At 70.8% G+C, this 56,433-nt stretch carries 51 protein-coding genes and 1 tRNA gene (2 of these 52 only partly in view); 19 read left to right on the top strand and 33 right to left on the bottom strand.

Translation table 11 applies throughout. From position 1 onward, the window contains the following. Positions 1-387, top strand: the end of a protein-coding gene (locus ACFQS7_RS11370) for an alpha/beta fold hydrolase (protein WP_380067161.1). The gene continues 456 nt to the left of window position 1, outside the view; only the last 387 of its 843 coding nucleotides appear in the window; its start codon lies off the left edge, out of view; it ends in the stop codon at positions 385-387. Positions 388-396: 9 nt separating this feature from the next. Here ACFQS7_RS11370 and ACFQS7_RS11375 read toward each other — a convergent pair whose 3' ends face one another. The 5 genes from ACFQS7_RS11375 to ACFQS7_RS11395 form a co-directional block, all read right to left on the bottom strand. Further along, positions 397-2,208, bottom strand: coding sequence for an ABC-F family ATP-binding cassette domain-containing protein (locus ACFQS7_RS11375; protein ID WP_380067162.1), 1,812 nt, complete (start codon positions 2,206-2,208; stop codon positions 397-399). Between the two features lie 86 nt (positions 2,209-2,294). Further along, positions 2,295-2,597: a hypothetical protein gene (locus ACFQS7_RS11380; RefSeq protein ID WP_380067163.1), complete on the bottom strand. Its 303-nt coding sequence runs from the start codon at positions 2,595-2,597 to the stop codon at positions 2,295-2,297. Between the two features lie 117 nt (positions 2,598-2,714). Then, positions 2,715-5,150, bottom strand: a complete 2,436-nt coding sequence (locus ACFQS7_RS11385; protein WP_380067164.1) for a methyl-accepting chemotaxis protein — start codon at positions 5,148-5,150, stop codon at positions 2,715-2,717. 77 nt (positions 5,151-5,227) lie between these two features. After that, complete coding sequence (locus tag ACFQS7_RS11390) at positions 5,228-6,622, bottom strand: carbohydrate porin (RefSeq protein ID WP_380067165.1); 1,395 nt, start codon at positions 6,620-6,622, stop codon at positions 5,228-5,230. Between the two features lie 101 nt (positions 6,623-6,723). Further along, positions 6,724-7,260: a carbohydrate porin gene (locus ACFQS7_RS11395; RefSeq protein WP_380067166.1), complete on the bottom strand. Its 537-nt coding sequence runs from the start codon at positions 7,258-7,260 to the stop codon at positions 6,724-6,726. Positions 7,261-7,400: 140 nt separating this feature from the next. Between ACFQS7_RS11395 and ACFQS7_RS11400 the strand changes: the two genes are divergently transcribed. From ACFQS7_RS11400 to ACFQS7_RS11410, 3 genes are all read left to right on the top strand, one after another. Continuing rightward, positions 7,401-8,108, top strand: a complete 708-nt coding sequence (locus ACFQS7_RS11400) for an RraA family protein (RefSeq protein ID WP_380067167.1) — start codon at positions 7,401-7,403, stop codon at positions 8,106-8,108. Positions 8,109-8,171: 63 nt separating this feature from the next. Continuing rightward, positions 8,172-8,633, top strand: a complete 462-nt coding sequence (locus ACFQS7_RS11405) for an acyl-CoA thioesterase (RefSeq protein WP_380067168.1) — start codon at positions 8,172-8,174, stop codon at positions 8,631-8,633. A 136-nt stretch (positions 8,634-8,769) separates the two neighbouring features. Beyond that, on the top strand, positions 8,770-9,003 hold the full coding sequence (locus tag ACFQS7_RS11410) for a hypothetical protein (RefSeq protein WP_380067169.1): 234 nt from the start codon (positions 8,770-8,772) through the stop codon (positions 9,001-9,003). A 98-nt stretch (positions 9,004-9,101) separates the two neighbouring features. Here the strand turns inward: ACFQS7_RS11410 and ACFQS7_RS11415 are convergent, their stop codons facing one another. The 12 genes from ACFQS7_RS11415 to recG all read right to left on the bottom strand — a co-directional run bounded on the left by ACFQS7_RS11415 (position 9,102) and on the right by recG (position 23,581). Further along, positions 9,102-10,040 carry a 1-phosphofructokinase family hexose kinase gene (locus ACFQS7_RS11415; RefSeq protein ID WP_380067170.1) on the bottom strand — a complete coding sequence of 313 codons (939 nt, stop codon included), beginning with the start codon at positions 10,038-10,040 and terminating at the stop codon, positions 9,102-9,104. A gap of 86 nt (positions 10,041-10,126) precedes the next feature. Beyond that, positions 10,127-11,086, bottom strand: a complete 960-nt coding sequence (locus tag ACFQS7_RS11420; RefSeq protein WP_380067171.1) for a bifunctional enoyl-CoA hydratase/phosphate acetyltransferase — start codon at positions 11,084-11,086, stop codon at positions 10,127-10,129. A 49-nt stretch (positions 11,087-11,135) separates the two neighbouring features. Beyond that, positions 11,136-12,722, bottom strand: coding sequence for an ABC transporter substrate-binding protein (locus tag ACFQS7_RS11425; RefSeq protein ID WP_380067172.1), 1,587 nt, complete (start codon positions 12,720-12,722; stop codon positions 11,136-11,138). A gap of 191 nt (positions 12,723-12,913) precedes the next feature. Next, a complete protein-coding gene (locus ACFQS7_RS11430; RefSeq protein WP_380067173.1) occupies positions 12,914-13,204 on the bottom strand; it encodes a hypothetical protein in 291 nt (96 codons plus the stop codon). A 633-nt stretch (positions 13,205-13,837) separates the two neighbouring features. Then, on the bottom strand, positions 13,838-14,620 hold the full coding sequence (locus ACFQS7_RS11435) for a class II aldolase/adducin family protein (protein ID WP_380067174.1): 783 nt from the start codon (positions 14,618-14,620) through the stop codon (positions 13,838-13,840). 72 nt (positions 14,621-14,692) lie between these two features. Next, entirely contained in the window at positions 14,693-16,351 is a 1,659-nt protein-coding gene (locus tag ACFQS7_RS11440) for a hypothetical protein (RefSeq protein ID WP_380067175.1), read from the bottom strand. 135 nt (positions 16,352-16,486) lie between these two features. After that, entirely contained in the window at positions 16,487-16,942 is a 456-nt protein-coding gene (locus ACFQS7_RS11445; RefSeq protein WP_380067176.1) for an NUDIX domain-containing protein, read from the bottom strand. Continuing rightward, positions 16,939-17,958: a DUF4340 domain-containing protein gene (locus ACFQS7_RS11450; RefSeq protein ID WP_380067177.1), complete on the bottom strand. Its 1,020-nt coding sequence runs from the start codon at positions 17,956-17,958 to the stop codon at positions 16,939-16,941. The genes ACFQS7_RS11445 and ACFQS7_RS11450 overlap by 4 nt, the downstream gene beginning before the upstream one ends. Positions 17,959-17,973: 15 nt before the next feature. Beyond that, entirely contained in the window at positions 17,974-19,917 is a 1,944-nt protein-coding gene (locus ACFQS7_RS11455) for a Gldg family protein (protein WP_380067178.1), read from the bottom strand. Between the two features lie 3 nt (positions 19,918-19,920). Beyond that, a complete protein-coding gene (locus ACFQS7_RS11460) occupies positions 19,921-20,652 on the bottom strand; it encodes an ABC transporter permease (protein ID WP_380067179.1) in 732 nt (243 codons plus the stop codon). Beyond that, positions 20,649-21,377 carry an ABC transporter ATP-binding protein gene (locus tag ACFQS7_RS11465; protein ID WP_380067180.1) on the bottom strand — a complete coding sequence of 243 codons (729 nt, stop codon included), beginning with the start codon at positions 21,375-21,377 and terminating at the stop codon, positions 20,649-20,651. Before ACFQS7_RS11465 ends, ACFQS7_RS11460 begins: the two co-directional genes overlap by 4 nt. 113 nt (positions 21,378-21,490) lie before the next feature. Next, complete coding sequence (gene recG, locus ACFQS7_RS11470; protein ID WP_380067181.1) at positions 21,491-23,581, bottom strand: ATP-dependent DNA helicase RecG; 2,091 nt, start codon at positions 23,579-23,581, stop codon at positions 21,491-21,493. A gap of 84 nt (positions 23,582-23,665) precedes the next feature. On the opposite strand from recG, the gene ACFQS7_RS11475 reads away from it, so the two are divergent. The 3 genes from ACFQS7_RS11475 (at position 23,666) to ACFQS7_RS11485 (ending at position 28,665) form a co-directional block, all read left to right on the top strand. Continuing rightward, entirely contained in the window at positions 23,666-23,971 is a 306-nt protein-coding gene (locus tag ACFQS7_RS11475) for a succinate dehydrogenase assembly factor 2 (RefSeq protein WP_380067182.1), read from the top strand. Beyond that, the gene (mfd, locus tag ACFQS7_RS11480) at positions 23,968-27,468 is read left to right on the top strand and encodes a transcription-repair coupling factor (RefSeq protein WP_380067183.1); all 3,501 of its coding nucleotides are present in this window, start codon (positions 23,968-23,970) and stop codon (positions 27,466-27,468) included. The genes ACFQS7_RS11475 and mfd overlap by 4 nt, the downstream gene beginning before the upstream one ends. A gap of 81 nt (positions 27,469-27,549) precedes the next feature. Next, on the top strand, positions 27,550-28,665 hold the full coding sequence (locus ACFQS7_RS11485; RefSeq protein WP_380067184.1) for an acyltransferase: 1,116 nt from the start codon (positions 27,550-27,552) through the stop codon (positions 28,663-28,665). Between the two features lie 51 nt (positions 28,666-28,716). On the opposite strand, the gene ACFQS7_RS11490 is transcribed toward ACFQS7_RS11485, so the two are convergent. The 7 genes from ACFQS7_RS11490 to ACFQS7_RS11520 all read right to left on the bottom strand — a co-directional run bounded on the left by ACFQS7_RS11490 (position 28,717) and on the right by ACFQS7_RS11520 (position 36,151). Beyond that, positions 28,717-29,757: a glycosyltransferase gene (locus ACFQS7_RS11490; protein WP_380067185.1), complete on the bottom strand. Its 1,041-nt coding sequence runs from the start codon at positions 29,755-29,757 to the stop codon at positions 28,717-28,719. Positions 29,758-29,857: 100 nt separating this feature from the next. After that, positions 29,858-30,559 (bottom strand): hypothetical protein, encoded by a 702-nt coding sequence (locus ACFQS7_RS11495; protein WP_380067186.1) that lies wholly within the window; start codon positions 30,557-30,559, stop codon positions 29,858-29,860. Between the two features lie 272 nt (positions 30,560-30,831). After that, entirely contained in the window at positions 30,832-31,491 is a 660-nt protein-coding gene (locus tag ACFQS7_RS11500) for a DsbA family oxidoreductase (protein WP_380067187.1), read from the bottom strand. A gap of 42 nt (positions 31,492-31,533) precedes the next feature. Continuing rightward, on the bottom strand, positions 31,534-33,855 hold the full coding sequence (locus ACFQS7_RS11505) for an FkbM family methyltransferase (protein ID WP_380067188.1): 2,322 nt from the start codon (positions 33,853-33,855) through the stop codon (positions 31,534-31,536). A 136-nt stretch (positions 33,856-33,991) separates the two neighbouring features. Next, complete coding sequence (locus ACFQS7_RS11510) at positions 33,992-34,504, bottom strand: GGDEF domain-containing protein (protein WP_380067189.1); 513 nt, start codon at positions 34,502-34,504, stop codon at positions 33,992-33,994. Positions 34,505-34,597: 93 nt separating this feature from the next. Further along, a tRNA-Ser gene (locus ACFQS7_RS11515) sits at positions 34,598-34,687 on the bottom strand. A 63-nt stretch (positions 34,688-34,750) separates the two neighbouring features. Beyond that, positions 34,751-36,151, bottom strand: coding sequence for an MmgE/PrpD family protein (locus ACFQS7_RS11520; protein ID WP_380067190.1), 1,401 nt, complete (start codon positions 36,149-36,151; stop codon positions 34,751-34,753). A gap of 159 nt (positions 36,152-36,310) precedes the next feature. Between ACFQS7_RS11520 and ACFQS7_RS11525 the strand changes: the two genes are divergently transcribed. The 11 genes from ACFQS7_RS11525 (at position 36,311) to mazG (ending at position 45,875) form a co-directional block, all read left to right on the top strand. After that, a complete protein-coding gene (locus ACFQS7_RS11525) occupies positions 36,311-37,288 on the top strand; it encodes a lytic transglycosylase domain-containing protein (RefSeq protein ID WP_380067191.1) in 978 nt (325 codons plus the stop codon). Beyond that, positions 37,285-38,178, top strand: a complete 894-nt coding sequence (locus ACFQS7_RS11530; RefSeq protein WP_380067192.1) for a septal ring lytic transglycosylase RlpA family protein — start codon at positions 37,285-37,287, stop codon at positions 38,176-38,178. Before ACFQS7_RS11525 ends, ACFQS7_RS11530 begins: the two co-directional genes overlap by 4 nt. Before the next feature lie 77 nt (positions 38,179-38,255). Next, positions 38,256-39,503 (top strand): D-alanyl-D-alanine carboxypeptidase family protein, encoded by a 1,248-nt coding sequence (locus ACFQS7_RS11535; protein ID WP_380067193.1) that lies wholly within the window; start codon positions 38,256-38,258, stop codon positions 39,501-39,503. Next, on the top strand, positions 39,503-40,135 hold the full coding sequence (gene tmk, locus ACFQS7_RS11540) for a dTMP kinase (protein ID WP_380067194.1): 633 nt from the start codon (positions 39,503-39,505) through the stop codon (positions 40,133-40,135). The genes ACFQS7_RS11535 and tmk overlap by 1 nt, the downstream gene beginning before the upstream one ends. Then, a complete protein-coding gene (locus ACFQS7_RS11545) occupies positions 40,132-40,353 on the top strand; it encodes a hypothetical protein (protein WP_380067195.1) in 222 nt (73 codons plus the stop codon). Before tmk ends, ACFQS7_RS11545 begins: the two co-directional genes overlap by 4 nt. Further along, a complete protein-coding gene (locus ACFQS7_RS11550) occupies positions 40,350-40,508 on the top strand; it encodes a hypothetical protein (protein ID WP_380067196.1) in 159 nt (52 codons plus the stop codon). The genes ACFQS7_RS11545 and ACFQS7_RS11550 overlap by 4 nt, the downstream gene beginning before the upstream one ends. A 52-nt stretch (positions 40,509-40,560) precedes the next feature. Continuing rightward, positions 40,561-41,583 carry a DNA polymerase III subunit delta' gene (locus tag ACFQS7_RS11555; RefSeq protein ID WP_380067197.1) on the top strand — a complete coding sequence of 341 codons (1,023 nt, stop codon included), beginning with the start codon at positions 40,561-40,563 and terminating at the stop codon, positions 41,581-41,583. Positions 41,584-41,595: 12 nt separating this feature from the next. Further along, positions 41,596-43,122, top strand: a complete 1,527-nt coding sequence (metG, locus tag ACFQS7_RS11560; protein ID WP_380067198.1) for a methionine--tRNA ligase — start codon at positions 41,596-41,598, stop codon at positions 43,120-43,122. Between the two features lie 4 nt (positions 43,123-43,126). Continuing rightward, the gene (locus tag ACFQS7_RS11565; RefSeq protein ID WP_380067199.1) at positions 43,127-43,903 is read left to right on the top strand and encodes a TatD family hydrolase; all 777 of its coding nucleotides are present in this window, start codon (positions 43,127-43,129) and stop codon (positions 43,901-43,903) included. 6 nt (positions 43,904-43,909) lie between these two features. Then, a complete protein-coding gene (locus ACFQS7_RS11570) occupies positions 43,910-44,704 on the top strand; it encodes an MBL fold metallo-hydrolase (protein ID WP_380067247.1) in 795 nt (264 codons plus the stop codon). A gap of 349 nt (positions 44,705-45,053) precedes the next feature. Beyond that, positions 45,054-45,875, top strand: a complete 822-nt coding sequence (mazG, locus tag ACFQS7_RS11575) for a nucleoside triphosphate pyrophosphohydrolase (RefSeq protein ID WP_380067200.1) — start codon at positions 45,054-45,056, stop codon at positions 45,873-45,875. 227 nt (positions 45,876-46,102) lie between these two features. Here mazG and ACFQS7_RS11580 read toward each other — a convergent pair whose 3' ends face one another. From ACFQS7_RS11580 to ACFQS7_RS11620, 9 genes are all read right to left on the bottom strand, one after another. After that, positions 46,103-47,056 (bottom strand): pirin family protein, encoded by a 954-nt coding sequence (locus ACFQS7_RS11580; RefSeq protein WP_380067201.1) that lies wholly within the window; start codon positions 47,054-47,056, stop codon positions 46,103-46,105. A gap of 278 nt (positions 47,057-47,334) precedes the next feature. Then, the gene (locus ACFQS7_RS11585) at positions 47,335-48,870 is read right to left on the bottom strand and encodes an amidase (RefSeq protein ID WP_380067202.1); all 1,536 of its coding nucleotides are present in this window, start codon (positions 48,868-48,870) and stop codon (positions 47,335-47,337) included. Between the two features lie 20 nt (positions 48,871-48,890). Next, positions 48,891-49,592: an ABC transporter ATP-binding protein gene (locus ACFQS7_RS11590; protein ID WP_380067203.1), complete on the bottom strand. Its 702-nt coding sequence runs from the start codon at positions 49,590-49,592 to the stop codon at positions 48,891-48,893. After that, complete coding sequence (locus ACFQS7_RS11595) at positions 49,589-50,326, bottom strand: ABC transporter ATP-binding protein (protein ID WP_380067204.1); 738 nt, start codon at positions 50,324-50,326, stop codon at positions 49,589-49,591. The genes ACFQS7_RS11590 and ACFQS7_RS11595 overlap by 4 nt, the downstream gene beginning before the upstream one ends. Then, positions 50,323-51,309: a branched-chain amino acid ABC transporter permease gene (locus ACFQS7_RS11600; protein ID WP_380067205.1), complete on the bottom strand. Its 987-nt coding sequence runs from the start codon at positions 51,307-51,309 to the stop codon at positions 50,323-50,325. Before ACFQS7_RS11600 ends, ACFQS7_RS11595 begins: the two co-directional genes overlap by 4 nt. Beyond that, the gene (locus ACFQS7_RS11605) at positions 51,309-52,175 is read right to left on the bottom strand and encodes a branched-chain amino acid ABC transporter permease (protein ID WP_380067206.1); all 867 of its coding nucleotides are present in this window, start codon (positions 52,173-52,175) and stop codon (positions 51,309-51,311) included. Before ACFQS7_RS11605 ends, ACFQS7_RS11600 begins: the two co-directional genes overlap by 1 nt. A gap of 7 nt (positions 52,176-52,182) precedes the next feature. Beyond that, positions 52,183-53,412 carry an ABC transporter substrate-binding protein gene (locus ACFQS7_RS11610; RefSeq protein WP_380067207.1) on the bottom strand — a complete coding sequence of 410 codons (1,230 nt, stop codon included), beginning with the start codon at positions 53,410-53,412 and terminating at the stop codon, positions 52,183-52,185. An 11-nt stretch (positions 53,413-53,423) separates the two neighbouring features. Further along, positions 53,424-54,185, bottom strand: coding sequence for an SDR family NAD(P)-dependent oxidoreductase (locus ACFQS7_RS11615; protein ID WP_380067208.1), 762 nt, complete (start codon positions 54,183-54,185; stop codon positions 53,424-53,426). 22 nt (positions 54,186-54,207) lie between these two features. Continuing rightward, the gene (locus tag ACFQS7_RS11620; RefSeq protein ID WP_380067209.1) at positions 54,208-55,146 is read right to left on the bottom strand and encodes an acetamidase/formamidase family protein; all 939 of its coding nucleotides are present in this window, start codon (positions 55,144-55,146) and stop codon (positions 54,208-54,210) included. A 398-nt stretch (positions 55,147-55,544) separates the two neighbouring features. On the opposite strand from ACFQS7_RS11620, the gene ACFQS7_RS11625 reads away from it, so the two are divergent. Beyond that, positions 55,545-56,433, top strand: the 5' portion of a protein-coding gene (locus tag ACFQS7_RS11625; RefSeq protein WP_380067210.1) for an amidohydrolase family protein. It continues 827 nt past the right edge of the window; 889 of the gene's 1,716 nt are visible here — the first part of the coding sequence; the start codon lies at positions 55,545-55,547; its stop codon lies off the right edge, out of view.

Genomic DNA, 56,433 nt, shown 5'->3' on the forward strand with positions numbered 1-56,433 from the left:
GCCGAGGAGACCGGGCATTCGCCGACCCGCATCCAGCTCAAGAAGAAGGACCCGCGCGGCTGGGCCGCCTACATGGAACGCCTTTCGCAGCATTCCGGCCTCGGCAGCGGCCTGACCATGAAGCACTACCAGGGCGAGCGGGATTCGATCTTCGACTGGGAGGCCGATCTGCGACGGATGGAGGTGCCGACGCTGCTGGCGGTGGGCGACGAGGACGGGCCCTGCGTCGCCACCAATGTCTGGCTGAAATCCGTGCTGCCGAATTGCGGGTTGTGGCTCTGCCCGCGTACCGGGCATGCGATCAACCTGGAGGAACCGGCGGCCTTCAACCGCGAGGTCGCGGCCTTCCTGTCGACGGTCGAGCGGGGCCGCTGGACGCTGGGGTGACGCCGGGGGCTACCCGGCCCCCATCTCCTCCCGCAGCAGCTCCAGCTCCAGCCATTCCTCCTCCGCCGCGGCCAGCGCCGCCTGCTTCTCGGCCAAGGCCGCGCTGAAGCGGTCGAACCGCGCCCGGTCGCGGCCATAGAGGCCGGGAGCGGCCAGCGCCGTGCGCAGCGTGGCGACCTCCTTCTCCAGCGCCGCCATGCGGCCCGGCAGCGTCTCCAGGGCGTGCTGCTGCTTGAAGGTCATCCGCCGCTTCGTGGCCGGCGCCGGGGTGGCGGCGGTCGGCTTCGGTGCCGCGGCAGGCTTGGCCGGCTCCACCACCTTGGCCTCCACGCCGCGACCGCGCTGGGTCACCATGTCGGAATAGCCGCCCGGGTATTCCTGCCAGCGGCCGTCGCCCTCGGCCACAATCACGCTGGTGCAGACCCGGTCGAGGAAGTCGCGGTCGTGGCTGACCACCAGCACGGTGCCGGGGTAGTCGGCCAGCAGCTCCTCCAGCAGGTCCAGCGTCTCCAGGTCGAGGTCGTTGGTCGGCTCGTCCAGCACCAGCAGGTTGGACGGCTTGGCCAGGGCACGGGCCAGCATCAGCCGGCCCCGCTCGCCGCCCGAGAGCACGCCGACCGCGGTCCGCGCCTGGTCGGGGATGAAGAGGAAGTCCTTCATGTAGCCGATAACGTGGCGCTTCTGCCCGGCCACCTCCACCTGGTCGCCGCTGCCGCCGGTCAGCGCCGCCTGCAGGCTGACCGCGGGGTCGAGGCTTTCCCGCTTCTGGTCGAGCGTCACCATCAGCAGCCCGGTGCCGAGCCGGACCTCGCCGGCATCGGGCGACAGCGCGCCGGTCAGCAGGTTCAGCAGCGTGGTCTTGCCGGCGCCATTGGGGCCGACGATGCCGACCCGGTCGCGCCGCAGGATGCGGGTGGAGAAGTCGCGCACCACCGGGCCTTCGCCATAGTCCTTCGTCACGCCTTCCGCTTGCGTGACCACCGAGCCGCTGCCCTCGCCCTCGGTCGCGGCCATGCGCACGGTGCCGGTCGCCTTCAGCGTCTCCCGCCGGCGCTGCCGCAGCGCGGCCAGTTCGCCGACGCGCCGCATGTTGCGCTTGCGCCGGGCGGTGACGCCGTAGCGCATCCAGTGCTCCTCCCGCACGATCTTGCGGTCGAGCTTGTGGGCGGCGGTCTCCTCCTCCTCCAGCACCTGGTCGCGCCAGGGCTCGAACTGGGAGAAGCCCTGTTCCAGCCGGCGGGTCACGCCGCGGTCGAGCCAGACCATCGCCCGGCTCAGCCGTTCGAGGAAGCGCCGGTCGTGGCTGATCAGCACCAGCGCGCCGCGGAACTGCGCCAGCTCCTGCTCCAGCCAGGCGATTGCCGGCAGGTCGAGGTGATTGGTCGGCTCATCGAGCAGCAGGATGTCGGGCGAGGGGGCCAGCGCCCGGGCCAGCGCCGCCCGCCTTGCCTCGCCGCCCGAGAGCCGCGCCGGTTCCTCCTCCCCGCCCAGGCCGAGCTGCTCCAGCAGCCAGCGCGCCCGGTAGGGGTCGTCGGCCGGGCCGAGACCGGATTCGACATGCTCCCAGACCGTCCGCGCGCCGCCGAAGCCCGGCTCCTGCGGCAGGGTGCGCAGCGTGGCGCCGGGCTGCAGGAAGCGGTTGCCGCGCTCGGCCTGGATCTCCCCGGCGGCGACCCGCAGCAGGGTCGACTTGCCGGAGCCGTTGCGGCCGACCAGCGCCACCCGGTCCCCCGCGCCGACCGCGAGGGTCGCGCCGGTGAGCAGCGGCGTGGTGCCGAGATGCAGGTGGATGTCCTGGAGGATGAGAAGCGGTGGGGCCATGCGGCGGGAAAGGGGGGTGGCGGCCCCGCCACGTCAAGCCTCGTCGCGCCGGGAATGCCGGGGTTGGCCGCGGTCCGCCCGGGCGGTCAGCCCTCGTCCGCGCGGCCGGCAGGCGGATCGCGCTCGGCCTCGATCACCGGCGGCCGGGCGATCGCGCTCCAGACCCGGCGCCAGACATCCAGCGGCAGCAGGACATAGGCCTCCGCGCCGTGCCGGGTCAGCACCACCGGGCCGCCCACCGCATGGTCGAGCAGCTTCGGCACCGCCACCTCGACCGGCGCCATGTCGAATCGCGGCTGGCCTTCCAGCCCCGGCGCGGGGCTCTCCACGCCGCCGGAGCGGATCGCCTCGTCCTCGTCCACCCGCCAGCCGGCCATGCCCGGTGCCATCCTGCTGTTCCGCCGCCCGGCGCAGTGCGGGCGCCCTCCGGCTATAGCAGGTTGCCGCGCCGCGGGAGAACGCCGCCCTGGCGAAATCCCCGGCCTTCCGGCGCCGGCGGGGCTGCGTCAGGCGGCGGGTGCCCGGGCCTGCTCCTCCAGCGCCCGTTCCAGCGCGGCGCTGGCCGCCGCATCCGGCGCGAAGCGCAGCCGCTGCCCGTCCCGAGGGTCGTCGCTCAGCACGGTGAAGGGCAGCGGCTGCCCGATGCCCGGCACCCGCAGGCTGCCATGGGCGGCGGGCGGCAGCGGCGCCGTGGCCATGATGCGGGCGCCGCCGACCGAGATGTCGACCAGCCTGGCCTCGACCGGCCTTCCATCCGCGAGCTCCAGCCGCACCTGGCGCGGCAGGGCGACGCGCGGCGCGGCGCGGCGGTCGACCTCCGGCGTGGCGCTGCGGACCACCCGCACCAGCTGGCCGCGCAGCTCGGCGATCGCCTCCCGCGCTTCGGCGGCGCCGCTGCGGACATCGGCGGCGCGGCTGCCAGCCTCGGCGGTCGCCGCCGAGACCTCGGCGATCCGCACCGAGACCTCGCGCGCCGCGGCCGTCGTCTCGGCGACGGTGCGGGCGATCTCCTGGGTCGCCGCCGACTGCTCCTCGACCGCCGTGGCGATCGCCGCCGAGGTCTGGTCGATCCGCCCGACCGCCGCGGCGATGTCGCGCACCGCCGCCACCGCGTTGGCGGTCGCGGTGTCGATGCCGGCGACCAGCCGGCCGATCTCGTCCGTCGCCTGGGCGGTCTGGGCGGCGAGCTGCTTCACTTCGCCTGCCACCACCGCGAAGCCCTTGCCGGCCTCGCCGGCCCGTGCCGCCTCGATCGTCGCGTTCAGCGCCAGCAGGTTGGTCCGGCCGGCGATCTCGGCGATCAGCCGCACCACCGCGCCGACCCGGGCGGCGCTGTCCGACAGCGACCGGATCACCGCCTGGCTGGCCAGCCCCTGTTCCGCCGCCTGGCGGGTGGTGGCCGAGGCCGCGGCGACCTGGGCCGAGATCTCCCGCACGCTGGCCGAGAGCTGCTCGGTCGCCGCCGCCACCGTCTCGGCGTTCTGCAGCGCCTGGTCGGCGGCGGTGGCGACCTGGGCGCTGCTGGCCGCCACGGTCTCGGCGGTCTGCGCCATGCCGTCTGCATCGGCCGCCATCGCCTCCGCCCGCGTGCCGATCCGGGTGACGGCGGCGGTCGCCGCATCCTCCACCCGGTCGGCCATGCCGAGCAGGGCCTGGCGCTTCGCCGCCTCCGCCGCCTCGCGCTCGGCGTCCTGGCGGGCGCGCAGGGCCGCGGCCTCGGCCAAGCCGTCCCGGAACACAGCCACCGCGGCGGCCATGCGGCCGATCTCGTCCCGCCGCGCCGCGCCGGGGATGTCGGGCACTGCCTCCCCAGCCGCCAGGCGGCGCATCGCCACGGCCAGGGCGGTGACCGGCCGGGCGAAGCCGGCGCCGATCCACAGGCCGAGCGGCAGGATCAGCGCCAGCGCGATGCTCAGCAGCAGCAGTCCGCGCGCGACGACCCGGTCGAGCACCGCGAAGGCTTCCGTCGTCGGCACCCGCACCAGGCTGGACCAGCCGAGCCCGGCGAAGCCCATGGCGCCCGGGCTGCGGGCATGGCCGGCGGCCTGGTCGATCCCCTTGCGCGCATGCCGGGCGATCATCGCCCCGGATTCGCCGCGAAGCGCGGCCGCCGCCGCGGCGACGCCGCGCTCGGCCAGGTTCAGGCTGCCGATCACCGCGAAGTCGCGGCGATAGGGGCCGGGCCGGGCGACCGGGTCGTGGTCGACCAGCACCAGCCCGGCGGCATCCAGCACGGTCAGCTCCGCCCCGGGCATGCCGCTCCGCGCCAACCTGGCGTGGAAGTCGGCGACGATCTGCTCGACCAGGCCGAAATCGGCGAAATTCGCCCAGACGCCCAGCAGCCGGCCGGCCTGGTCCTTGACCGGCGCGGCGAAGACGATGCTGTAGCCATCCTCGCCGGGGAAGGCCTCCGCCACCTCGGCGGCGCGGGACGGGGGCTCGACCACGGTGCCGGTCAGCCCTTCCGGCCCCACCAGGAATTCCCCGCGCACCGCGCGGCCGAGCCAGGGCGCCGCGGCGAAGGAGCGGGCATAGAGCGCCTCGGTCGGGATCGGCTTGCCGGCGGCGTCGCGGCTGTTCACCGCCAGGACCTCGCCCGCCGGGTCGACCAGCACCGCCAGCTTGTAGACGCCGTAGAGCGCGACGTATTCGTCGATGGCCCGCACCAGCGGGTTGGCGGCGCCCGGCCGGCGCCAGTTGCCCGGGTCGTGCGCCACGGTGTTGAGGCCGAAGGCCTGCACGTCGCCATAGCGTTCGAACAGGTTGCGGTCGATCGTCTCGCCCAGGCTGGCGGCGGCATCGGCCAGGCGGTCCATCGCGGAGCGGCGCAGCTCGCCGCGCTCGGCCAGGAAGGCGGCGCCCAGCAGGATCGCGGGCGCCAGGCCGAATCCGAGCAGCAGCAGCACGATGCGGCTGCGCATGGCGAAGGCGGGGAGGCGCATGCAGGGGGGATCCGGGCGAGAGGGCGAGACCCCCATCCTGGACGTCGCGGGGTTAATGCCGGCCGAAGGCGGCCGGTTCAGAAGGCGGTGTGCAGGCGCAGGGCGAAGATCGGCACCGGGCCGCGATCCGCATTGTAGGCCGGGTTCACCACCAGCTGCGCATTGGCCGCCAGGTTCACGCCGGGCGCCAGGCGGAGGTCGTAATAGGTCTCGACCACCGATTCCGCGGCATAGCTCAACCTGCCGTCGCCGGTGATGAAGCCGATGCCGCCGGCTTCCATGTAGCGCTGCCGGCCGGAGGAGATCCAGCCGAGGTTGACCGCCAGCCCGACCGTGTCGCCGGCGCGGTCCCAGCGCTTGCCATCGAAGGCCAGCCCGGCCGAGACCGCCCGGTCCATTTCGGTATACATCCAGTTCTGGGTGCGGCCGTCGTTCCAGGACAGCCGGGCGAAGGCGCCGATCCCGTCGGCCAGCTCCTGCTCGGCGTTCAGGGCCAGGTTGTGCTTGCCGTTGTACTTGTTCGGATTCTTGCCGAAGCTGTCGAAGCCGTTGACGTCGAGCTGGTCCCAGGTCGATTGCCGCGCCTGCGAATAGCCATAGAGCAGGCGGACCGCGCCGGGCCGGTTGCCGAGCCGGAAGAAGCGGTCGACCTGGCCGATCACCTGGAAGCCACGGGTCACCGAAGGGTCGAGGAACAGCCCGTTGGCCTGCCGCGCCACCCGGAAGGCGCCGCCGCGGACGCCCCAGCGCCCGTTGTCCCATTCCACCGCGCCGCCCTCGGTCCAGCCGCGCGCATCGGCGGCGAAGTCGAAGGCGCCGCTGCCGACCAGCGCCCAGCCGAGGAACTGGGTACGGGCGTCATGGGCGTAGAGGTTGTCGTCGAAGATGTCCCAGACCGAGATCTTGCCCAGGGTGAAGGTCAGCCGCTCGCGCGGCCGGGTGCTGCCGAAGCGCAGCGGGTCGGCGTCTTCGACCGTCTCGCCGGACAGCGCGACGGTCTGGCGGAGGAAGGCGCGCGGGACGAAGAAGGTCGGCTCGGTGCTGCCCAGGCGGAAGGCCTCGTTGTTCGGGAAATTCGCCACGCCGACCGAATTCGACAGGCCGAAGCCGCGGGTCACCGCGGCATCGATGATGACCTCGGCGCCGTGCCAGAGCTGCCGGCCGATGACCAGGTCGGTGGACAGGGTGTTGCGGGCATTCGCCACCGGCTTGAGGCTGGCGGCGCCGCTGTAGGGCGCGCGGAAATTCGTGTTGCCCTGCAGGATGAAGGTGGCCTGGCCACGCACCATCCAGCCCTGCTGCTCCAGCCGGTCCTGCAGGTCGGCGAGGTCGGGGAAGAGCGCGTCGCCCGGTGGCCCGAGATTGGCGACCGCGGCGCTGCCATAGCCCTGCGCCCGGGCCATGCCGGCGGGCCCCAGGATACCCAGCAACAACCCCGCCAGGGCGCCAAGGCGCCACCCGATCGCCCGCATCCCCTGCACCCCCGCGCCAGGGGGCGCAGTTAGGGCAGCCTCCGCATCGGGGACAAGCGGCCGGGGCCGATCGTCTTCGTCATGTCATCGTCCGGCGGCCTTCAGCAGGCCGCCCGCAGCCGCAGCGTGCCGACCGGCACCGGCCCGCGAGCGGCATTGAAGCGGGGATCGGCGCCCGGCCGGAGATCGAGCGCGGCATGCAGCCCGGGCACCAGGGTGACGTCGTAACAGGCCTCCGCCACCGCTTCCGGGGCATGGTTCAGCCTACCGTCGCCGAGGACGAAGCCGCTGCCGCCGGCCGCCAGGAAGCGCCGCTGCGGCGCCTGCAGCCCGCCGATACTGGCCGCCAGGCCGAAGGTGTCTTCGAGCCGCCCCCAGCGGCCGCCATCGAAGGAGAGGCCGCCGGAGACCGACCAGTCCCTCTCGGTGAACAGGAAATTCTGGCCGCGCCCGTCGTTCCAGCCGAGCCGGGGGAAGGCCCCCATGGTGTCGGTCTGCTGCCGCTCCCAGTTCAGCGCCGCCATGGTCTTGGTGCGCCAGGCGCGGCTGGCCTCGGTATCCGCCTCGCCCGCCCGCACCGCATGCGTCAGGTCCGCATGGCGCGAGGAGCGGTCGCGGCCAGGAGGAGGGAGGCGCATGAGCCCGGTGCGCTAGCGGACGCGACGCCTGGCCAGCCACCGCGCGGCGTGCGATCCGCGAAAGCGTCACGCGGCAAAGGGGGTTTGACCGGCGCCGCGCCGTCACCGATCCTTGGGACTTCCCGGGAGGAATCAGCATTATGGTCGACCGCCTCTTCACCCGCGCGGACCTCGAACTGCTCCGGCGTTGGGACACGCCCACGATCTGCAACGCGATGGAGATCGTCATGCCGGCGCGGCGTGGCCGCGGCTTCACGCTGCAGCCCTTCACCGCCGCCGACCCGTCGCTGCCGCCGATCTGCGGACTGGCCCGCACCGGTCAGATCCGTGCCGCCGCCCCTTCGGGCCGCAGCAAGGAACAGGACAAAGCGGCCCGCATCGGCTGGTACGAATACGTGGCGGACGCCGACCTGCCGACCATCGTGGTGATCGAGGACCTGGACGAGAGCCCCGGCTTCGGCGCCTTCTGGGGCGAGGTGAACAGCAACGTCCACAAGGGGCTCGGCTGCCTCGGCTGCGTCACCTCCGGGTCGTTCCGCGACCTCGACATGCTGGCGCCGGGCTTCCAGATCATCGGCGGCATGATCAACCCGAGCCATGCGCATGTGCACATGGTCGATTTCGGCCGCGACGTGATCGTGCACGGCATGCCGGTGATGCATGACGACGTGGTGCATGCCGACCGCCACGGCGCGGTGGTGATCCCGGCCGAGGCGGTGCGGCAGCTGCCGGCGGCGATCGACCTGATCACCCGCAAGGAAGCGGTGATCCTGGAGATGGCCAAGCGCGACGATTTCGATATCGGCAAGCTTAAGGATGCGCTGTCGCGGTCCGAGGATATCCACTGAGGCGAGCCGATCGGCCGGGCGGCGCGCCGCGCGCCTGGCCGCCGCGTGGATGATGGAGCCCTGATGCCGCACCAGCCCGACCTGCCGCCCGCCCTGGCGGTGGTCCGCCCCGACTGGGTGGACAACAACGGCCATATGAACATGGGCTTCTACATGGTCGTGTTCGACATCGCGACCGACCAGCTCTGGCCGAGCCTCGGGCTCGGGGCGCCGTTCCGCGCCCGCGGCCTGGCCACCTTCGCCGCCGAGGCCTGGGTGAACTACGTGCGCGAAGTGAACGAGGGCATGCCGCTGGCCTGCACCAACGAGGTGCTGGGCTATGACGGCAAGCGGCTGCTGGCGACCCACCGGATGCACCACGCCACCGAGGGCTGGCTCGCCGCCGAGAACGAGGTGCTCTACCTCTGCGTCGATCTCGGCCTGCGGCGGGTGACCCCCTGGCCGGAGGACGTGCTGGCGCGCTTCGCGGCGATGAGCACCGGCCGTCCGGGCAAGCGCCTCGCCTTGAAGCGCCGCGATGGGTAGCAGTCGCGCGAGGATGCGCGCTTAGGTTTGAATTCCATCACCACCGCCCCCAGAGTCCGGTTCGGGCGGCGTGGGGATCGCGCTGCGGTCCAGGCAGGCCAAGGCCGGGCCTGCCGCCCGGATGCGCAGGGTGTGGATGACAAGCGACCTTGATAGCTGCGCCAGGATCGCCTGCCCCACATGTGGGGCCGCCGGCACCGCCTTCTGGCGGAAGGATGCGCTGCGCGGGCAGGGGCGGGAATTGCTGGGCCTGACCCGGGGTTTCGTGCGGCGGCCGGGCGACCACCGGGCAGATCCCTGCATCCTGTGTGCCGCCTGCCATGTCCCCGCCGCTGAGGGTCCCTTCCTGGCGGAGTGTTCCGGCCTCTAGCGCATCCTCGGCGTCGGCGGAAACGCGCCAGCGTGATCTTCTCGAGCGAATTCATTGGCCGGGGACCGCGGCGCGTTTTCCGTCGGGGCGATCTTGCTCTAGGCCGGCGGCAACTCGCCGATCTGCCGCCGCAGCGCCTCGACATCCTCGGCCCGCGGTTTCGCCGTGCCCGGCCGCATCACCGCCGCGGCGCCGCAGGCCATGCCCCAGGCGAAGGCCTCGCGCGGGCTCTCGCCCTGCGCCAGCTTCCAGACCATCGCCGCGAGGAAGCTGTCCCCGGCGCCGACCGCGCCCAGCACCGGCACGTCGAGCGCCCGCAGCCGCAGGATGCCGCCCGGCTCGGCCAGCAGCGCGCCCTCATGCCCCAGCGAGACGGCGCAGAGCGCCGCACCGCCTTCCCGCACCAGCGCCAGCGCCGCCTCGTTCAGCGCCCGCGGCGTGCCGAGCGAACGGCCGACCATCGCCTCGAACTCGCCGCGGCTCGGCTTGATCAAGGCGAGGCCGTGGCCGATGGCCGCCTTCAGCGGTGGGCCGGACGTGTCCAGCACGAGGTGCCGGCGCTGCCGTGCCGCCAGCTCGGCGACGCGGACGTAGAAATCCTCCGGCACGCCGCGCGGCAGGCTGCCGCTGGCGACGATCCAGTCGCCCGGCTCGGCTTCCAGCACCGCGAGCGCCGCGCCCCATTCGGCCTCGGAGACCTCTGGCCCCTCCGGCACGAAGCGGAACTCGTTGCGGGTCGAAAGGTCGTTGACCGTGTGGCACATGCGGGTGCTGCCGGCGATCGGGATGCCGTGGCGCGGCACGCCATCGGCCGCCAGCAGCTCCTCCAGCAACGCGCCGGCCAGGCCGCCGGTCAGGATGACGGCCAGCGTCTCGGCGCCCAATTCGTGCAGCACGCGGGAGACGTTGACGCCGCCGCCGCCGGCGTCGAAGTGCTCGTTTCGCGTGCGGTTCTTGCGGACCGCGCGGATCATGTCCGCATCGGCCGAGATGTCGACGCTGGGGTTGAGCGTCAGGGTGACGATGCGGGAGGCCATATGCAGCGGAGGCTAAGGGCTTCCCGCTGCGCCGCAAACGAAAAAGCGCACCCGGCCCGGGCGTTCCGGTCGCGCGCGCCGCGGCGTCAGTCGTCGCCGTGCTTGGTGATGCGCATCGCGGTCGCCAGCTTCATCACCGCGCAGGAGGCCAGCCGTGCCCGCGCACCCTCGGCCCGGCTGGTCAGGGCGATCGGCACCCTGGCGCCGACCACGATGCCGGCGCTCTCGGCGCCCGCCAGGTATTGCAACTGCTTGGCCAGCATGTTGCCGGCGGTGAGGTCGGGGACCAGCAGGATGTCCGGGTCGCCGGCCACCGGGCTGGTCAGGTTCTTGGAATTCGCCGCCTCCAGGCTGATCGCGTTGTCGAAGGCCAGCGGCCCGTCGACGATGCCGCCCTCGATCTGGCCGCGATCGGCCATCTTCGACAGCGCCGCGGCGTCGAGCGTCGCCGGCTGCTTCGAGGTGACGATCTCCACCGCCGCCAGCACCGCCAGCTTCGGCCGGGCGATGCCCAGCGCGTGGCAGAGATCGATCGCGTTGCGCGCGATGTCCGCCTTGGTCTCGAGGTCCGGGGTGATGTTGATCGCCGCGTCGGTCACCACCAGCGGCTTGTGGTAGCGCGGCACGTCGAGGATGAAGCAGTGGCTGATGCGCCGTTCGGTGCGCAGCCCGCCGTCGCGCGCCACCACGGCGGCCATCAGCTCATCCGTGTGCAGGCTGCCCTTCAGCAGGGCGCCGGCGCGGCCTTCCCGCACCAGGGCCACGGCGCGCTCGGCGGCGGCATGGCTGTGCGGCACGTCCTCGATCAGCGCGCCGGCCAGGTCGATCCCGGCGGCCGCGGCGGCGGCGCGGATCTTCCTCGCCGGGCCGACCAGGATGGGCAGGATCAGCCCGGCCTCGGCCGCCTCCATCGCCCCGGCGAGGCTGGACGCATCCACCGGATGGACCACGGCGCAGGGCAGGGCCGGGCCGGCGGCCACGGCGCGGGCGATCAGCCGGGCCAGCTTGTCGTTCGAAGCCTGGCTATGGTGCAGTGCATCATTCATGCCCCGTGGGTAGCCCGAAGCGGCCGTCGGGCGCCAGACCCTTCGCCGGCTAGGCCCGCTTGATCCCGTAGAACAGCGCCACGCCCTTCAGCATGCCCTCCAGGTCGGCCCGCAGCGCGGTCGGCGAGAAGAACTGGCCGAGCGGCACATAGGGCACCTCGGTGAAGGCGACCTGCTGCATTTCCTGGCCGATGCGCGCCTGGGCGGCCTCGTCCGGCGCCTCGAACCAGGCATTCCGCAGCTCCTCCAGCTTCGGGATGCTGGGCCAGCCGAAGATGGCGGCGCGGCCATGGCCGCGGATCAGGTTGTTGGCGGCCGGATTCACCTGGGCGCTGCCCGCGGTGTAGCTGACCATCATGTTCCAGCCGCCCTGCGCCGGCGGGTCCTGCTTCAGGATGCGCTGGGTCACCGTGCCCCAGTCGGTCGAGACGTAGTCCAGGTTCACCCCGCCCCGGCGGAGGAAATCGCCGCAGACCTCGGCCATGGCGTTGATCACCGGGAAGTCGGTCGCGGCCAGCAGGTTGACGCGTTCGTCCCTGTAGCCCGCCTCGGCCAGCGCCCGCTTCATGCCCGCGCTGTCCAGCGGGCTGCGGAAGGCATCCAGCCCGACCTCGCTGGCCATGACCGAGCCGGGGGCGAAGAAGCCGTAGGGCGTCTTCCAGTAGGTCTTGTCGTCGCCGGCCGCCGCCGTCATCGCATCGACCTGGTTGGTGCCGCGCAGGATGGCGCGGCGCAAGGCAGGGTTGTCGAAGGGCGCGTGCAGGCAGTTGAAGCGGAGGAAGCCGATCGAGCCGTTCGGGTCGAGGATGTCGATCTTCAGCCCGCGCGCCCGCTTCAGCTGCGGCACCAGGTCGATCGCGGGTTGCTCCCACCAGTCGACCTCGCCGCGCTGCAGCGCCGCGCTGGCGGTCGCCGCATCCGGGATGGTCAGCCACTCCACCCGGTCGAGATGCGCCACCTTGCCGCCCGAGAGGTAGCTGGCGGCCTCCTGCCGCGGGACATAGTCCGGGTTGCGCTCGTAGACGTTGCGGCTGCCGGCGACGCGCTCGGCGGCGACGTAGCGGAACGGGCCGCTGCCGATGATTTCCGGCACCGGCTGTGAGGAGGGCAGCGACGCATGGCGCTCCGGCATGATGGCACAGAGATGCGTGCCCACCTTGGCCATCGAATCGGCCAGCAGCGGGAAGGGCTTCTTCAGGCTGAAGACGATGCGGGTGTCATCGAGGGCGGTCAGCGCGTCGGTCTGCGCCCAGAGCGCCTGGCCGAAGGCATCTCGCGTCGCCCAGCGCTTGATCGAGGCGACGCAGTCGCGGGCCAGCACCGGGGCGCCGTCGTGGAATTTCAGCCCCGGGCGCAGGGTGATGGTGGCGCGCCGGCCATCTTCCTCCACCACCGGCAGGCCCGCCGCCATCTGCGGCCGGGCCTTGAGGTCGGCATCCCAGCCATAGAGCGTGTCGTAGACCAGCAGCGCGTGGTTGCGGGTGACGAAGGCGACGGAGTGGATCGGGTCCAGCAGCGCCAGGTCGGCCTGCGGCACGAAGCGCAGGGTCCGGCGGCCGGGCGCGTTCTGCGCGGCAGCGATGCGGGGCGCGGCGAGCGCCGTCCCCAGGGTGGCGAGCACATCGCGGCGGCGCATGGCGCATCCCTTCCGGTTGCGTGAAGCCCGGATGCTGCGGTGCGTGAACGCTGCCGGTCAAGCCGTCCTTGGCATGGTCATGGCCTGCCCCCGATCGCCGGGCGCCAACCGCCGGCCTGCCTGGGCTTCGCGCGACCGGTCGCGGGCGGCGTCCGGCGGCTCGGGCCGCACGGCGAACCGGCCCGCCGGTCCTATGCCTCGGTCACCTGGGCAGCGGCATCCAGCGCCTCGTCCGCGCTGACCTGGAGGCTGGCGGTGACCCGCAGCCCGGTCTTGCCGCGCCGCCGGCCGATGACCGCGAAGCGCGCGCCGAACCGCGCCTTCAGCGCCGCCGCGGCGGCTTCCACCGCGCCGGCATCGTCGGCTTCCAGCACCAGGCGCACGCCGGTCGTGCCACCCAGGGCCAGGCGTGGCGCCGGCTTGGGCGAGGTGTCCTCGGGCGGGACCAAGGTGAGCGGGGGCGGGGGCTTGCGGCGGGGCATTGGGTCGCCGGGGTTGTGGGCGCGGGGCGGCTTGGCAGGCAAGCCCCGCCGGGCCGGCGGGAGGTGCCGCGGCGTTATCCCCAGGCTTCGGGACAAGCCTGGGGACAGGCTGTGAAGTACGGTCCGCAAAGCCTTGCGCCACAAGGCGGGTTCCATAGACGTTCCCGCCCGGCTCGTTGGTCATGCGGATCGCCCCTGGACAGCGGCCTGGCGGCCACGGGCGCGGCGCCTGTCGAGGCGGCAGAATGAACGAGGTCAGCGGCTTGGCGACGTGCCCGGGCGGGTTCGCGGCGGGTGGGGGAAATATCTCCGCCCGGGACCCGCGGGGGTGAGCCGGAGGCCGTCAGGTTACCCACAGCGCCGGGGGCAAGCCTGGGGGCAGAGCCAGGAAACCCTGTGCAAGGCATTGGCGGCATTCGGGTTTGTGGAGAAATTCTGAATCGACAATGATGTGCGGCGGTGGCGACACGCGGCGAAAATGCGTTTATGAAACGGAATTCCTGCCTATCAATCGACGGCATGCGCGCAAGCCCGCCGCCGCGTGCCCGTTCTGCAAGCCGCATCAACCGTCCCGGATCGGGGATCTATCCGAAGGCTGCGGCGGTGGTGGTCCACCGCCGCGCTCAGCCGGCCTCAGTCCTTGTAGTCGGGCTCGCGCTTGTCGAGGATCCGCTTCAGCGCCGCGAAATGCCATTCGGCATTGGACTTGTCGCCGTATCTGGGCGCCTTGCCGCTGAACTGCGCCACCGTCTCCTGCACCACGCTGTCGGGCAGGGTGGCCAGCGGCTTGCCGGTCCACATGGCATAGAGCTGCACCTGCGCGACACGCTCGACGTAGTAGAGCCGGTCATAGGCCTCGGCGACGCTGCGGCCGACGGTGGCCACACCGTGGTTGGCCATCATCAGCACGGTCTTGTCGCCGAGGATGCCGGCCAGCCGCTCGCCCTCCTGCTCCTCGAAGGCCGGGCCGGCATAGTGCATGTCGTAGGCGGTGTGGATCATGGTGCCGACCTCGGTCTGGCCGATCGGCAGGATGCGCGGGTCCTCCAGCCGCGACAGGGCGGAGGCGAAGGGCATATGGGTGTGGAACACGGCCGCCGCGCGCGGCGCCAGGCGGTGGATCGGCGCGTGGATGGCGTAGCAGGACCGCTCGATATGGCCCTCGCCGGCCAGCAGCGTGCCATCGTAGCCGACCTCCATGAAGGTGGAGGCGCTGACCTCGGACCAATGGGTGCCGAAGGGGATCTGGTAGTAGCGATCGTCGGCGCCGGGCACCCGCAGGGTGAGGTGGTTGAAGATGCCCTCGTGGAAGCCGTGCATCACCGCCAGGCGATGCGCGGCGGCCAGGTCGATGCGGGCCTGCCAGCGCTGGTCGGCGAGGGAAAGTTCGGCGGATTGGTGGGTCTCGAGCGGCATGGTGGACGTCCCTTCGGTGGCTCTGGCGGCGATGCTAGACCCGGTTCGCCGCGACTGTCCTCCCCCACCGCATCACCGGGCCGGCGGGCCGGCCCATTTTCCGCCCGTGCCGGAGGGCAGCGGCAGGTCGCGGCGGCGCAGCCCCGGCAGGCGGAGCAGCAGCAGCCCGCAGGCGGCCAGCGCACTCACCCCCCAGCCGGCTCGCTCCCAGGGCGTCGGCAGGATCTTGATCGTGATGTCGCTGGCCGGCCGGTCGGGGACGAGTTCCAGGAATCCCTCCAGCGTCGGCCGCAGCGGCAACGGGCCGAGCAGGTCCCAGGCCTGCCATGCAGGGAAATAGAATTGCGGCAGGATCACCGGCGCCGCGGCACGCGGCAGGCGGAAGCCGCCGGGAATTTGCTCGGCACCCGTGGGTAGCGGCGGGCGGGCCCAGGGGTCCGGATGGCCGGCGGTGATGCCGACCCAGCCGGCGGCGGCTGCCTCGGCCGGGACATGTTCCCAGGAATAGGCCCCGGAGTAACTCCGGGCGAAGTCCAGCCGCTGCTCGGCGGGCAGGAATTTCGGCCAGACGGGATGGCCAAGCGCCACCACCCCGGCAAGGAAGGCGGGCGGCAGCAGCGCCATGGCCAGACCGGCGGCCAGCAGGGCCCGGGGGCGCGGCCGGGCGGCGCAGGCCAGGGCGGCGATGCCGGCGACCGCGGTGCCGAGCAGCGCATTGCTGCGCCAGGGATGCTCCACCGCGGTCAGCTGCGGCAGGGTGAGCCAGAAGGGCAGGGTGACCACGCAGGTCAGCGCCAGGCTGCCGAGCAGCAGCACCGCCAGCGCCCGCAGCAGGCCCGGCAGCCGGAGCCGGGGCCAGGATGCGGCATCCCGCAGCAGGCCGAGCCCAAGCCCGACGGCCAGCAGGGTGGCGCCCCAGATGACCAGCAGCTTGCCGTCCAGCCGGCTGAAGAACATCAGGTTCTCGGTCCAGGAGTCGTTGAACAGGCTTGCCGAGTTGGCGTGCCGCAGCAGGCCCACCGCCGGCAGCACGAAGGCCGCGGCCAGGGCGGCGCCGAGCCCGCCTGCCAGCAGGCAACGCAGCAGCCCGCGCCGCCCGTCGAGGCCCCAGGCATAGAGCGGGCCGAGATGCGCGGCGAGGCAGCAGACCGGCAGGTTGGTGATGGCCAGGGCGCCATAGGCCAGCGCGGCACCGGCGATCCCCTGCGCCCGGCGTCCGGCTGCCAGCCGGTCGAGCGCCAGCAGCAGCAGCGGCAGCAGGGCGATCGCCGCGGTCTCGCTGTAGGCGAAGCGGAGCCAGGGATCGACCACGGCCGCATAGGGCAGCAGCGCGCCGAAGGCAGCGCCGGCGAGCGCCGGGCCGGCCGGCACATGTCGCTGCAGCCAGAGGAAGGCGGTGGCCACCGCCAGCAGCCGCCACAGCCCGGTGGTGAGCCCGAGGGTTGGGGCCGGGCCGAGCCCGGTGACCTGGGCCACCGCGGCGGCGACCCAATGGGCCAGCGGCGGATAGGAATAGTAGGTGGTGCCGCCGAGCCCGTAATTCGTGTCCATCAGCCAGCGCGGCCAGAACACGCCCTCCGCCCAGGCGGCGGAGAGCATCTGCAGCGCCATGATGGCGAAATCGGCATCGCGGCCGAGGAAGGTCCCGACCACCGGCACGCCAAGGATGGGCGAGAGGGCCGACACCGCGATGACGAGCGCCAGGAGCACCAACCCGACCCGCAACCGCATTCCGTCCCCTCACGCTCCAGGCGGCGGAAAGTATCGCCAGCGAGGAAACCGGTTCGGACACGGTACGGTGAGGCGCATATCACGGTTCGGCGCGCATCCTTAACAATATTCTGCCCAGACAGGGTGGCGGCCTGCTCAACCCGGAAACAGCCGCTCCCGCGCCTCGGCGATCACCCGCAGCGCATCGGGCGTCAGGTCATAGGTCGGCAGGTCCTCCGGCGCCGCCCAGGCGACGGCCGCGACATCGTCGCCTGGCCGCGCCTCGCCCGCAGTCCAGCGGCCGCAGTAGTCGACGATGGTATAGTGCCATCGTACCGCGCCGGTGGCATCGCGGCTGATCGAATCGAAGACCGCGGCGAGCTCCAGCGGTCCGACCTCAATCCCGGTCTCCTCCAGCAGTTCGCGCCGCGCCGCCGCCTCCGCCCGCTCGCCAAGCTCCTGGGCACCGCCGGGGAGCGACCAGCTGCCCTCGCGCGGCGGCTTGCCGCGGCGGACGAGCAGCACCCGTTCCGCCCCGCGGTCCCGCCCGGTGCCGTCGAAGGCGACGACGCCGATGCCGATCCAGGGGCGGTCCGGGTATTCCCGGCTCATGGCTTCGGCGGCGCCGGCGTCGCCTCCTGCGGCTTCAGGTCGGCAGCCAGCGGAGCGAAGGCCTTGAGCTTCCAGACGCCGACCTGGAATCCCCAGGGCGCCCAATGCGCATTCAGCCGCTGCGCCTCCTCCCCGCCCTCGGCCCGCAGGCGGATCCAGACATTGCCCGCGTCGAGGCTGGGCGCGACATGGATGGTCAGCCCGTCGGCCAGGTCGAAGCGGCTTTCACCCAGGGCCTGGCCGGGGATCTCGGCGGCCGGCTTCACCTCGAGGAAGGTGAGGTATTCGAAGGCCCGGGCGATCTCGTCCAGCGCCACCTCGTCGGTCGGCGGCGCATCGGCCGGGACCTCGACATGCAGGCGCGGCTCGCCATCGGCGCGGGCCAGGACCAAAGCCGGCTCGCCGCTGCGGGCGACCTCGACGCGGCGGATGCGGTCGTTGGCCAGGTTGGCGATGTCGCGGTCGAGCCAGAGCTGCGGGTCGGCATCGACCGCCAGCCGCCCCTCGGCCAGCCAGGCTTGGCTCTCGCCGGGTCGACGGACATAGATGCTCTCCGGCAGGTTGCCCTGGGTGCGGACCCGGCGACGGCCGAGGATGAGCTCCGCCAGCGGCGCGCCCTGGTCATCCAGCACCCGCAGCAGCAGCGCCGTGCTGCCGGCCTTGCGGGGATCGTCGACGCCGAGCCTGGCATGCTGGCCGGGATCGGCGGTGCGGGCCTCGGCCAGCCGCAGCTCGGTCAGGCCGACCAGCATCTCGCGGAGCTTTTCCGGACGCACGGGGTAGTTGCCCTTGTCGGGCAGCACCCAGGCATCGCCCTGGCGGGCCAGGACCAGCCCGCCATCCGGCCTGCGGATCTCGATCCGCGCAGCACCCTGCAGGCGCTCGGCGAGGCCGGGGAAGGCCAGGCTGCCCGGAGCGATGCCCGGCTGGTCGATGCCACGCGGCGCCAGCAGCAGCGCGGCGCCGACCGAGACGGCGGCGGCGCCACCGAGCAGGAGGAGGGGACGGCGATGCATGGCGGCGCCCTCCCGTCAGGCCCGCGCCGCGGCGCGGCGGCGGGTGCGGACCACGGCGAGGCCGATGGCGAAGGCCGTCAGCAGCGCCGGGACCAGGGCGATGTTGACCACCCGCAAGGTGGTCTCCAGACCCTCGATGTCACGGCGGAGCTCCAGCTGCACGGCGCGGAGCTGGCGGCGGGTGGCGATGATCTCCTCCCGCGCCCGGTCGATCTCGGCGCGCTGTTCCGGGGTGATCACGGCAGCCTGGTTCTGGTTGCGCTCGGCGCCGGGTGCGGCGGGCGTGCCCTGGCGCAGCTCGCGCAGCCGCTTCTCGGTCTCCTCCAGCCGCTGGGTCAGCTGGCGCTCGGTCTGGCGGTATTCGGCATCGGCGTTGCGGCGGATGTCCTCGACCAGCTCGAAGGGGCGCAGGCTCTCGCCGCGGGAGCGCAGCGAGATCAGCGCATCCGACCCCGACAGGGTATCGGCCAGGTTGGCGAGGAAGGGGCCGTTGCCGCTGAACGGCGTCGCCACCTGCTGGCCGAAGAAGTCCTGCACCCGGACCCAGAAGCGGTCCTCCAGGATGTCGGTGTCATTGACGACCACGATATTGGCCGCACCCTGGCTGCGGGCGAGATGCGCGGGGAAGTCGTCCGGGCGCGCCTGTCCCTCGGCCAAGGCGGGCGGGCCGCCGGGGAAGGCCGAGGCCAGCTCGCCGCGGATGCGGGCGGCGAGGACATGGCGGGTGTTTTCGCCGCGGAAATCGGCCAGCAGGCGGACCGGATTGGGCTCCCGCCGGACCCGGTCGGCCTCCACCACCATGCTCTGGGCGGAGGAGGTCAGCAGCGGGGTGAACTCGATCGCCGCGCCGTCCTTCTTCCGCACCTCGCCAGCCGAGGCGACGGTGATCTGCTCGAGCTGCGCCAGCGAGACGTCGTCATGGTTCAGGCTGTCGCCCTGCAGGTTGTACCAGGCGACATAGTCCACCGCCTGCACCCGGTCGCCCGGATTGGCCCGCACCCGCCAGGCGCCGCGGAGATCAAGCACCACCTTGTCGGACGGCGCCTCCACCCCCCAGGCGTTCAGCAGCCGGTCGAGCGAGGAGGCGGTATCCGCCGGCGGCTGGCCGCCCGGGCCCGGCTTGCTCGCCTGGCTTTCGCTGTGCGGGTCGACCAGGACCATCAGCTTGCCGCCGCGCATGACGAACTGGTCGACGGCGTATTGCGCCGCCTCCGTCAGGTTCTGCGGATGGGCAAGCAGGAGGACCTGCACCTCCGGCTCGATCACCGGGGCGTCGAGCGGGATGTCCTTCACCGTGAAGAACTGCCGCAGCTGGGTCATCGCCACCGCCGGCTGGCCGAGCGCGGGGTTGCGCATCATCATCGCCCGCGGGTCGCCGTTCAGCGGCAGCGCCGTCATCACCCCGATCACCGGGCGGGTCGGGTTGGACAGGTCGTAGACCAGCCGGGTGAGGTCATATTCGAGGAAGCGCTCGCGGTCCGGCTGGAAGAAGCCGATCGAGCGCTCGTCGTCCACCAGGTTGGTGCCGGAGAGGCCGAAATAGACCTGCTCGCCGGACTGGTCGACCGGCACGCCCTGCAGGCCCAGCGCCATGGCGCGGTCCTCGAGCTCGGAGAAGGGCTCGGGGTCGAGGACCTCCAGCTTCACCTTGCCGCCCGACAGGCCGGCATATTCGGCCAGCATCTCCCGCACCCGGTCGGCATAGGCGCCGTAGACCGGGATCGCGGCGCCGAGCCGGCGCGAATAGAACAGCCGGAGGGTGATCGGGTCCTTCAGCCCGGCCAGCACCTGCCTGGTGCCGTCGGACAGCGTGTAGAGCCGCTGCTGGGTGAGGTCGACGCGGGCGCGCGGCAGCAGCCGGTCCGCCAGCATGTTGACGCCGACGGCCAGCACCGCCGCGGCGAGCAGGCCGGCTGCGGAGGACCAGAGGCGGCGGCCGGAGATGGAAGTCGCGCTCATGCGTCAGTCCGCCTTCCGGTGGTCGAGCACCACCGCGTTCACGAACAGGAAGAAGCCGATGAAGGAGGCGAAGAAGACGAGGTCCCGCGCCGCGACGACGCCGCGGGTGAAGCCGGTGAAGCGGTCGGAGATCGACAGGGCACGGGCCACCTCGGCCAGCACCGGCAGGCGCTGGGTGAGGAATTCGGTCACCACCGGGCTGCCTGCGGCAGCGAAGACGAAGCAGAGCGCGACGGCGAGGACGAAGGCAACGACTTGGTTCTTGGTCAGCGCCGACACGGCGGCGCCGAGCGCGAGATAGGCGCCGGCCACCATCAGGCAGCCGACATAGCCGGCCAGGATGACGCCGTTGTCGGGCTCGCCGAGGATGTTGACGGTGATCCAGAGCGGGAAGGTCAGGGCCAGCGCGATGCCGCAGAAGGCCCAGGCGGCGAGGAACTTGCCGACCACCGCCTGCCATTGCGGCAGCGGCAGGGTCAGCAGCAGCTCGATGGTGCCGAGCCGGCGCTCCTCCGCCCAGAGCCGCATGGTCAGGGCCGGGACCAGGAACAGGAACAGCCAGGGGACGAAGGAGAAGAAGGGCTGCAGGTCGGCCTGGCCGCGGCCGAAGAAATTGCCCAGCGTGAAGGTGAGCGCGCCGGCCAGGACCAGGAAGATGACGATGAAGACATAGGCGACGGGGGTGGCGAAATAGCCGGACAGCTCGCGCCGGGCGACGATGAAGGCGGGCATCATGCGGCCTGCTCCCCGAGGGTGAGGCTGCGGAAGACCTGCTCCAGCGTCTGCCCCTGGCGTTCCAGCACCGAGGGCGCCGCGTCCACGACCACCTTGCCGCGGGCGATGATGATGGCACGGGTGCAGACGGCGCCGACCTCCTCGAGGATATGCGTCGAGATGACGATCGCCTTCTCCGGGGCCATGCGGCGGATCAGCGCGCGCACCTCGTGCTTCTGGTTGGGGTCGAGCCCGTCGGTCGGCTCGTCCAGCACCAGCACCGGCGGGTCGTGCAGCAGCGCCTGGGCCAGGCCGACGCGGCGCTTGAAGCCCTTCGACAGCGTCTCGATCGGCTGCAGCCGGACGCCTTCGAGTTGCGTCAGCTGCATGGCGTGGTCGACCCGGTCGGCCAGTTCCGCGCCCTTGAAGCCGCGGATGCGGCCGGTGAAGGCGAGGAAGCCGGTGACGCTCATCTCCGGGTAGGTCGGCGCGCCTTCCGGCAGGAAGCCCAGGCTGCGCTTGGCCGCGACCGGCTGCGCCACCACGTCGGCGCCGCAGATCCGGGCGGTGCCGGAGGTCGGCGGCATGAAGCCGGCCAGCATGCGCATGGTGGTGGACTTGCCCGCGCCGTTCGGGCCGAGGAAGCCCAGCACCTCGCCGCGCGCGACCGAGAAGGACACCTCGTCCACCGCGGTGAAGCCCGCGAAGCGTTTGGTCAGGCGCTCGATCTCGATCAGCGCGGCCAATGCCGATTCCCCCTTTGCCGACCCGGTCAGACCCGCCGATGTACAAGGCCTACAGGGCTTTGCAAGGGAGCGCTAAGCCCCTGGTTGCAACGCTGTGTATCAGTGACCCGGCGTCATCCCGCCCGCAGCGTCCCCATCGCCGCGTCGCGGCCGAACAGCGCCAGCAGCACCCGCGCCGCCTGCCCGCGCGGTCCGGTCAGCAGCGGGTCCTTCTCCAGCAGCAGGGCGGCGTCGCGGTTGGCCATCAGGATCAGCCCCTCCTGCGCCTCGGCCTCGGTCAGCCCCAGCCGGAAGACCGGCAGGCCGGATTGCCGCGTCCCCAGCGCCTCGCCGCCGCCGCGCAGGCGAAAATCGGCATCGGCGATGACGAAGCCGTCCTCGGTGTCGCGCAGAATGAGCAGCCGCTCGCGCGAGGTCATGCCCAGCGCCTCGTCGTACAGCAGCATGCAGTAGCTGGCAGCGGTCCCGCGGCCGACCCGGCCGCGCAGCTGGTGCAGCTGGGCCAGGCCGAAGCGGTCGGCATGCTCCACCACCATCACGGTGGCCTCCGGCACGTCGACGCCGACCTCGATCACCGTGGTCGCCACCAGGATGCGGGTCTGGCCGGCGGCAAAGGCGCGGATCGCCGCCTCCCGCACATCCGGCTCCAGCCGGCCATGCGCCAGGCCGACCTGGCCGGGGAAGCGGGCGGAGAGTTCGGCGTAGCGGGTCTCGGCGGCGGCGAAGTCGATCGTGTCGCTCTCCTCGACCAGCGGGCAGACCCAGTAGACCCGGGCGCCGCGGTCCACCGCCCGGGCGATGCCGCCGACCACCTGGTCCAGCTGGCGCAGCCCGTGCAGGGTGGTGGTGATCGGCTGCCGGCCGGCCGGCTTGCCGGTCAGCCGCGAGACCGCCATCTCGCCCCACTGGGTCAGCAGCAGGGTGCGCGGGATCGGCGTCGCGGTCATCACCAGCATGTCGGCGCTGTCGCCCTTCTCAGCCAGCATCAGCCGCTGGGCGACGCCGAAGCGGTGCTGCTCGTCGACCACCGCCAGGCCGAGGTCGCGGAACTCCACCCCCTCCTGGAACAGCGCATGGGTGCCGACCACGATGTTCACCGCGCCGCTGGCGAGCCCCCCCAGCACCCGCTTCCGCTGCGCCCCCTTCACGCTGCCGGCCAGCAGCTCCACCCGCACGCCCGCCGGGGTGCAGAGCCGGTCCAGCGTGCGGACATGCTGCCGCGCCAGCAGCTCGGTCGGCGCCATCAGCGCGCCCTGGGCGCCCGACTCGACCGCCCGCAGCAGGGCGAGCACCGCGACCAGCGTCTTGCCGGCGCCGACATCGCCCTGCAGCAGGCGCAGCATGCGATGCGGCGCACCGAGGTCGGCATCGATCTCGGCCAGGGCATGCGCCTGGGACGGGGTGAGGGGATGACCGAAGGCGGCCAGGGCCTGGGCCCGCAGATGGCCGTCGCCGACCAGCGCCCGTCCGGCCCGCTGCCGCACCCGGCGGCGCACCAAGGCGAGGGCGATCTGCCCGGCCAGCGCCTCGTCATAGGCCAGGCGGGTGCGGGTGGGGGGCGGCGGCGCCACCACCGGTTGCTGCACCGCCCGCAGCGCGGGGGCGAAGCCGGGCCAGCCCTCCCGCCGCAGCAGCGCTGCGTCCTGCCATTCCGGCAGGTCCGGCAGCCGGTCCAGGGCCGCGGCCATGGCCTTGGCCACCTGGGCCAGCCGCAGGTCCTTCACCAACGGCCAGACCGGCTCCAGTTCCGGCAGCCCCTCGGGCCCGGTGGCCGAAAGCGGGTTGATCATCGAATAGACGCCGGCCTCGACCTTCACCTTGCCGCCGAACAGCCGTTCCGTCCCAGGCGGCAGGAGCTTCTGCAACCAACCCAGGTTGCCGTTGATGTAGCGGATCAGCAGCCGCTTCCCGGCGGCTTCGGCGCGGACCTCGACATAGGGCCGGCCAAGCTTCGACCGCGCCGCCCGCAGCCCGGTCACCAGGGCCGGCAGGATCACCTCGGCGTCGAGCGGGGCCTCGACGGGGCTGTCCACCCGGATTCGCTGGGCATAACGTTCCGGCAGATGGAACAGCAGGTCGAGCACCCGCTCGCCCCCCACGGCCTCCCGCAACCGCTTGGCGATGATCGGCCCGACCCCGGGCAGGCCGGCCAAGGGTTCCAGCAACGGCACCAGCTGCGGATCGGCCGGCATATCCCCGGTCACGCGCAACTTCCGCGGTGTATGCTGCGTCGGGCTGACAGGATTCCCATGCACGCCTATATGCCAGTCCCCGTACCCAGTGACGACATGGCCCCCGAAACAGAAATCCTCGACCCCCGCCGCCGCCGCCTGGTCTTCCGCGCCCACCACCGCGGCACGAAGGAAGCCGACCTGATGATCGGCCGCTTCGTCGGCAGCCACATCGCCAGCTTCACCGAGGCCGAGCTGGACGAGCTGGAGGCGGTGCTGGAATACCCCGACGTCGACCTGGCCGACTGGCTGACCGGCCGCCGGGAGATCCCGGCCGGCTGCCGCTGCGCCATGCTGGACCGCATGGCGGTGGAATGCGCCGGCTCCGGCGCCGGCCTGCCGGCGGAACTGCGGCCGCGATGAGCGAGGTGCAGACCAGGACCCATGGGCTGGTTGTCCACGGCGCGCCGGAAGGCTTCGACGCCCTGCTGCTGGCGCGGCGGCGGGCGGAGGCCGATGGGCCGGTGCTGCATGTCTGCCGCGACGACGCCCGCACCGCCCGGCTGGTCGAGGCGATCGGCTTCTTCGCGCCCGATGTCGAGGTGCTGCGCTTCCCGGCCTGGGACTGCCTGCCCTACGACCGGGTCTCGCCCAATCCGGAGATCGTGGCGGAGCGGGTTTCCACCCTGACTAAGTTGCTGGAGCCGGGGACCCGGCCGCGGATCGTGGTGACCACGGTCAATGCCCTGGTGCAGAAGGTGCCGCCGCGCGAGGTGTTCCTCGGCGCCACCATGCTGCTGAAGAAGGGCGGCCGGGTGAAGCCGGAGGCCTTGACCGCCTTCCTCGAGGCCAATGGCTATGGCCGCACCGGGACGGTGATGGAGCCGGGCGAATACGCCGTCCGCGGCGGCATCATCGACCTCTACCCGGCCGGCGAGCCGGACCCGGTCCGGCTCGACCTCTTCGGCGACGAGATCGAGAGCCTGCGCCGCTTCGACACCGGCACCCAGCGCAGCGGCACGGCCCTGGCCGAGCTTTGGCTGCGGCCGGTGGGGGAGGTCTTCCTCGACGAGGAATCGATCGCCCGCTTCCGCGGCGCCTACCGCGAGCTCTTCGGCAATGCCGCGGCCGAGGACCCGCTCTATGCCTCGGTCAGCGCCGGCCGGAAGCATCCGGGCATGGAGCACTGGGCCGGGCTGTTCCACGAGCGGATGGAGTGCCTGCTCGACTATTTGCCCGGCGCCTCGATCAGCCTGGACCACCAGGCCGACGACGTGCTGACCGCCCGGCTGGAGATGGTGGAGGACCACTACCAGGCCCGCCGGGTCCCGGTCCGCACCCATGAGGGCGAGGTGCCCTACCGCCCGGCGCCGCCCGGCGGGCTGTACCTGACCCGCGCCGGCTGGGAACGCATGCTGGCGCCGTGCCCGGTCTTCCGCTTCTCCCCCTTCGGCAAGCCGGATGGCGCCGAGGGCCTGGAGGCCGGCGGCCGGCCGGGCCGGCTGTTCACCGAGGCGCGGACCCAGGGCCAGAACGTCTTCCTGGCCTATGCCGAGCATGCCCAGGTGATGTTCGAGCAGGGCCGGCGGCCGGTGGTCGCCGCCTGGACGAAGGGCTCGCGCGAACGGCTGGGCAACCTGCTGCGGGAGAACGGGGTCGCCGCCCAGCCGGTGGACGACTTCTCCCATATCGCCACTTTGCCCAAGGGCGTGGTGGCGCTGGCGGTGCTCGGGCTGGAACGCGGCTTCCTGGCGCCGCCGAGCGCCACCGGCACCCGCTTCGGGCTTTCGGTGGTCGGCGAGCAGGACCTGCTGGGCGAGCGGATCGCCCGGCCGCCGCGGCGCCGCAAGCGGGCCGACCAGTTCATCGCCGATGCGACGGGCATCGAGCAGGGCGACCTGGTGGTGCACCAGGACCACGGCATCGGCCGCTACGACGGGCTGGCGACGCTGCAGGTCAACGGCGCGGCGCATGACTGCCTGCGGCTGATCTACGACGGCGGCGACAAGCTGTTCCTGCCGGTCGAGAATATCGAGGTGCTGTCGCGCTTCGGCTCGGAAGGCCAGGGTGTCGCCCTCGACAAGCTGGGCGGGTCGTCCTGGCAATCCCGGAAGGCCAAGGCCAAGCAGCGCATCCAGGACATGGCCGGGCAGCTGATCCGCATCGCCGCCGAGCGGGCGACGCGGGAGGGCACGCTGGCCACCCCGCCCGAGGGCGTCTGGGACGAATTCTGCAGCCGCTTCCCCTTCGCCGAGACCGAGGACCAGCAGCGCGCCATCGCCGACGTGCTGGAGGACCTGGCCGCCGGCCGCCCCATGGATCGCCTCGTCTGCGGCGATGTCGGCTTCGGCAAGACCGAGGTCGCGCTGCGCGCCGCCTTCGTGGTGGCGATGTCGGGCGCCCAGGTGGCGGTGGTGGTGCCGACCACGCTGCTCGCCCGCCAGCACACCCGCACCTTCACCGCCCGGTTCGAAGGGATGCCGGTGACCATCGCCCAGCTGTCGCGGATGGTCACCGCCAAGGATGCCATCAAGGTCCGCGAGGGGCTGAAGGACGGCTCGATCAACATCGTCGTCGGCACCCATGCGCTGCTGGCCAAGGGGGTGGAGTTTGCCGACCTGGGCCTGGTCATCGTCGACGAGGAGCAGCATTTCGGCGTCGCCCACAAGGAACGGCTGAAGGCGCTGAAGACCGACGTCCACGTCCTCACCCTCACCGCGACGCCGATCCCCCGCACCCTCCAGCTCGCGCTGACCGGGGTGCGGGAGATGAGCATCATCGCCACCCCGCCGGTGGACCGGCTGGCGGTCCGCACCTTCATCATGCCCTGGGACGGCGTGGTGCTGCGCGAGGCAATCCAGCGCGAGCGCTTCCGCGGCGGCCAGGTCTTCTGCGTGGTGCCCCGGCTGGAGGACATGGAGAAGGTCTCCGCCCGGCTGCGCGAGATCGTCCCCGATGCCCGCATCGTCGAGGCGCATGGCCAGCAGGCGCCGACCCACCTCGAACGGGTGATGACCGAATTCGGCGACGGCAAGCACGACATCCTGCTGTCCACCAACATCGTCGAGTCGGGGCTCGACATGCCGGCGGTGAACACGCTGATCATCCACCGCGCCGACATGTTCGGCCTGGCCCAGCTTTACCAGCTGCGGGGCCGGGTCGGCCGCGGCAAGCAGCGCGGCTATGCCTACCTGACCTGGCCGGCCTCCCACCGCCTGTCGGCGGCGGCGCAGAAGCGGCTGGAGGTGATGCAGACGCTCGACAACCTCGGCGCCGGCTTCACGCTCGCCAGCCACGACCTCGACATCCGCGGCGCCGGCAACCTGCTGGGCGACGAGCAGTCCGGCCATATCCGCGAGGTCGGCATCGAACTGTACCAGCAGATGCTGGAGGACGCGGTCAACGAGATCAAGGCCGGCCAGCACGGGAAGAAGAAGTCGGAAGCCGACTATGCCGGCGCCTGGTCGCCCAACATCAACCTCGGCCTGCCGGTGCTGATCCCCGAGGACTACGTCCGCGACCTGCCGGTCCGGCTCGGCCTCTACCGCCGCATCGGCACGCTGCAGACCGAGGCCGAGATCGAGGCCATGGCGGCCGAGCTCGCCGACCGGTTCGGCACCCTGCCGGCCGAGGTCGAGAACCTGCTGCAGGTGGTCGCCATCAAGGCGCTCTGCCGCGGCGCCGGGGTGGAGAAGGTGGATGCCGGGCCGAAGGGCGTGGTGCTGAGCTTCTTCAGGAACCAGTTCCGCAACCCGGCCGGCCTGGTGAACTGGGTCTCGGCGCAGAAGGGGCTGGTCAAGCTGCGGCCGGACCACAAGCTGGCCCTGCTGCGGGAGATGGAATTGCCGCAGCGGGTCCGCGTCGCCAAGGACCTGCTGGTGGCGCTGGTGAAGGTGGCGGGGCAGGGCAGGGCGGCCTGAATCCCGACCGATAGGCGAATTATTTTGGAGTGTGTTCGCCCGGCACTAGCGGCGCGACGGCCGCCTGCCGCAATCCGGCGCATGCCCGCCGCCCAACCCAGCGCCCGCCGCACCGATCTCGACCTGCTCCGCATCCTGGTCTGCGGCGCGGTGATCCTGGCCCATGCCCTGCTGATCTTCGCCGCCGAGCCGCGCTATCACGTCAAAAGCGCTGAACCCTGGGCGGTGGCGACGGTGGCCTATGAGGCGATGCGGATCGCCACCCTGGCGATCTTCTTCGCCCTGGCCGGCTGGTCGGCCGTGGCCTCGCTGCGGCGGCGGGCGGCGGGGCGCTACCTGCGCGACCGGCTGGCCCGCGTGCTGCTGCCGCTGGTCGCCGGCATCCTGCTGCTGGGCCCGGTGATCAAGTGGATCGAGCTGGGCCAGGGCCGCGACCTGCGGATCGGCGGCTTCCGTCTGGTGCCGCCGCCGGATTACGGTTTCCTCGAATTCCTGCCGCGCTACCTGACCCGGCTGAACCTGATGACCTGGTCGCATCTGTGGTTCCTGGCCTACCTCTTCCTCATCTCCCTGGCCCTGCTGCCGCTGCTGCAATGGCTGGCGCGCCGGCCGCTGGCCGAGGCGGTGCCGGGCCGCGCTGTCGGCTATGCGCCGGCGGCGCTGCTGGCCGGGCTGGTGGCGGGGACCGGGGCCTATTGGCCCTTCCTGCCGAACCTGGCGCAGGACTGGGCGAACCTGGGGTATTTCGCCGCGCTCTTCGTGCTCGGCGGGGTGCTGGCAGCCTGGCCGGGACTGGAGGCGCGGCTACGGGCGGAGGCGCCGGGGCTGCTGGCCCTCGCGCTGGCCGGGCTGGCGCTGGTGGTCTGGTGCGGGCCGTCCGTGCCCGGGCGGTTAGGGGTCGGGCTGTGTGCCTGGGGCTCGACCGGGGCGGCGCTGGGCTATGCCGGGCGGCACCCGCCGCCGGCTGGCAAGGCGATGGCCTGGCTGGGGGAGGCGACGATGCCGGTCTACGTGCTACACCATGTCCCGGTGCTGGCGCTGGGCGTGCTGGTGCTGCCGCTGGGCTGGGGGGAGCCGGTGGCGGTGCTGGCGATCTGGCTCCCGGCGACGGTGGTGTCCTTGGTGGCGTATCGCTGGCTGGTGCAGCCGTGGCGGGTGCCGCGAGTGTTGGTGGGGATGGGAGCCGCGAGGGGCTGAACCGTTCCCATTACTACACATTCACCTTTTGTCGGTCGATGTGGCTCCATCTTAGTCTTGGCAGACGCTCGCCATTGTCAAAATATGTTCCGCCGCTTCAAGGAGATGGTGTGCACCATTCCTCTCTTTCGCATAAGCGCGACCTTCTTCCGCCATTTCGGCCAGAAATACTGGATCAGCGAGCAGTGCCTCAGTGGTTGGGACCAACTCGTCCGTGTTAACAAGCCGTACAGCGCGGGTGCCCTCGTAGCGCTCCTGAATGGCGAAGCCATGCGCGACAACCGGAGTACCACAGGCCAGCGACTCGTAAATGGCCCGTGGTACACCCTCCCATAGTGACGCATGCACCATGAGGCGCGACCTGCCGATGATCTCCAGCGTGGCATCGTTCGGTAAGCCGCCGAGTAGGTGAATATCCGGCATACCTACCGCGGCTTGCTTGACCGCGTTGAGGCACTCGCCGTCGCCGACCATGGCTATGCGGTAGCGCCCAAAAAAAGCCTTCAAAGCAATCTGGTTCTTGCGCGGTTCGAAGCTACCGACATTGACGATATCAAAATCAGGCACCGCTCCCGCCCGCCGGGCGGCGTAAAGCCTGTCCGCCAAATCCCAGTCCAGATATTTCGCAAGGGTTCGGCATGGCAACGGGCGGCCAAGCGCCTTGTGGATGGCATCGATCTGCCCCTGGCTTTCCGTCAGCACGAAGTCGGCGCGCGCCAACATTGGATCCACGGCCATCCCGCCTAGAATCAATCCGACCCGCATAGTACCGACGGATATCTGGTTCAGCACGTGAGCGATAACATCGTACCCAAGTCCCTTGAAGATAAGAAGGTCCGGACTGTCTGCCTGAATCCGTTCGACCAGCACGCTAGAAACGGTTCTGTGGGGTAGCGCTCCCGGGTCATCAGTGGGAAAGTACGTAATGGGAACACGATTATCAAATCGTTCGCATTTTACATCAGGGCGATTATGGTATCGATAAATAGCCGCGTCATGGCCGAGGCGCATAAGCTCATCAGCAATGATTGCTTGTCGCACTTCGCCAAAAAGATACGATGTCGGGTGCGAGATGATAAAGCGGATTTTCATTCTTCTGCTCTGTACATATCTAGACCATACGGTTCTGGCGGGGAAAAGAAAATATATGTAATGTTGGCAATTGACCGCAATTCATTCAATCAATTTCACTCTAAGGCGCCTCCTTGTAAAGAAAAACTATCTCGTGATCTGTAAGGGTAGAGTCAAAATTTAGCTCTTTATTCAATAAACAGCAGATTGTATCATTTATTTTCTTTCGCCTAATCTTATGATTATGAGTCTCCATCGCAATTTTATTGACCGCATTTAAGTCATCACCATTTAAAAGATCAGTTGCAGCTCCCTCGATATCCACAAAAAGTAAGTTACATTTCTGGCGCGCGCATTTATTTTCATTGCAACGTACCAGCACACTGATTTTGTTTTTATTTCGGTGCAAAGTCGTATTAGACGGAATAACCGCGCCGTTATTCACATAGAAACTAACCATTGGATTTTTTGTGGCATAATTTTTGCCGCTCGCCAATCTTGCATCTTCAAGTGACAACGGCAGCTCATTTTGCTCGAAATTCAATTGCGCCAACCCAAGCGGTATCGGATTCGTATCATAGATAAAGACATTTTCTGCACCAGCAATTTTTGCCAATTTCATAGAAACTAACCCAATACAGGTCCCGCACTCAAGAATACGGCGACTAGTTTCCATTACTTTGGTGGCTAGCTTTCGTTTTTCGGACTCCCAAAATCCACGTTTTATTGCCATTTTATTATAATCGCTGAGGGCGTTCTTGTCTAATATGATTTGAAATCCATCAATCTCAAACGTTTCAGAAGCTACGATGCTGCTTTCCATCGTCAAATCTCCAAGCAGCCGAGTTTAGATATGTAGCACGCAACAATCTGAGTTACCATATAAGATGAAGATCGCCGGTCAGAGGGAGAGAATTGGCCGCCACAATTAATTTGCCGCGCGATCCTTACCGCTCAATAATTTTAAATATAAATTAAATACTTATGTGCATTAGCAACTACATTATTGGTATGCCAAAAAATATCCAATAACAAAAACTGCATTCTGTATAGCGGTCGGCATTGGTCTATTCATACCGAAATTCCAGTCCGGGGCTATCCCTCCACCAGCGCCACGTCCAGCAGCCGCTCCAGCACCTCCGGCTCCTGCGCCCCGGCGATCGCGTGCCGCCCGGCCACCACGAAGCAGGGGACGCCGTTGATCCCCAGCCGATGCGCCCGGAGGTTGTCGGCATGCACCGCCTCCACCTCCGCCACCGTCGCCAGGAAGCGCCGCGCCAGCGCCGCATCCAGCCCCAACCGCCCGGCGATCGCGGCCAGCGCCGCCCCATCGCCGATATCCACGCCATCCATGAAATAGGCTTCGAACACCGCATCCACCGTCGCATCCGCCATGCCGAAGCGGCCGGCCCAGCGCACCAGCCGGTGCGCGTCGAGCGAATGCGGCACCCGGCGGATGCGGTCGAAGCGGAAATCCAGCCCCTCCGCCCGGCCCAGCTCGGCGATGGTCCCGTGCAGCCGGCGGGCGCGTTCCTCGCCGCCGAATTTCCGCACCAGGTATTCCTGCCGCGGCACCCCCTGCGGCGCCAGGTCGGGGTTCAGCAGGAAGGGCCGCCAGATCAGCTCCGCCGCCACGTCCGGCCGGCTGCGCAGCATCCGCCGCAGCCGGCGGATGCCCAGGAAGCACCAGGGGCAGACCAGGTCGAAGACGACCTCGATCGGCAGGCGGGCGCGCGGTGGGGCGAGGATGTTCACCGGCGCATCCTAGCCTGCCGAAACACCTTCCGGCCAACCGTCTCAGCGAATCGTGGCGATCGCATCGCCGATGATGCGCGGCAGGCTGGCCGTCACCAGCGCCTCGTCCGCCCCGTCCGCGGCGACGCCGATGAAGTACCAGGGATGGCCCAGGTCGTCCCAGCTCTCCAGCCGGAACGGCCGGCCGAACAGGTCGAACAGCCGGTATCCCAGCCCGGTGAAGTAGCTGAAATACTCATGGCGGTCATAGCCATAGGCATCTGCCGCATCCTGCCGGGAATTCTCGAAGACGATCACCGGCCGGGACACGGCCAGGGCCCGCTCGGCGCCCTGCAGCGCGCGGAATTCGCCACCCTCCAGGTCCAGCTTGATGAAGCGCCAGGGCTGGCTGGCCCCCTCCAGCAGCCCCTCCAGCCGCACGGTCTGCACCGACAGCTTCTGCTCATCCGGCTGGAAGGGGTAGTCGCGCGCCTGCAGGCCGCTGTAGCCATCGGCGTTGCGGATCCAGTGGAATTCCGCCGTGCCCTCGCGGTCCGACAGCGCGACCTGGTGCAGTTCGAGCTGCGGCAGGCCGCGCTCCACCGCGCCGGCGCGGAGCGCGTCCGCCAGCACCGGGATCGGCTCGATCGACAGCAGCCGCCCGGCGGGGCCGACCCGGGCTGCCATTGGATAGCTGTGCAGGCCGTGGTTGGCGCCGGCATCCACCGCCAGGTCGCCGGGCCGCAGCACGGCGCCGTAGAGCCCGGCGATGATATCCTCGAACAGGTTGTGGCTCTCCTGCAGGGCGAAGAGCCGGGCGGTGTCGACGATGCTGCCGTCGGCGGTGCGCACCGGCGGCAGGGCGGGCCGCGGCGGCGCCGGGGATGCGGCCGGGGCGGCGGTCGCCGGCTGCCACGCCGTCGGCGTCACGCCGGGCCCTGGCTTGCGGAACAGGAAGAAGGTGTCGTCCTCCCGGTCCGTCATGTCGAAGCCGAGCGCGCGCAGCCCCGCGGCGAGGGCCGCCCGGTCGATGTCCTGCGGCGGGTACCAGGCGCGGAAGGTCTCCGCCACCTGCACGACGAAGCCGGCGGCCTCGGCCATGGCGATGACATCGGCCGGGGCATATTCCCGCACATGCGGCGGGTAGTTGAAGGCATGCCGCCGGCGCAGCAGGTGGCCGATGGATTCGAGCGAGGTGATGTTCGGCGTGGTCAGCACCAGGCAGCCGCCCGGGCGGAGGATCCGCAGGCTCTCCCGCAGCAGGTTGACCGCGCCTGACTTCAGGAAGGTCCGCAGCTCGCCCGGGGAGGCGGCGGCGGCATGCGCGTCGTTGAGGTGCTGCAGCACCTCCAGCGCCAGGATGGCGTCGGCGGAGTCGTCGAGCGCCGCGAAGGGGAAGCGCAGGTCGCCCTCGATCGGCCGCAGCACTGCGCCGCGCTGCTCCTCGACAAAGCGGCCGATACTCGAGAGTCCGCCCAGCTCGACCACCTCGCGCGCCGGCATCAGGGCCGGCGCGGCACGCTTCCAGGTCTCCAGGTAGCGCCGCCGATGGGTGTCCAGGTATTCGTCGCGCGGCTCGGCCGCGAGCCAGGGCTCGAAATCGGCCAGGCCCGGATCGGCGGCGCGGTGCGCCGCCTCCTGCAGGATGCGGCCGAGTTCGGCCTGGAGCGTCGCCTCGGCCTCGCTGCCGGCGACGACGGCGATGCCGTACCAGGGGATGTCCGGCCGCTGCCAGTCGGCAGGACCGAAGGGCCGGCCGAACAGGTCGAGCACGCGGTAGCCGAGCCCGGCGAAGGCGGCGAAGAAGGCCGCCGGGTCGTAGCCATAGGCGGCGGCGGCGGCGGCGCGGGAATTCTGGAACACCAGCAACGGGCGATGCCTGGCGATGGTCGCGACGCCGCCCCAGAGCGCCGGCAGCTCGCCGCCCTGCAGGTCGAGCTTGGCATAGCGCCAGCGCCGCTGCTCCCCGGCCAGCAGGGTGTCGATCGTGGTGCAGGGCACCGGGGTCAGCGCGGTGTCGGGCGCCATCGGGTAGGGGCGGGGCCGCAGCCCGCTATAGGCATCGCCGTTCCGCACCCAGTGGAATTCCCGCTCGCCCGCCCTGTCGGCGAGCGCCACGGCGTGCACCTTGAGCTGCGGCAACTGCCGCAGCCGGGCATCCCGCTCAAGCCGTTCGGCCAGCCAGCCGATCGGCTCGCAGGCCAGGACGCGGCCGGCGGAGCCGACGCGTTGCGCCATGGCCAGGGAATCGCGCCCGCGGCCGGCGCCGCCGTCCAGCGCCAGGTCGCCCGGCTGCAGGACGGCGCGGGACAGGCGGAGGATGATGTCCTCATAGGCTTCCGCATTGCCCAGGATGGAGGAGAGGCCGGGAATCGTCTGGTCCATGCCCTCGCTTACCTCATAGGCCTTGGGCCGCGACAGCACCTGGCTGTTCGATACGCAGCACGTTCAATGCGCCTGGGGGATAGCAGAGGCCCCAGACCTTGACGAGTTGGCCCGGCGGCGGTCCTGGCGCCGGGCCTCACTGATCCAGGATGATGCGGCTGCCGCCGGCTTCCTGGGCCGCCGCCAGCGCCGCCCGCGCGCGGTCCATGAGCGCCTGGGCCGAACTGCCCGGACCGTGGCCGAGCGCCAGGCCGAGACTGCAGCGTAGCGCTATGGGCCCCTGGGGCGTTGCCAGCGGGGCTGTCTCCAGCATCCGCTGCAGCCGCTCCGCGGTGCTGCGCGCCTGGGTGGTCAGGGCTTCCGGGATGCAGATGCAGAAGCCCTCCGGCAACCGGCCGACCAGGTCATGGGCCCGGAGCCCGCCCCTCAGCCGATCGGCGATGGCGAGCAGCGCGGCGTCGCCGATCTCCGGCCCATGCCGGGCGGTAAGGCTTCCGAGCCCGTCGATGCCGATGGCGAGCAGCGCGACCCGCGGCCCCTGCGGCTCGGAAAGGTCGAGTGCGGCTTCGAGGAAACGGTGCATCGCCGGCAGCGTCGCGGTGCCGGTCAGGGCATCGCGCTGATCGCGCCGGTTCCGATCGGTCATCATCCGTGCGGCCCAAACTGTTCCTGAACCGCATGAAGCGCGGCGGGATTGCCGGATCATTAAGCCAGGCGAAGCGCTCAATCCTGAAATCTTATCTGGCGGATGGGGTGGGATTCGAACCCACGGTGCGGTTGCCCGCACGCCAGTTTTCAAGACTGGAGCCATAGACCGCTCGGCCACCCATCCAGCGGCCGCAAGCTAGCCTGCGGCACCCCGCGCCGGAAGGCACCCCGGCGGCATTCCTGCGGGCTATTCCCCGGCCAGCCGCGCCGCCATCATCGGCGCGCCGAGCCGCATCACCCCGTTCACGTCCGCCGCCTTGTCGAGATTGACCACCGCATCGGCCAGCAGCGCCGCCCGGTCGGCGCCCAGCACCGCATCGGCCAGGCCGTGGAACTTGGCCCGCAGCTCCGCCTCGGTGAGGAAATTCTCCGGCTCGCCCTTGGCCACCTTCACCAGCCGGACATGGTCCTGGCCGCGGGCGCGGACCGTCAGCTTGCCCGACATGTAGGTCGGGAACAGCGCCTCTACCTCCGGGTCCTCGACGCAATTCACCTTGGGCAGCAGCGCGCGCACCTGCGGGTCCTGCAGATGGGCGTAGCTGTCCCAGCCCATGTGGCCGAAGACAAGGCCGCAGCTGACCACGAAGGGGCCGCTGAACTGGCCGTCCACCACGTTCTGCGGGTTCTGCTTGTAGGCCAGCGGCGCGCCGACCAGCAGCATGCCCTTGTTGGGCAGGCCCATGGTGATGCTCTCGATCTCCTCCGGCTTCAGGCCGAGCTCGGCGCGCAGCGCGATCGCCGCATCCACCGCGGCATGGCCGTAGCGGCAGGACGGGTAGGGCTTCACCGCCGTCTGCATCAGCTCGAACTCGGTGCCCAGCCCCTGCAGCGCGCGCTCGGGGATCGGGTTCGGCGCATAGGCGCGGAGGAACCCGGCCTTGCCCTCGAAGGCCTCGGCCGCGCCACGGAAGCCCTCGCGCGCCAGCGTGGCCGAGGCCAGACCGTTCATCGCCGACCAGCCGACCTGGAAGCGCTTGGTCCAGGCGCCGTTGGCAAGGAATTGCAGGCTGCCGGCGGCGGTGCTCAGGGCGATGCCGAAGGCGTCCTGCATCCCCTTGGCGTCCAGCCCGAAGACCCGGGCCGCGGCGGCGGCCGCGCCGAAGGCGCCGCAGGTCGCGGTCGGGTGGTAGCCGCGGTCGTAGTGGTCGCCGCCGGGCAGGGCGACGGCCAGCCGGCAGGTGACCTCGTAGCCGGCGACGATGGCGGACAGCACGGTGTGGCCGCTGGCGCCCACCATCTCGGCCGCGGCCAGTGCCGCGGGGATCACCGGGGCGCCCGGATGCAGCGTGCCGGCCGCATGGGTGTCGTCGAAGTCGAGGCTATGGGCCAGCGCGCCGTTCAGGAAGGCCGCCCCCGCCGGGGTGTAGCGGGCGGAATCGCCCAGCACGGCCGAGCCGCCGGCCGCCAGGCCCAGTGCCCGGGCGGCTGCCAGCAGCGCCGGCGTGGATTCCGCGTCGTGCCGGCCGCGGACGATGTTGCCGACCAGGTCGAGCACCAGGAAGCGGGTGCGCTCCTGCACCTCGGGCGGCAGGGTGGCGAAGTCGAGGCTGGCGCAGTAGGCGGCGAGCTCGGCGGTGACGGCGGGCATGGACGTGCTCCCAAGGATTGCGATGATCCTAGGATGCGCGGCGCGCCCGGCCAAGCCGGGACGTCGGTCGCTTGGCCAGGGCCCGCCGACGCCGAGGATCGCCGGGCCGCCATGCCATTCGCGTTGCGGTGGCCCGGCCCGCATGGCATTGCCGCGTCCATGCTCGTACGGCGCACAGTTCTCGGCGGAGTCGCGGCGCTTGCCGCCGTTCCCGTCATCATCCCGCTTGCTCGGGCCCAGTCCGGTTTCGACGCCTTCCTCGAAGGCGTCCGGGCCGAGGCACGGCGTGGCGGCATCTCCGCCGCCACCCTGCAGCGGGCCTTCGCCGGCCTGAAGCCGAACCAGCGGGTCATCGAGCTGGACCGGCGCCAGGCCGAAGGCTTCCTGACCTGGGAGGAATACCGCGACCGCATCATGGTGAACCCGACGCGGATCGCCAACGGACAGCGCAATTACAACGACAGCCGCAGCCTGTTGCAGGCGATCGAGACCCGCTTCCGCGTCTCGCCGCGCGTCGTCGTGGCGATCTGGGGCGTCGAGACCAATTTCGGCAACAATACCGGCGGCTTCGGGGTGGTCGAAGCCCTGGCGACCCTGGCCTGGGAAGGCCGCCGGGCCGCGTATTTCAGGAAGGAGCTGCTCGCCGCGCTGCGGGTGCTCGACGGCGGCCATATCGCGCCGGGGCGGATGACCGGGTCCTGGGCCGGCGCTATGGGCCAGCCGCAGTTCATGCCGACGAATTTCGAGCGCATGGCGGTCGACTTCGACGGCGACGGGCGACGCGACATCTGGGACAGCCGGGCCGACGCGCTGGCCTCGATCGCCCACTACTTCCAGAAATCCGGTTGGCGCGAAGGCGAGCCCTGGGGCCGCGCGGTCCGGCCACCCGCCGGCTTCAGCCTGGACGACGCCGACACCGAGACCAAGCGCAGCCTGCGTGACTGGGGCCGCTTGGGCTTCCGCGCCGAGGATGGCGGGCCGCTGCCGGCCTCCGAGCTGGAAGCGACGATCGTGCGGCCGAACCGCGGCAGCGGCCAGGTCTTCCTCGGCCACCACAACCTGCGGGTCATCCGGCGCTACAACCCGCCGGTGAATTACGGCCTGGCCGTCGGCCTGTTGTCCGACCGCTTCGGATGAGGCGGCTCCGCCGGGCGGTGCTGGCCGGCGGGCTGGCGCTGGCCGCCTGCACCCCTGCGCCGGCGCCGCAGCCCGACGGCCGCTACATGCTGGGCGAGCCCTATTCCCTCGGCGGGCTCTGGTCCTACCCGAAGGAGGAATTCGGCCGCATCGAGACCGGCCTCGCCGCCGTGCTGCCGGATGCGCGCGCCGGCCGCCGCACCGCCAACGGCGAGATCTTCGACCCCGCCCGGCTGGTCGGCGCGCACCGCACATTGCAACTGCCGGCCATCGTCACCGTCTTAAACCTGGAGAACGGGCGCGAATTGCAGGTCCGGGTCAACGACCGCGGCCCGGTGCAGCCCGGCCGGGTCATCGGCCTGTCGGCCCGCGCCGCGGCGCTGCTCGGCATCCCCGGCGGCGGCACCGCCCAGGTCCGCGTCACCGTGGACGATGCGCCGAGCCGCGCCCTGGCCCGCAGCCTGCCCACCGATGAGCGGGGCGGCGCCCAGGTGGAGGCGGCACCGGCGGCAACCGTCGAGCGGGAGACCCTGGCGCCGCTCCCCGGCGCCCGCCAGTCCGAGCGGGTGCGCGCGGCGCCGGCCGGCCGCAGCGCCGCGACCGTGGTGGATGCAGCCGCCGAATTGCCACCCAACCCGCTGCCCGAGACGCTGCGGCAACGTCATCCCATGCCCGGCGGGCTGCAGGTGGAAGCCGGGACATTCTTCCGCCGCGACCTGGCGCTGCGCCAGGCCCAGCGCATCGGCGCCCGGGTCGAGCCCTTCGGCCAGGGCCGCCAGCCGCAATACCGCGTCCGGCTCGGCCCCTATCCGGATGCCGCCAGCGCCGACCGGGCGGTTGCCGCGGTGCTGGCGGCCGGCCTGCCGGAGGTTAAGCTGCTGGTCGAATGAGGCCGCACAACCGCTTGAAGCGGGTCACCAGAACCGCGTATGCGGGGGGAGCGAAGCCCGCCGGAGTCCTCCCCGCCATGTCGTCCCGCGCCGAACCCAAGGGCGCCTCCCGCCGCGCCGTCCTGCTCCCCGCGGCGGCGGCGCTCGCCGCCGGCACCTTGCCGCTGCCGGCCCTGGCGCAGCAGCGCCCCCAGGCGGGTGGCCGCAATGCCGCCCGCAGCCCGGCGCCGCCGCCCGGCTCGCCGGCGACCACGCCGCTTGGCCCGGTCGATACCATCGCCCGCCAGGCGCTGATCATCGACTACGACACCGAGGCCGTGCTGCTGGAGAAGAACGCCGACGAGCGGATGCCGCCGTCCTCGATGTCGAAGCTGATGACCATGTACGTGGTCTTCGACATGCTGAAGAAGGGCCGGCTCAAGCTCGACCAGGAATTGCCGGTCAGCGAGCGGGCCTGGCGCATGGGCGGCAGCAAGATGTTCGTCCAGATCGGCAACCAGGTGCCGGTCGAGGCCCTGATGCGCGGCGTGGTCGTGCAGTCCGGCAACGATGCCTGCGTGGTCTTCGCCGAGGCGATCAGCGGGTCGGAGAGCCAGTTCGCCGAGTTGCTGAACCAGGAGGCGAAGCGGATCGGCCTGAAGGACAGCAACTTCCGCAACGCCACCGGCTGGCCTGACCCCGAGCACCGGATGACGGCGCGCGACCTGGGCCGGCTGGGGAAGCGGATCATCGCCGACTTCCCCGAATACTACAAGGTCTACAACGAGCGCAGCTTCACCTGGAACGGCATCAGCCAGGACAACCGCAACCCCGCCTTGGCCCGGGTTCCCGGCGCCGACGGGCTGAAGACCGGCCATACCGAGGAGGCCGGCTACGGCCTGACCGCCAGCGCGAAACGCGGCGACCGCCGGCTGATCCTGGTGATGAACGGCCTGCCCAGCATGAAGGCGCGGGCCGAGGAGAGCGAGCGGCTGCTGGAATGGGGCTTCCGCGAATTCGAGAACGTGGTGCTGTTCAAGGCCGCCGAGGTGGTCGAGGAGGTGCCGGTGCATCTCGGCACCAGCCGCCATGTGCCGCTGGTCGGCGGCCAGGACATGGTGGTGACCCTGCCGCGCAGCTGGCGCAACAAGCTGCAGGCCAGGCTGCAATACGCCGCCCCGGTCGAGGCGCCGGTGCTGAAGGGCCAGGAACTCGGCAAGCTGCTGGTCTCCGGCCAGGGCGTGCCCAACCTGGAACTGCCGCTGCTGGCGGGCGCCGATGTCGAGCGGCTCGGCCTGCTGCCGCGCATCCCGGCGGTCATCGGCTCCTGGTTCGCGGGCAGCTGATGGCACGCGGCCGCTTCATCACGCTGGAAGGCGGCGAGGGGGCGGGCAAGTCCACCCAGGCGCGGTTGCTGGAAGCGGCGCTGGTCGCCGCCGGCCATCGCGTGGTGCGGACGCGGGAGCCGGGCGGTGCCGCGGGCGCCGAGGCGATCCGCGGCGTGCTGCTGGGGCCCAAGGGGGACGACATGCCCTGGGACGGGGTGGCGGAATGCATGCTGCATTTCGCCGCGCGGCGGGAACACGTGATGCGGACCATCCGCCCGGCGCTTCACGCCGGCGCCTGGGTGATCTCCGACCGCTTCGCCGACAGCACCATGGCCTACCAGGTCTACGGCCAGGGCGTGCCGCGCGGGGTCTTCGACGCGCTGGCCGCGGTCGCGCTGGAAGGCCTGGCGCCCGACCTGACCCTCGTGCTGGATATCGGCCCGGCCGAGGGACTGGCCCGCGCCGCCGCCCGGGGCGAGACCAACCGCTACGAAGCCCTGGACCCGTCCTTCCACGAACGGGTCCGCGCCGGCTTCCGCGCCATCGCCGCGGCCGAGCCGGCGCGCTGCGCGGTGGTGGACGCGACCGCGGCGCCGGAGGGTGTGGCGGCCGAGATCCTGCGGCTGGTGCGGGCGCGGCTCGGCGCGTGAGCCTGGGCGAGGTCGAGCAGGTCAAGCTCCGGGCGAACGCGATCGACCGCGCCTCGACCGCGGCGCTCAATGCCGGCGTGATCCTGCCGCTGGCCGGGCTGACCCTGTTGCCGGGCCGGATTGCCGTGGCGGATGTGGTCGCCAATGCCTATATCTGGGGTGCGGCGGCCTATGCGCTGCATGTCATGGCCCGACGAACGCTGCGGAGGCTGGAATGACCCTCAATCTGGAACTCCTCTCGGCGAACCTGATCATCGCGCTGTCGCTCGTCGGCGTGGTCTGGGGCTCCGTCCTGCTCGACGAACGCAAGGATCGCGCCCGGCGGGCGCGGGAGCAGGCGCAACGCCCCGCCGACGCCGCCCGAAAGGGCTGATCCCGGTCCCGCTGCCGTTCCCGCCGGCCGGCACATGGCCTAACCTGCCCGCGTGAGTCCCCCGCCCGAACCCCGCGCCAATCCCGACCTGGTCGGCCATGACGATGCCGCCCGCACGCTCGAGGAATCGGCGCGCTCGGGCAAGCTGCACCATGCCTGGCTGATCGCCGGCCCGACCGGGGTGGGCAAGGCGACTCTCGCCTATCGCTTCGCCCGCTTCCTGCTGGCGGGGATGCCGCCCGCCGTGCCGGGCCGGCCGCCGCTGGAGGTCGCCGAGGCCGACCCCGCCTTCCGCCGCGTCGCCTCCGGCGCCCATGCCGACCTGTTCACCCTGGCCCCGAGCCTCGGCAGCAAGGGCGGGACGAAGGAGGTGCTGCGGGCCGAGGAGGCGCGCGGCGCGCTGCGCTTCATGGCGATGACCGCGGCCGAGGGCGGCTGGCGCGCCCTGGTGGTGGAGGAGCTGGAGCGGGTCGACCGTGCCGTGGTCCCCAACATCCTGCTGAAGACCCTGGAGGAGCCGCCGCCGCGCACCGTGCAGCTGCTGGTCACCAGCGCGCCCGACCGGCTGCTGCCGACCATCCGCAGCCGCTGCCGGCGGCTGGACCTGTTCCCGCTGGCGCAACCCGTGATGCACCGGCTGCTGACGCAGTGGCTGCCGGAGATGTCGGGACCGGATCGCCTCGGCCTGGCCGGCATCGCCGATGGCTGCCCCGGCCAGGCGCTGGTCCTGGCGGAAGGCGAGGGGCTGGTGCTGCAGGGCATGGTCGAGGCGGTGCTGGCCGAGCTGCCGCGGCCCGACCCGCGCCGCGCCCATGCGATGGCCGATGCCATCGCCGGGAAGCGCGACGCCGCGGCGCTCACGCTGTTCCTCACCTTGCTGCGGCGGGCGATCGCCGCCGGGGTGCGGGAGGCCGGGCGAGGGGGGGCGGCACCGCCCTGGATCGCCGGGCGTTCGCTTGCCGATTGGTCGACCCTGTGGGACAAGCTCGGCCGCCTGGCCGACGAGACCGAGCGACTGAACCTCGACCGCAAGCAGGCGGTGCTGACCGGCCTCGGTTGGCTTCCGATCCGCTGAAAAGGCCCAGCGATGGCAAGCTTCTACTTCACCACCCCGATCTATTACGTCAACGACAAGCCGCATATCGGCCACGCCTATACGTCGCTGGCGACCGACGTGCTGGCCCGCTGGAAGCGGCTGGAGGGGCATGACGTCTTCTTCCTGACCGGCACCGACGAGCACGGCCAGAAGGTCGAGAAGGCGGCGCAGGATGCCGGGATGGACCCGCAGGCCTTCACCGACCAGGTGAGCCAGAGCTTCCGCCTGCTGGCCGAGCGCATGGGCTTCAGCCACGACGACTTCATCCGCACCACGGAGCCGCGCCACAAGGCCGCCTGCACCGCGCTGTGGGAGGAGCTGGTCCGCCGCGACGAGATCTATCTCGGCCATTACGAGGGCTGGTACGCGGTCCGCGACGAGGCCTTCTACGGGCCGGACGAGCTCGTCGAACGCGACGGGGTGAAATATGCCCCCTCCGGCGCCCCGGTCGCCTGGGTGAAGGAGCCGTCCTACTTCTTCCGCCTGTCGAAGTGGCAGGACTGGCTGCTGCGCTACTACGAGGACAATCCCGGCTTCATCGCCCCCGCGTCGCGCCGCAACGAGGTGATGAGCTTCGTGAAGTCGGGGCTGCAGGACCTCTCGATCAGCCGGACCTCCTTCACCTGGGGCATCCCGGTGCCGGGCGACCCGGCGCATGTGATGTATGTCTGGCTCGACGCACTGACCAACTACGTCACCGCCGCCGGCTACCCGGACACCGGCGCCGAGCGCTGGAAATTCTGGCCGGCCGACGTGCATTTCGTCGGCAAGGACATCGTCCGCTTCCACGCCATCTACTGGCCGGCTTTCCTCGAGGCCGCCGGGATCGCCCCGCCGAAGCGCGTCTTCGCACATGGCTGGTGGACGATCGAGGGGCAGAAGATGTCGAAGTCGCTCGGCAATGCCATCGACCCGCTGGCGCTGATCGAACAGTACGGACTGGATCCGCTGCGCTACTTCCTGCTGCGGGAAGTCCCCTTCGGCAACGACGGCGACTTCGCCAAGTCGGCGCTGATGAGCCGCAACAACGGCGAGTTGGCCGATACGCTGGGCAACCTGGCGAACCGGACGCTGTCGCTGATCCAGCGGAACTGCGAGGGCCGGCTGCCGGCCGTGGCCGCGGGCACGGAGGCCGATGCCGAGCTGCTGGCCGGGCTGATCGCGCTGCCGGCAGCGGTCGCCGCACATCTGGAGGCCCAGGAATTCCACCTGGCGCTGGAGGCCATCATGGCCCAGGCGCGGGCGGCCAACGGCTACATCACGCTGCAGGCGCCCTGGGCGCTGAAGAAGACCGACCTCGTGCGGATGGGCGTGGTGCTGCGGCACCTGCATTCGGCGCTGCGGGTCTTCGCCACCGTGCTGCAGCCCTTCATGCCGGGGACGACGGCGGCGATGCTCGACCAGCTCGGCGTGCCGCAGCAGGCGAGGGGCCTCGCCGACCTGGCGGTGCCGCTGCCCGAGGGCACCGCGCTGCCGCCGCCGGCGCCGCTGTTCCGCAAGATCGAGGATGCGGCGTAACAAGATGCTGGTCGATAGCCACTGCCACCTCGACTACTTCACCGAAGCCGAGATCGAGGCCATCCTCGGCCGGGCCCGGGAGGCCGGGGTCGGCCGCATGGTCACGATCGGCACCCGGGTCGGCCAGGCCGCGACGGTCAAGGCGCTGACCGAACGCTTCGCCGATGTCTGGGGCACCGTCGGCGTCCACCCGCACAATGCCGGGGAGCCGGAGGGCATGCCGACCACCGCCGAGCTCGTGGCGCTGGCCGACCACCCGCGCATCATCGGCATCGGCGAGTGCGGGCTCGACTACTTCTACGACAAGGCGCCGCGGGAGGCGCAGCAGGAGGGTTTCCGCCGGCATATCCGGGCGGCGCGCGAAACCGGCCTGCCGGTCTGCATCCATGCCCGCCAGGCGGACGAGGACATCCTGGCGATCCTGCAGGAGGAAACGGCGGCCGGCGGCGCCTTTCCCTTCCTGCTGCACTGCTTCTCCTCCGGCGCCGGGCTGGCGCGGGGCGCGCTGGCGATGGGCGGGTATCTCTCCTTCTCCGGCATCCTGACCTTCCCGAAGTCGCCGGAGATCCGCGCCATCGCCGCCGAGGCGCCGGCCGACCGCATCCTGGTCGAGACCGACAGCCCCTACCTCGCGCCGGTGCCGCTGCGCGGCAAGCGCTGCGAGCCGGGCTATGTCGCGCATACCGCCCGCGTGCTGGCCGAGACCCGCGGCCTCGGCATCGCCGAGGCGGAGGCGCTGACCACGGCGAATTTCTTCCGCCTGTTCGCCAAGGCGGCCTGAGCCTTGCTGCGCGTCACCTTGCTCGGCTGCGGCGGTTCGGGCGGCGTGCCGCTGCTGGGCGGCCGGGACGGGGGCGGGGAGTGGGGCGACTGCGACCCGGGCGAGCCACGCAACCGTCGCACGCGGACCGCGGCGATGATCGAAGGCCGCGCCGGCCGGCTGCTGGTGGATGCCGGGCCCGACCTGCGGCAGCAGATGCTGGCCTGCCGGATCGGCAGCTTCGACTCGGTGCTGTTCACCCATGCCCATGCCGACCACATCCTGGGCATCGACGACATCCGCCAGGTCAACCGCACGCTGGGCCGGGCGATCGATGCCTGGGGCACCCGGACCACGCTGCAGAAGCTGGACGACCGGTTCGACTACGCCTTCATCGGCCCGACCGAGTTCTTCTTTCGTCCCGCGCTCGAACCAAAGCGGATCGCGTTCGGGGAACGTTTCGAGGCCGCCGGCATGACGGTGGAGGTCTTCCGGCAGGACCATGGGGTGATGGACACGCTGGGCCTGCGGATCGGCGGCTTCGGCTACTCGACCGACGTGGTGAACCTGCCGGAGGAAAGCCTGGCGGCCCTGGAAGGCCTCGACACCTGGGTGGTCGGCTGCTTCCAGCACCGGCCGCACCATGTCCATGCCAACCTTGACCGGGTGCTGGAGTGGGTCGCGCGGCTGCGGCCGCGGCGCACGGTGCTGACCCATATGGGCCCGGCGATGGACTACCGGAGCCTGCTGCGCGACCTGCCGCCCGGCGTCGAGCCCGGCTTCGACGGCATGGTGCTGGAGGTGCCGGCCAGCGCCGCCTGAAACATTGAGCAGCAAGACCTGAGTTCCGCCACGCCGCCGGCTGGGCGAGGCTGAGCACCTGGCCGGGGGGCCAGGGGGACCGCATCCACGCACCAAGCCACGGGAAGCCCGGCGCCATCCACAGGCGCGGACCGGCTTTCCCCCGACTTGTCCCCAGGGCTTTATTTTCCATAATATATCTTATGCGGCATTTGTGCCATGTGGACGGTACGTACCACGACGGGTCTGTCGGCAGGCTTGGCGCCGGCGCGGCGCCCCGCCTGCTCTCCCGTCCAGACGCCGCAGGATCCGGCCCCTTGCCAGCACGCCGTGCCTCTGCTGTTGGGCCGCACCCGCCGGAGACCCGCCCATGCCCGAGACCTCACCCCTTGGCCCCGAGGCCGCCCTGGCCCGGCTGCTCGACACCATGGCCCGGCTGCGCGCCCCGGTCGGCGGGTGCCCCTGGGACCAGGTGCAGAGCTTCGAGACCATCGCCCCCTATACCATCGAGGAAGCCTACGAGGTCGCCGATGCCATCCGCCGCGGTGACCGCGCCGCGCTGCTGGACGAGCTCGGCGACCTGCTGTTCCAGGTCGTCTACCACGCGCGGATCGCGGAGGAGGGAGGAAGCTTTTCCTTCGCCGATGTCGCGGAAACTATTCACAGGAAGATGGTCTTGCGCCATCCGCATGTCTTCGGCGACGCAACGGTCCGCGACGCCGCCTCCCAGACCGCGGCCTGGGAGGTGCAGAAGGCCGCCGAGCGCACCGCCCGGGCCGAGACCGGCACCCTGGCCGGCATCCCCGAGGGCCTGCCCGCCCTGATGCGCGCCAACAAGCTGACCCGTCGCGCCGCGCGGGTCGGCTTCGACTGGCCGGAACCTGCCGCGGTGCTCGACAAGCTGGAGGAGGAGGCCGCCGAGTTGCGGGCCGAGCTGCCCGAGGCCGATCCGGCCCGGCTGGCCGACGAGGTCGGCGACATGCTGTTCGTCCTCGCCAACCTGGCCCGCAAGCTGGACCTCGACCCGGAGGAATGCCTCCGCGGCGCCAATGCCAAATTCGCGCGGCGCTTCACCGGGGTGGAACAGCGGCTGGCGGCGCGGGGAATGGCGCCGGGCGATGTCGGGCTGGAGGCCATGGAGGCGGAATGGCAGGCGGTGAAGCGGTCGGAAAAGGGGCTCCTGCCCGGCTGAACGGCCCACCGTAAAGCAATTTACACGCGCTCATGGCGCACCGGAAGCCCGCAGATTCGTTTTGATAAACAAGATAATTCTTAACAAAAATCTGAAAAATCTTCACTCCCGCTGGCGACAAGCCGCCCAAGGACGCTGATTTTGCAGAACGTTTGCGTCCATATCGTGAACATGCTCTGGGTGACGTGGTGCTGGGGGCGGCCTCCAAGCCGCCCCCTGCCCTTGCCTCAGCCCTGGCTCGGCGTCCCCGCCCGCATCCGCACCGTCTCGGGCAGCGGGATGAACTCCTGGTCGTCGGTGGGGACCTTGGCGAAGCGCTGGGCCTGCCAATCCGCCTTGGCCTGTTCGATCCGCTCGCGCGACGAACTCACGAAGTTCCAGAAGACGTAGCGCGGCCCGTCCATCGCGGCGCCGCCGAGCAGCAGCAGCCGCGCCCCCTGGGGTCCCGCGGTCAGGGCCAGCCCGTCGCCGGCGCGGAACACCAGCATCCGGCCCGGCTCGAAGCTGTCGCCGCCGACCGAGACCGATCCCTGCAGCACATAGGCGGCGCGCTCCTCATGCCGGTCCGGCAGCGGCACCCGGGCGCCCGGGGCCAGCACCGCATCGGCGTAGAACAACGGCGAGGCGGTCTCGACCGGCGCCCGCATCCCCCAGCCCTCGCCCGCGATCAGCCGCAGCGTGAGCCCGCCCTCCTCCGCCAGCGGCAGCGTCGCGGCCGGGTGGTGGTGGAAGGCCGGCGCGGTCTCCTCGGCGGCCTTGGGCAGCGCCACCCAGGACTGGATGCCGGACATGGTCCGGGTCGCCAGCCGGTCCGCGGCGCTGCTGCGCTCGGAATGGGTGATCCCCCGCCCGGCGGTCATCCAGTTCACGTCGCCCGGCAGGATCGGCTGGTCGGAGCCCAGGCTGTCGCGGTGCTGGATCCAGCCCTGGAACAGGTAGGTGACGGTGGACAGCCCGATATGCGGGTGCGGCCGCACGTCCAGCCCCTTCCCCGCCAGGAACTCCCCCGGCCCCATCTGGTCGAAGAAGATGAAGGGCCCGACCAGCATCCGCTGCGGTGCCGGCAAAGCCCGGCGCACCTCGAACCCGCCCACGTCATGCGCGCGGGGGATGATGACCAGTTCGACATCCTTGGGCGGCGCGGCGGTGGCGGCGGGGTCCTCGGCGGGTTGCCAACTCATGCTCTCGCTCCCTCTCTCTCTCTAGAGGGGCGGATATGGGTCCGGACCCGGCCTCGCGCGAGGCGGGCCGCCCCCCTGCCCGTTCACGGAGAAGCAGGTATTTCGGTGCGACTCAGCAAGGCCGGGGAGAAGCTGTTCTCCCCGGGCCCCTCATCTGTTTCGCCGAGTCGGCACCTGTCGCGCGGCGGATGCCAGGCCCACAAGAAGGAAGGGCGGGGTTCGGAGAGGAAATACTTTTCCCTCCCCGATCTTTCCTTGCCATGTCTCGAAACAGGCATTCAACTCGCGGTCAGCGACTTCCAGTCGACCCCGGCCTCGAAGGCCGCGGCGGCGCGGTAGATCGTCGCCTCGTCGTACATCTTGCCGGTCAGCATCAGCCCCACCGGCAGCCCGTCCGCCAGGCCGCAGGGGATGCTCATCGAGGGATGGTGGGTGCAGTCGAAGGGCGCCGTGTTGGGCAGCACCTCGAAGGCCCGCTGGATGATCTCGGTGGTCGAGGCGCCGGCGGGCGGCAGCTTGGTCGCCGCCATCGGCAAGGTCGGCATCGCCAGCAGGTCGTACTGCGCCAGCACGTCGTCGTAGGCGCGGCGCAGCCGGCGGACCAGGTTCTGCGCCTTGGCGTAGTAGTGCCCGCGATGCCGCGTCACCATGTAATGGCCGAGCAGCATGGTGTTCTTCAGCGTCTCGGAGAGCTCGTCCGCCCGGCCGCGCCAGGCGCTGTGCGCGTCGAGCAGCGAGTTGACATAGAGCCCCTGCCAATTGAAGCCGAAGCCGTTGCCATGCATCATCTGCACCGTCGCGCCCTCGGCCGCCACCGGCAGCCAGATGGCGGCGCCCAGCGCATGCATGGGGATCGAGACTTCCTCGACCACGGCGCCGAGGCCGCGCAGCCGGTCGGCGGCCTCCCGCACCAGGGCGTCGTTCGCCTCCTGCGACTGCGGGTGGCCGAAGCCCTCCTTCACCAGGGCGATCCGCATCCCCTTGATGCCGCTGCCCATCTGGTCGCGGTAGGCCGGCACCGGCGCGGTGGAGTACTGCCGCGGATCGAGCCCGTCCGGGCCGGCCAGCACCTCCAGCATCAGGGCATTGTCCTCGACCGTGTTGGTCATCGGCCCGGTATGGTCGAGGGTCAGCTCGATCGGCATGATGCCGGAATAGGGCACCAGCCCATGCGTCGGCTTCATGCCGTAGATGCCGCAGAAGGAGGCCGGCATGCGGATGGAGCCGCCCTGGTCGCCGCCGAGCGCCATCGGCACCTCGCCCAGCGCCACCACCACGCCGCTGCCGGAGGACGACCCGCCGGCCGAATAGCCCATGCGGTGCGGGTTGTGGACGGGGGCCGGCGCGCTGGTGTGGCTGCCGCCGGAGAAGCAGAAATACTCGCAGACCGTCTTGCCGACGATGGTGCCGCCGGCATCGAGGATGCGGGTGATCACCGTCGCATCCACATCGGGCACATAGCCTTCGAGCGTCGAGGCGCCGTTCATCATCGGCACGCCGGCGACGCAGATGTTGTCCTTCACCGCGACCTTCTTGCCCTTCAGCTTGCCGGTCGGGGCGCCCTCGATCGTCGACTTGACGTACCAGGCATTGTGCGGGTTCTCGGCCGCGGTCGGGCGGCGCCCCGGGGTGCGGGGCCACTTCACCTCCGGGACCTCGTCGGTCAGCTGGTCGACGATGTTGTAGGCGGCGATGCCGCCTTCGAGGCAGGCGCGGTGCTGCGCCAGCTCGTCGTCCGACATGGTCATGCCGAGCTCGCCGGCCACCTTGCGCAGCTCATCCGTGGTCGGCAGCCTCAGGGTTCCGAGCGGCATGGTCGTTCCTCCTTCGGGGTTCAGGCGTGGGTGCCGACGAATTCCTGCACCAGGGCAGGGTCGGCCAGCGCGGCCGGGGGCATCTCCCGCGTGATCCGGCCGCGCTGGATCAGCAGGATGCGGTCGGACAGCGCCTGGATGAAATCCAGGTTCTGCTCGACCAGCAGCACGGACAGGCCGCGGCGGCGGAGGCCATGGATGCGCTCCACCATCGCCTCGACGATCGAGGGCTGGATGCCCTCGGTCGGCTCGTCCAGCAGCAGCAGGCGCGGCCGGCCACAGAGCGCGCGGGCGAGCGAGAGCAGTTGCTGCTCCCCGCCCGAGAGCGCGCCGCCGGGGCGGTCGAGCAGCCGCTTCAGCTCGGGGAATTCATCGAGGATCTCCTCGAGGATCAGCGCCTCCGCCCCGCCCTTGGCGACGATGGCGAAGCGGAGGTTGTCGAGCACCGAGAGCGCCGGGAAGATCAGCCGCCCCTGCGGCACGTAGCCGAGGCCGAGCCTCGCCCGGGCATGGGTCGGCAGCCGCTCGATCCCAGTGCCGTCCAGCGTGATGCGCCCCGCCTTGGCCGGCAGCAGCCCCATGATGGTCCGCAGCAGGGTGGTCTTGCCCATGCCGTTGTGCCCGAGGATGCCGACGCAGCTCCCCTCGCCCACCGTCAGGTCGAGCCCGTGCAGCACGCCGATGCGGCCATAGCCCGAGACCAGGCCGGTGACCTCCATCATGCCGGCACCGCCTGCCGCGCCTGCGGCGGCCGGCCGAGATAGACGTCGTGCACCCGCGGGTCGGCCAGCACCGCCGCCGCCGTGTCCTCGACCAGCACCTTGCCCTGGTGGAAGACGGTGACGGTCTGGGCTATGGCGCGGATGAACTGCATGTCGTGCTCCACCACGACGATGGCATGGTCGCGGCTCATCTCCCGGATCAGCGCGGCGGTGCCGGCGGTCTCCTCGGCGCTCATCCCCGCCGTGGGCTCGTCCAGGATGATCAGGTCCGGCGCCGGCGCCACCACGGTGGCGAGCTCGACCAGCTGGCGCTGGCCATGCGCCAGCAGCCCGACCGTAGCCCCGGCAAGGTCGGCCACTCCGAGGCGGTCGAGCGCGGCGAGCGCGCGGCGCCGGGCCTCGCGCTCGCCATGCTTGCGGCGGACGCCGAGGGTGACGCCTTCCAGCACCGTCAGCCCGTCGAACAGCGAGGGCACCTGGGTCTTGATGCCGATGCCGAGGCGGGCGATCGCGTGCGGCTCGAGGCCGGCGATGTCCCTGCCCCGCCACAGCACCCGGCCGGCGGTCGGCCGGTACTGGCCGGTGAGGCAGCGGAAGAAGGTGGACTTGCCCGCGCCGTTCGGGCCGATCAGGCAGCGCAGCTCGCGTTCCTGGATGGACAGCGTCACGCCATCGACGGCGACCACGCCGCCGAAGCGCATGGTCAGCCCCTCGGTCGCCAGCAGCGCGGTCATGGCGCCTCCCGCCGGCGCAGGAGCGCGGCCAAGGTCGGCTGCAGCCCGCGCGGGATGAGCAGGACGGCGCCGACCAGGACCAGGCCGAGGATCAGGTTGGGGTTGATGTTCGGCAGGGTGCCAGCCCAGGCGGTCAGCGCCTGCAGCAGCATGGCGCCGACCACCGGCCCGAACAGCGTGCCGACCCCGCCGACCATGACCCAGATGATGATCTGGCCGGAATAGGCCAGGGAGAACATCGTCGGGCTGACGAAGACGCAATTGGCGAACAGCATCCCGGCCAGCCCCGCCATGGCCCCGCCGATGGTGAAGATGCCGAGCTTGTAGAGCCGCACGTCATAGCCGAGCAGCGAGGCGCGCAGCTCGTTCTCGCGGATCGCCACCACCACCCGGCCGAAAGGACTGCGCAGGATGAGCTTGCACAGCACGTAGCAGCCGGCGAGGCAGGCGATGGCGAGGACGAAGATCTGCTCCGGCGCCAGCGGCGTGCCGGGGTCGCCGGGGATGTTGAGCGGCGGCGTCGCCGGGATGCCGTTGAAGCCGCCGAGCGGCGCGGCACCGATGCGCCATTCCTCGCCGGCGGTCGAGTTGGTGAAGTTGAACAGGATCAGCGTCACCGTGAGCGTGATGACGCCCATGTAGACATCGCTGATCCGGCCGTAGAACATCACGTAGCCCAGTGCCGCGGCGACCAGCGTCGGCACCAGCAGCGCGACCGGGATCGCCCAGGTGGCATCGGCGAAGTTCAGCGCGGCGACCGCATAGGCATAGCCGCCGAGCCCGAAGAAGGCCGCCTGGCCGAAGCAGAGGATCCCGCCGAAGCCCCAGACCAGGCCGAGGCTGAGGGCGAGGACCGCCATCGCCGTATAGACGGTGGCGTTGATGATCGAGAACAGCTCCAGCACCTGCGGCAGCCACCAGGCGGCGACCGCGGCGGCGAAGATCGCGAGGCCGCATTGGAAGGCGGCGCGGCGCCTGTCCATCACAGTGCCCGCCGGAAGAAGCGGCCGGTGATACCCTGCGGCAGCAGCCGCAGCAGCAGGATGGCGACGCCGAGCATCAGCACCTCCCCCAGGACCGGCGTGAAGGCGAAGGTGCCGATGGTGTTGACCCCGCCGAGCAGCACCGAGGCCGAGCCGGTGCCGGCCAGCATCGCCGCACCGCCGGTGATCACCGTGATGAAGGACTTGGCGATATAGGCCGTGCCCATGGTCGGCACGACGCCGGAGAAGGGCGCCATCAGCGCGCCGGCGAGGCCGGAGACCGCGGCGCCGGCGGCGAAGCTCAGCGCATAGACCCGTTCGGTCGGCACGCCGAGCGCAGCCGCCATCCCCGGGTTCTGCATGGTTCCGCGCGCGATCAGACCCACGGGCGTGAAGCGCAGCACCGCCCAGACCGCGGCCAGCAGCACCACGGTCGCGCCGATGAGGAACAGCCCGTAGCCCGAGGTGGAGTAGACGCCGATCTGCACGCTGCCGAGCGGCGCCGAGAAGCCGGCGACGCTGTTGCCGAAGATCATGGTCACCGCGCCGATCAGCGCCAGCGACAGCCCCCAGGTCGCCAGCATGGTGTCCACCATGCGGCCATAGAGCCGGCGGATCACCAGGCGTTCGACCACCGCCCCGAGCAGCCCGACGCAGACCGGCGCCACCACCAGCATCGCCACCCAGAGGTTGACCCCGGCCTCGACGGCGAGGATCGCGCTGTAGGCGCCGAGCATCAGGAATTCGCCATGCGCCAGGTTGATCACCCGCATCATGCCGAAGACGATGGCGAGGCCGAGGCTGACCAGCAGCAGCGAGGCGATGCCAGTCAGCGCCTGGATGCCGGTGGCGAGGATGGCGTCCATCGGCCGGTCAGGTCCTGATGTCGACCACCACCTGCTTGTTGGCGTTCGGCTCCTTCTGCAGGTCGCAGACCGACTGGGTGTCGGAGGGCGGCGATTGCGGGAAGGTCTCCAGCACCTGGAAGCCCTTGTTCTTAACCTCGGCGATGAAGACGTCGACCGTGGTGTGGTGGGTCTTGGGGTCGAGCGTGGTCAGGCCCGGGGGACCGGCGAAGCTGACGCCCGATTCCAGCGCCTCGATCACCTTCATCCGGTCGATGGACTTGGCGCGCCTGACGCCCTCGGCCCAGAGGTTCACGCCGACATAGCTGCGCATCGCCAGCTCGCCGCCGAGATAGGGGGTGTTGGCGCCGAGCTTGGCCTTGAACTTCGCCAGGAAGGCCTTGTTGGCGGGGGTGTCGACCTCCTGGAAGTAGCTGAAGGCGCTGATGATGCCGTCGCCTTCCTCGGGCGAGAGCACCAGGCTTTCGTTGCCGCCGCCGAGCGTGGTGGAGGCCATCGGGATGCGCGATTTCATCCCCGCCGCCGCCCATTGCCGGTAGAAGGAGATATGCGCGCCGCCGACCAGCACCGACATGACGATGTCCGGCTTCGCGGCCTGGATCTTCTGGATCGCCGGGCCGAAATTGGTGACGTCGAGCGGGAAGAAGTCGAGCCCGACGACCTCGCCGCCATTCTCCCGGGTGAACTTGGTCACCCATTTGCTGGTGATCTGGCCGTAGTTGTAGTCGGCCGCCAGGATGTAGATCTTCTTGCCCCACTTGTTCATCACGTGCGGCACCAGGCGGCTGACATTCTGTGCCGGCGTCGATCCCGTGCAGAAGGCGTTGCGGTCGCAGACGCCGCCCTCGTACTGCGTGTTGTAGAAGTACAAGGTGTTGTAGCGCTTCAACACCGGCCGGATCGCCTCCCGGCTGGCCGAGGTGATGCCGGCGTGGACCACGGCGGCCTTGTCCTTGGTCGCGGCCTGGGTGGCGAACTGGGTGTAGAGCTGGATGTTCGACTGCGGGTCGTAGTTGGTCACCGAGATCGGCCGGCCGAGCAGCCCGCCGGCGGCATTGATCTCCTCCACCGCGAAGTCCAGGCAGGCGATCATCGGCTTGCCGTAGATGTCGAGCCCGCCCGAGGCATCATGGATGCCGACGACCTTGATCGGGTCGGCACCGAGCGCGGCATGCTGCATGACCAGCGGCGCGGCCAGGCCACCGGCGGCGGCGGCGAGGAAATTCCTGCGATGCATTCGTCTTCTCCCTAGAGCTGGACGCCTCGCGTCAGGGCGCCGTCGACCACGAGATTGGTGCCGGTGATGAAGCTGGCCGCCGGGCTGGCGAGGAAGGCGACGGCATTCGCCACCTCCTCCGGCCTTCCCATGCGGCCCATCGGGTTCAATTTCATCGCCTCCGCGAACAAGGCGGGCATGTCGCGCTCGATACGCGGCCAGATGCCGCCTGCGAAATAGGTGTTGCCCGGGGAGACCGCATTCGCCCGGATGCCCTTCGGCGCGAGCTGGAAGGCCAGCCCCTGCGCGTAATGCACCAGCGCCGCCTTGAAGGCGCCATAGGGACCGGCGGCGAAGTCGATCTCCCGGCCGGAGACGCTGGAGATCAGCACGATCGAGCCGGCGCCCGATGTCTCCAGGAAGGGCATCGCCGCATCCACCAGCACGACGCTGCCCATGATGTCGGTGGCGAAGCCGGCCTTCCAGGAGGCCTCGTCGCCGCCGACCGACAGCGCGCTGACATTGCCGACGACGATGTCGATGCCGCCCAGCGCCGCGGCGCTCTCGGCGACCCAGGCGCGCAGCGCCGGCCCATCCGACACGTCGAGCGCGGCGCCGGTCGCCGTGGTGCCCTTCGCCTGCAAGGCCGCGACGGTGGCTTCCACCTCCGCCGCGTTGCGGGCACAGAGGCCGATGCTGCAGCCCTCCGCCGCCAGCAGGTCGACGATCGCGCGCCCGATGCCCTTGGTGCCGCCGGTCACCAGCGCGCGCTTGCCGCTCAGCCCGAGATCCATGGCGCGTTCCCCCCAGCCGGCGTCAAAGGTAGGTCTTGGCGAGCATCATGTGCACGCCCTTGTTGCCATCGACCGTCTGCGTCACCCGCAGGTCGCCGATCAGCGAACACAGCATGTAGGCTTGGTTGCGCGACAGGTTGGTGCGCACGCAGATCTCCCGCACCATCTCCCGCACCGCCTGCTTCGCCGCGTCGTCGAGGTCCTCGTCCAGCCCGATCGAGATCAGGTGCATCGCCGTCTCGGCGAAGGGCATCCTGAACTGCAGGTCCTTCCGCACCGTCAGCCGGAAACGGCCCTTCAGCCCGGTCTCCAGCGCGGTGATGCAGACCTCGCCGTCGCCCTGCACGCCATGGCCATCGCCGGCGTAGAACAGCGCGCCCTCGTTGAAGACCGGCAGGTAGAGGGTGGTGCCCGGCTTCAGCTCCTTGTTGTCCATGTTGCCGCCGAAGGCGCGCGGTACGTTGGTGCTGCAGACGCCCCATTCCGGCGGCGGCGCGGTGCCGATGACGCCGAAGAAGGGGTCGAGCGGCAGCTCCGTGCCCCAGGGCAGCAGGCAGGTGTTGCGCGCCAGGTCGATCTTCGGGTGGATGGTCTCGTATTCGGTGAACTCCTCCGGCAGCGTGCCGAGCAGCGGCATCACCGCGACGAAGCCCCAATCCATCCAGGGATCGGCCGACAGGATATCCACCTGCAGCGTGTCGCCGCGCTCCGCGCCGCGGACGAAGACGGGGCGGTTGACGAAATGCGCGCCCGGCCCCTGCGGCACCTGCTCGACCGCCGCGCGGTAGTCCGCCGGCACCGCCGCGGCATCCGGCGGGAAGGCCGGCGCGCCGCCGGCGGGCATGGCATGGATGGCGACGACGTCGCCTGAGTCGACGGTCACGGCGGGCGGGGTCGCCGCGGCCAGCGTGCCCCAGACCAGCATGTCCGGCGTCGCGGCAATCACATGTTCCATCGGCATGTCGCATTCCCTCCCGTGCCACACAGAATAGGATCCGCGGCCGGTGCCGCAGGATCCGCGCAGCCTGGTACAGGAACGGCAAGCGGCGCCACCGCGTGCATCGACGCGCGATGCGGGCGCAAGCGAGCCATCCATGGGCTGTGCCTGCCGGTGATGCGTTCTTCCCGGATGGATGATGCGGAGAAGCGAAAGCGGGCGCAAGGGCGGTTGCGTGGCGCCCGCCACCGATGAGACGCGGCGTTGCCCAGGGCCTGTGCCCATCGCCGCCTGGCTGCCCGCTTGCTGGGCGGAGGCCAGGGCGCGCTTGACCGGCAGGGCCGGCCGGGCCTTCAATCCAGCGCAACGTCCAGGCCGGCGGCAGAGGCCGCCCCATAAGTCCCACAAGAAGGAAGCACGCGATGCATGACACGGTCATCCGCGGCGGCAGCATCATCGATGGCACCGGCAGTCCCGCCTTCACCGGCGACCTTGCCATCGACGGCGACCGCATCACCCAGGTCGGCGGCAAGGCCGGGCCCGCCAGGCGCGAAGTCAAGGCCGACGGGCTGCTGGTCACCCCGGGCTGGGTCGATGCCCATACCCACTACGACGGCCAGGCCACCTGGGACCCGATGCTGGCGCCGTCGTCGTGGCACGGCGTCACCACCATCCTCTTCGGCAATTGCGGCGTCGGCTTCGCGCCCGTCCGCCGCCAGGACCACACCCAGCTCATCGGCCTGATGGAGGCGGTGGAGGAGATCCCCGGCATCGCCCTGGCCGAAGGGCTGAAGTGGAACTGGGAGAGCTTCCCCGAATATCTCGACGCGCTCGAGGGCATGAAGCGCACCATCGACGTCGCCACCCAGATCCCGCACCACCCGCTGCGGGTCTATGTCATGGGCCAGCGCGCGATCGACCTCGAAGCCGCGACGGCGGAGGACATCGCCACCATGCGGCGGCTGACCGCCGAGGGCATGCGCGCCGGCGCCTTCGGCTTCACCACCTCGCGGACCAACTCCCACAAGACCCTGACCGGCGGCATGGTGCCGAGCCGCTATTCCGAGATCGACGAACTGCTCGGCATCGGCCGCGCGCTCGGCGATGTCGGCTACGGCGCCTTCGGCATGAACAGCGACTTCGACATCGAGGAGTCGGAGCTCGGCTGGATGACCCAGCTGGGCCGCGAGACCGGCCGCCCGGTTTGGTTCCTGCTGACCGACCGCCCGACCGACGACGAGCGCTGGCGCCGGCTGATCGACGGCGTCAAGGCGGCGCGCGCGCAGGGCGCGATGGTGACGGCGCAGGTGG

The sequence above is a fragment of the Dankookia sp. GCM10030260 genome, from assembly GCF_042666655.1.
Lineage (GTDB): Bacteria > Pseudomonadota > Alphaproteobacteria > Acetobacterales > Acetobacteraceae > Paracraurococcus.

Bases quoted from the DNA above. Each gene is read 5' to 3' on its own strand.
- ACFQS7_RS11535 (WP_380067193.1), top strand. From the start codon at position 38,256: ATGTCGTCCCGCGCCGAACCCAAGGGCGCCTCCCGCCGCGCCGTCCTG.
- ACFQS7_RS11565 (WP_380067199.1), top strand. From the start codon at position 43,127: ATGCTGGTCGATAGCCACTGCCACCTCGACTACTTCACCGAAGCCGAG.
- ACFQS7_RS11400 (WP_380067167.1), top strand. From the start codon at position 7,401: ATGGTCGACCGCCTCTTCACCCGCGCGGACCTCGAACTGCTCCGGCGT.
- ACFQS7_RS11430 (WP_380067173.1), bottom strand. From the start codon at position 13,204: ATGCCCCGCCGCAAGCCCCCGCCCCCGCTCACCTTGGTCCCGCCCGAG.
- ACFQS7_RS11610 (WP_380067207.1), bottom strand. From the start codon at position 53,412: ATGCATCGCAGGAATTTCCTCGCCGCCGCCGCCGGTGGCCTGGCCGCG.
- ACFQS7_RS11530 (WP_380067192.1), top strand. From the start codon at position 37,285: ATGAGGCGGCTCCGCCGGGCGGTGCTGGCCGGCGGGCTGGCGCTGGCC.
- ACFQS7_RS11425 (WP_380067172.1), bottom strand. From the start codon at position 12,722: ATGCGCCGCCGCGATGTGCTCGCCACCCTGGGGACGGCGCTCGCCGCG.
- ACFQS7_RS11620 (WP_380067209.1), bottom strand. From the start codon at position 55,146: ATGCCGATGGAACATGTGATTGCCGCGACGCCGGACATGCTGGTCTGG.
- ACFQS7_RS11495 (WP_380067186.1), bottom strand. From the start codon at position 30,559: ATGGAAAGCAGCATCGTAGCTTCTGAAACGTTTGAGATTGATGGATTT.
- ACFQS7_RS11420 (WP_380067171.1), bottom strand. From the start codon at position 11,086: ATGAATGATGCACTGCACCATAGCCAGGCTTCGAACGACAAGCTGGCC.
- ACFQS7_RS11410 (WP_380067169.1), top strand. From the start codon at position 8,770: ATGACAAGCGACCTTGATAGCTGCGCCAGGATCGCCTGCCCCACATGT.
- ACFQS7_RS11520 (WP_380067190.1), bottom strand. From the start codon at position 36,151: ATGCCCGCCGTCACCGCCGAGCTCGCCGCCTACTGCGCCAGCCTCGAC.
- ACFQS7_RS11450 (WP_380067177.1), bottom strand. From the start codon at position 17,958: ATGCATCGCCGTCCCCTCCTCCTGCTCGGTGGCGCCGCCGCCGTCTCG.
- ACFQS7_RS11395 (WP_380067166.1), bottom strand. From the start codon at position 7,260: ATGCGCCTCCCTCCTCCTGGCCGCGACCGCTCCTCGCGCCATGCGGAC.
- ACFQS7_RS11585 (WP_380067202.1), bottom strand. From the start codon at position 48,870: ATGCCGCTCGGAACCCTGAGGCTGCCGACCACGGATGAGCTGCGCAAG.
- mazG (WP_380067200.1), top strand. From the start codon at position 45,054: ATGCCCGAGACCTCACCCCTTGGCCCCGAGGCCGCCCTGGCCCGGCTG.
- ACFQS7_RS11510 (WP_380067189.1), bottom strand. From the start codon at position 34,504: ATGATGACCGATCGGAACCGGCGCGATCAGCGCGATGCCCTGACCGGC.
- ACFQS7_RS11605 (WP_380067206.1), bottom strand. From the start codon at position 52,175: ATGGACGCCATCCTCGCCACCGGCATCCAGGCGCTGACTGGCATCGCC.
- ACFQS7_RS11490 (WP_380067185.1), bottom strand. From the start codon at position 29,757: ATGAAAATCCGCTTTATCATCTCGCACCCGACATCGTATCTTTTTGGC.
- mfd (WP_380067183.1), top strand. From the start codon at position 23,968: ATGAGCGAGGTGCAGACCAGGACCCATGGGCTGGTTGTCCACGGCGCG.
- ACFQS7_RS11405 (WP_380067168.1), top strand. From the start codon at position 8,172: ATGCCGCACCAGCCCGACCTGCCGCCCGCCCTGGCGGTGGTCCGCCCC.
- metG (WP_380067198.1), top strand. From the start codon at position 41,596: ATGGCAAGCTTCTACTTCACCACCCCGATCTATTACGTCAACGACAAG.
- ACFQS7_RS11390 (WP_380067165.1), bottom strand. From the start codon at position 6,622: ATGCGGGCGATCGGGTGGCGCCTTGGCGCCCTGGCGGGGTTGTTGCTG.
- ACFQS7_RS11445 (WP_380067176.1), bottom strand. From the start codon at position 16,942: ATGAGCCGGGAATACCCGGACCGCCCCTGGATCGGCATCGGCGTCGTC.
- ACFQS7_RS11485 (WP_380067184.1), top strand. From the start codon at position 27,550: ATGCCCGCCGCCCAACCCAGCGCCCGCCGCACCGATCTCGACCTGCTC.
- ACFQS7_RS11385 (WP_380067164.1), bottom strand. From the start codon at position 5,150: ATGCGCCTCCCCGCCTTCGCCATGCGCAGCCGCATCGTGCTGCTGCTG.
- ACFQS7_RS11455 (WP_380067178.1), bottom strand. From the start codon at position 19,917: ATGAGCGCGACTTCCATCTCCGGCCGCCGCCTCTGGTCCTCCGCAGCC.
- ACFQS7_RS11380 (WP_380067163.1), bottom strand. From the start codon at position 2,597: ATGGCACCGGGCATGGCCGGCTGGCGGGTGGACGAGGACGAGGCGATC.
- tmk (WP_380067194.1), top strand. From the start codon at position 39,503: ATGGCACGCGGCCGCTTCATCACGCTGGAAGGCGGCGAGGGGGCGGGC.
- ACFQS7_RS11460 (WP_380067179.1), bottom strand. From the start codon at position 20,652: ATGATGCCCGCCTTCATCGTCGCCCGGCGCGAGCTGTCCGGCTATTTC.
- ACFQS7_RS11475 (WP_380067182.1), top strand. From the start codon at position 23,666: ATGGCCCCCGAAACAGAAATCCTCGACCCCCGCCGCCGCCGCCTGGTC.
- ACFQS7_RS11525 (WP_380067191.1), top strand. From the start codon at position 36,311: ATGCTCGTACGGCGCACAGTTCTCGGCGGAGTCGCGGCGCTTGCCGCC.
- ACFQS7_RS11600 (WP_380067205.1), bottom strand. From the start codon at position 51,309: ATGGACAGGCGCCGCGCCGCCTTCCAATGCGGCCTCGCGATCTTCGCC.
- ACFQS7_RS11435 (WP_380067174.1), bottom strand. From the start codon at position 14,620: ATGCCGCTCGAGACCCACCAATCCGCCGAACTTTCCCTCGCCGACCAG.
- ACFQS7_RS11415 (WP_380067170.1), bottom strand. From the start codon at position 10,040: ATGGCCTCCCGCATCGTCACCCTGACGCTCAACCCCAGCGTCGACATC.
- ACFQS7_RS11505 (WP_380067188.1), bottom strand. From the start codon at position 33,855: ATGGACCAGACGATTCCCGGCCTCTCCTCCATCCTGGGCAATGCGGAA.
- ACFQS7_RS11580 (WP_380067201.1), bottom strand. From the start codon at position 47,056: ATGAGTTGGCAACCCGCCGAGGACCCCGCCGCCACCGCCGCGCCGCCC.
- ACFQS7_RS11590 (WP_380067203.1), bottom strand. From the start codon at position 49,592: ATGATGGAGGTCACCGGCCTGGTCTCGGGCTATGGCCGCATCGGCGTG.
- ACFQS7_RS11375 (WP_380067162.1), bottom strand. From the start codon at position 2,208: ATGGCCCCACCGCTTCTCATCCTCCAGGACATCCACCTGCATCTCGGC.
- ACFQS7_RS11615 (WP_380067208.1), bottom strand. From the start codon at position 54,185: ATGGATCTCGGGCTGAGCGGCAAGCGCGCGCTGGTGACCGGCGGCACC.
- ACFQS7_RS11440 (WP_380067175.1), bottom strand. From the start codon at position 16,351: ATGCGGTTGCGGGTCGGGTTGGTGCTCCTGGCGCTCGTCATCGCGGTG.
- ACFQS7_RS11550 (WP_380067196.1), top strand. From the start codon at position 40,350: ATGACCCTCAATCTGGAACTCCTCTCGGCGAACCTGATCATCGCGCTG.
- ACFQS7_RS11595 (WP_380067204.1), bottom strand. From the start codon at position 50,326: ATGACCGCGCTGCTGGCGACCGAGGGGCTGACCATGCGCTTCGGCGGC.